Source organism: Acinetobacter sp. DMC2 (genome assembly GCF_056314305.1).
In genome coordinates this window covers 57,550-115,220 of the sequence record NZ_JBQUYP010000001.1, presented here as the reverse complement: position 1 = coordinate 115,220, position 57,671 = coordinate 57,550, and the positions used below count along the sequence as shown (strand labels likewise).

Genomic DNA, 57,671 nt, shown 5'->3' with positions numbered 1-57,671 from the left:
GCAAGATTGGTGGCCTCTTGCCATTGTTGCTTTAGGAGTGGTGATCGGTTTTCCATTGTTTACAGCACTTGCTCTACAGCACATGAATGCAGCCCATTCAATTGTATTCGTTAGTCTTTTGCCGCTTGCAACTGCAATATTTGCTGTACTGAGAGGCGGAGAAAAACCAAATCATTTTTTCTGGATATTTGCAGTATTGGGGAGTGCGGTTGTTTTCGCCTATATGTTCTTCCTTTCTGGTGATACATCACTTGGAATAGGGGACTTTTATATGTTGATGGCGATTATTTTCTGTGGCTTTGGCTATGCAGAAGGTGGTGTACTTTCAAGAAAAATAGGCGGGTGGCAGGTTATTTGTTGGGCGCTCATTTTGTCTTTACCTTTTATGCTGTTGCTTACTATTTTCTATATGCCAACTTCATTCCAAAGTGTGTCCCCATCAGCTCTAGTCGGCCTTATTTATGTGTCTTTGTTTAGTATGCTCATTGGCTTTTTCTTTTGGTACAAAGGACTGGCACAAGGCGGTATTGCTGCCATAAGCCAACTACAACTTTTACAGCCTTTAATGGGGCTAGGTATTGCAGCGGCTTTGTTGCACGAACATGTGAGCTGGTCAATGTTAGTGGTCACAGCAGCAACTATTTTATGTGTCGCTGCTGCTAAAAAATTTACTTAACTTTATAAACAATTTGCTGGTTTAGGAACACCCGCCAAACGGCTTAAATGACGGGCAACTAAACCAGTATTAAATTGTTGTTGTAAAACAGCATTATTAATCTCTGGACTTACCGTTTTCATTAAAAATTTAATGAGCGGGCGAGTTGCTGGAGAATGTCCAAACTGTTGATAAAATTGACGCACAGCAGTTAAAACTTCGAAATGCCACTCGGTGAGTTCAATATCAAGTGACTTTGCAAGCTCTTGTGCAACTTCAGGATTCCAGATTGTATAATCAACCAAATGACCATCTTGGTCTAATTCTAAATTCATGAAACCAGCCTAAATATATTATTTAAAAGAAATACAGCGATTAAATGTTAAAATAAGATCTGCAAATTGATCATATTCCAATACATTTATCTGAGCTAAAGTATCCGCATCGATTAAATCTTTTTCGATGCTTAAGCATGAAATACTTTCAAACTGTTGAATCATTTCAGCTGAAAGTCGTGCAACAGAATCACCCATAAAAATAATCTGGTCACCTTTCTGATAAAGGTTACCTAATTTATCAATAACATTCGGTGTATTGTGATAAGTAGATTGCACGAGATAAAGTGTTGATGGATTCATTAAAATTACACCTTCATCTACCAATATAAGACATGGTCAAAAGACTGAATGAACTCATTATTTAACTCAATGAATTCGAGTTCTTGTTCTGTTTGTTGAACAAAAGGATTTTGCTGATTTTTGCTTTCGATCAGAATTGGGCTTAAATCATAAAATTCAAAGCTTTCGACCATATTTGATGCGACTTTGAAAGCATGATGAAGTTGGCTAAAGCTTAAGTCATTTTGTAAAAGGCTAAGCGCAGCATCTTTCAATAATACTTTGACTGGTGAGCCAAAGGTTGCTAAAACCATAGTAGCAGAAAGGCTTTCATTGATTTGAAGACTGGTTAAGTTGGCTTGGCTTAAAATGACGAGTACAGATTTCACACAATATACCTTTTAAAAGCAACAATCTAAGCAAACAAAGTAACTTAAAATTGAATAAGACGAGATGCTGACTGTACCGCATCAGCAAGTTCACCTAACCCGACCAGTTGAAAGTCTTTGGCAAGGTTGTGATGAGTAAGGTGATGGCGACTGGCATTTTCTGCATCGGTAATACCACGAGCGAGGGCAGCACTCACACATACAGGAAGTCGAATCGCAAGCTTTTGCCATTCATGCGTTAAATTACGCTGGTCGTCAGGAACCCATTGAAAATCATTAGCAACCTGCACGCCATCTTGGTAAAAGAATACACGAAAGTCTTCATTTTTACTTTTGAGTGCCTGAGCAAGTCCTAACGCATGCCAAGCATGAATGGAAGTAGGAGCAGAGGTAATTAGTAGTAATGTACTCATTGAGAATTCACTATGGTCATACGTCTAAATGGGCGTAGATGCATTAAGAGAAAGGTAAGTATACAATGATTTTAGTGACAGGTGGTTTAGGCTTTATCGGTTCACACATTGCGTTGAGTCTCATGGCTCAGGGTCAAGAAGTGGTAATTGTCGATAATTTGGCTAATTCAACCTTGCAAACGCTGGAACGCCTAGAGTTTATTTCTGGCATGTACGTTCCATTTGTTAAACTTGATGTACGTAATACACCAGCATTGAATAAGGTCTTCGAGCAATATTCAATTGATGCGGTTATTCACACTGCTGGGTTTAAATCAATTGAAGAATCTAATCTTAAACCTCTTGAATATTATAATGATAATGTAAGTTGCATCATGAGTTTATTACGTGCCATGCAACGCACAGGTGTTCGTCACTTTATTCATTTGTCTAGCCTTGCAGCATATGGAAAATCTGGTCTGCAATTAAGCGAAACAGACGAATTCAATTATGCTTATCCTAATCCCTATATTAAGTCCCAACAGATGATTGAAGAAATTATCCGTGATACTTATAAAATTGATCATGAGTGGAAAATTGCGATCTTACGCTTATCTAATATCGTAGGTGCATTTGAACATGGGGTGCTCGGAGAGTATGTCGCACAGCTTCCTAAAAATATTGTACCGCTTGCCATGCAAGTTGCAGCAATGCAACGTGATTTGATTGAATTACAAGATCAAGCTGAAACATCAGATCATACGACTGAACGCAGTTTTTTACACGTTTTAGATGTGTGTGAGGCTGTAACTGCAAGCTTACATTGGCTACGTGATCAAACACATTGTTGTGAAGCATTTAATATTGCCCATGACCAAGTTCACTCTGTGCGTCAATTACTAGATGAAATTTCACAGGTAACGCAATCTGAAATTCCGACTCAACCTGCGATTTACAAACATGTTGAATTAAGTCAGGTTGCGGCAGACATAACGAAAGCAAAAACATTATTGAATTGGACACCTAAACGTCCGTTAAAACAAATGATTGAAGATGAATGGCGCTTTTATCAAAATACATTAAATGGAAGATAAGATAATGATTCTTATTTACAATAATGGAATGCTTGAGTACGATACTAAAAATTAACTAGCCAGAGCAAATACTTGCTTCAGCCCGTAAGTTCTTTAACCAGACAACTGAGGTTTCTATGCAAACACGAATTGAACATGACACTATGGGTGAGATTGAAGTTCCAAATGAAGCATTGTGGGGGGCACAGACTCAACGCAGCTTACAGAACTTTAAAATCGGGCAAGAACGATTACCCCGTGCCATGATTCGAGCAATGGGGCTGGTGAAAAAGGCTGCTGCAATAACTAATGCTGAACTTGAACAGTTACCGCAAGATTTGAGCCAATATATTGTAGGCGCGGCTGAAGAAGTCATTGATGGTAAATGGGATTCACAGTTTCCTTTAGTGGTCTGGCAGACGGGTTCTGGTACGCAAAGTAACATGAACTGTAATGAAGTGATTGCTAATATTGCTAACCAAAAATTAGGTCAAGCATTGGGTGCACAAAAACCTGTACATCCAAATGATCATGTCAACCGTGCTCAATCAACGAATGATTCGTTTCCAACCGCTATTCACGTAGCAGCAAGTTTGCAAATTAATGAATTGCTTATTCCTGCCGTAGAACAGCTGAAAACGACTTTGCAAAAAAAATCAGATGAGTTTCAGTCTATTGTTAAAATTGGTCGTACCCATTTACAAGACGCAACTCCATTAACACTAGGTCAAGAGTTTAGTGGCTATGTGTCTCAGCTTGAGCATGGATTAGTTCGTTTGCAACAAGCATTGACAGGTTTATATGAATTACCATTGGGTGGTACAGCGGTAGGTACAGGGTTAAATGCACATCCTGACTATGCAGTGAAAGCGGCTGCTCAACTTGCTTTGCTTACAGGCTTACCATTTGTGACTGCTCCAAACAAATTTGAAGCGCTTGCAGGACGTGATGCTGCTGTTTTTGCTTCTGGTGCATTAAAAACGCTTGCAGTTAGTTTAAATAAAATTGCGAATGATATTCGTTGGTTGGCCAGTGGTCCACGTTGTGGTTTCGGTGAAATCCGTATTCCAGAAAATGAACCTGGCTCAAGCATTATGCCGGGTAAAGTAAACCCAACACAAAGTGAAGCAATGACCATGGTTGTTGCGCAAGTGCTGGGAAATGATACGACCATTAATGTGGCTGGTGCTTCAGGTAACTTTGAATTAAACGTATTTATGCCTGTGATTGCTTATAACTTATTGCAGTCTATTCAATTGCTTGGTGATGCTTGTAATAGTTTTAATGATCACTGTGCGGTAGGAATTGAGCCTAATCAGGATAAAATTGATCACTTCTTGAACAACTCTCTCATGTTGGTTACTGCTTTAAACCCAGTGATTGGATATGAAAATTCTGCAAAAGTTGCCAAGACTGCCTATAAGGAAAATAAAACTTTGAAGCAGGTTGCTGTTGAGCTTGGTTTAGTTACAGCAGAGCAATTTGATGAAGTGGTTAAACCTGAAAAAATGGTTTCACCAAATAGTAAATAATCTCTCCGAATGGGCTTTTTTATTCTTAAATACTTCTGTAATATCCGCGAGTTGCTAAGTACAACAAAAGTCCTGAATGATCAGCGCAAAAAATCATAAGGGGAAGGCCTACTTGAAAAAGTAGGCTTTTTTTATACCTTGAAATATAAATGTCATATCTAGACTTTATTTTTGCTACGTTATTTTATTTTAAGTTTAAATAAATAAATGAAAAAGACTAAATCAATAGTGGTTTTAGCAGTAATAACTTGTACCTTGTCGGGTTGTCTACAAATGTTTCCACCTACTGTCGCTGAGGTAAATCCTGGGGTTTATCAACTTCAGGCTCAAAGTAATGCATTTGGTTCGAGAGAAGCCTTGAGGGCAAAGTTAATCAGTAAAGCAGAAGAAATATGCAAAGATAAGGGTTTTGATGAGTTGGATAGCAATAACAAAATCGTAAATCATCATACTGTTTATAATTCAGGAATGCTTATTCCAGTGAATACCAAAGCAGCTGTTTTGAAAGTTAAGTGTAAAGATTAATTTAAATAGTAGTTAACTCCATTCGAGAGTTAATTTTGTTAGACATATGGCAGTACAAGAAAACCCACTAACTATCGACTAATGGCGGGGTTTTTTATTATTAAGTATTTCTGTAATATCTGTATATAAATTTAGCGCTAAATGATTGGTGTTAGAAATCAAAAGAAGGGGTAGATCTTTTCAAATCAGCATAAATTTATATGTTTTTTGGTTTTAAATATTTGAATTATTTTATTTTTAATTCGATTTATATTGATGGAGTTTAGGTGTTATCAAATTGGAAAATGACTGTATGTATCTTTCCAATTTTAGTTTTAAGCAACTTTTTAGTTAGGCTTATTTTTGGGTGAAAAAAGGAAGCAGCCTTTTTTATTAATTAAGAAAAAACATAATTTTTTAGATGGAATTTAAATATTGATGTACACAATTAGATATGTTCATCGGAACAACACTTACTATATCGCTTCGAATATAGAAGGAAATTTTATTATTCTTGAGTCAATTGATTCAGAATTTCGTATGGGTCATCAAATTTCTTATGATGGTGAGAAGGTATTTAACCTTACTTTGAATGATGAAACTGATGCAGTCATTAAATTAGAGAGTAATGAAAAAACAGCATACGAATACTTACTTTCAGTTAAATAAATTAGTTTTTATGATGAATTATTTCTTTAAGAACTAGGTATGCTTAAAAGATATTTCATACAATAAAAGCTAAAAAGTTTTGTTTTTATTGAAAAAGCTATGGTATGGTTATTTAAGCTTTAATTTTGGGCAGTTAAAACAAATGAACTGTTTATTGAATAAAATCACCACCACCACGACCTCTAAAGAAGGCTGTGTGTGATTTTTATTAAAGTGACTTAATAAGATGACTAAACCCGGCCAATAATGGCTGGGTTAATTTTTCTCTGTTCATTATTGGTTCTTACAGAGAGAAATGATGGAAAAACTCAATAGCAATTCAAAATCGGCTTTACTGGTCATTGATATGCAAAATGGCTTATTCAGCGGCCAGTCTAAGCCATATAATGCTCAACTCGTACTTTCAAATATTCTTAGTCTTATTGAATATTACCGCTTAAATGATAGACCAATTATCTTTATTCGGCATGTTGGTGAGATAGGCACACCATTAGATCCAAGTGGACCGAACACTCAGCTAATCACAGAGTTAGCTTTTAATCCACATAAAGATATAGTCATTGAAAAAATGTACCCGAGTGGTTTTAAAAATACTGTTTTAAAAGAAGTGTTAGAGAAACTGGGTGTTGATGAACTCATCATTACTGGCATGAAAACTGAGTATTGCATTGATACTACTGTTAGGGCTGCTTCTGAGTACGGATATAAATTGATATTAATTTCAGATGGCCACACCACAACTGATTCAGCAGCTTTAAATGCTCAGCAAGCAATTGATCATCATAACCAAATTTTAAGTAATGCTTTTGCTAAGTTAAAAACGACGGAAGAGCTCATTTCTCAAATTTAATTTAGAAATGAACCGACAACTTTATTCAAAAAGTCTTATTAGCTGTATCAATAAAGTATAAGAAAATCTTTTGATGACTAGAGGTTGGTCGGTTTTTAGTGATAGCAAGAATTGAACTTGTATCAACAAAGAGCTCTTTTCGGAGGGCTTTTTATCAAGAGGGTATAAGTTTCACTAATTAATGGCGAATTAGCGTTGAATAAGCTGTCATAATTGTTAAAATGCCCACCTTGTCCTGTTTTTATATTGTTTTTGTTTTGCATTTATTTTGCAAAACTGAAGATAAAGTGATTGAAAACAGAAGCTTAGCTAAGGATTTTTGAATGCTCCCTATTTATTTGACAGATACTCAACAACATGTGCAATTTAATGATTATCCCGGTGATCAGCCTGTTAAGTTTCTGTTAAATCTTAAAAAGATTTTCCCAAGTACAGGTGACCTGTTATTGCCAGTTTTACCTGATGATAATGATTTAGAAAATGTAACATGGGAATCAACTTCAGAAGATTTTGATGTTTTTAAAAAGCTATTGGCTGGATGGGGTGTTATTGAACTCCGTTTAAATGCAATTACGGCTTATAAAGATAAAAACTTTGCGAATGAGTTAGTGAAACAAGCTCAAGCGAAACGTAAGAAAACAGCACAAAAAAATCATCAGCTCTCTTTGGTTGCTCTTGATTATATTTTTATGCACGAAGTTCACGCATTAATTGATGCAGAATTGGTCACTATTGGTGAGAAATTTTATTTACCAACCTTGCGTGAGCAATGGAAGGGTACAGTTTCAGACCCAGTGCTAAATGGAAAATTCTAATTAAACACAAAAGGTGAATTTATAAAAATTCACCTTTTTTATTTTTATAATTAAATTAATGGCTTATAACTTGATAATTGCTGGTACAAAAGTTTACAAGAAAAGAATGCGTTTTTTCTAAAGTGGCAGATACATTGCTTATATAAATACAAAATTATTGCGGGAGAGAGGTTCGAAAGAACCCGCCGAAGGAGCAACAAGCCCGGAAACTCTCAGGCAGAAGGACTGTAATAATTAAAAAATCTGGAGAGAAGCTTAGATTTATAAGAATTGAAAATAATAACTTATAAATTATAAACTCACCGAAGGGGAAGATCTAAACGTTAAAAGGTAACGTTGGGGTCGAAACTCTCAGGTACCAATGACAGATGGGCTGTACTGATGAAATGTTTTGCATTTCTGAGGAGTCTGTTATGCCACATGTTATTGTGATAGGTGCGGGAATCACAGGGGTTACCTCTGCTTATGAATTATCGCAACTGGGTTATCAAGTCACAGTGATTGATCGACATCTATATCCTGCAATGGAAACATCATTTGCCAATGGAGGGCAATTATCGGCTTGTAATGCCGAAGTATGGAACCAAAAAGCCACTGTAGTTAAAGGCTTTAAGTGGATGAGACAAAAAGACGCACCGCTACTGCTGAATCCTTCATTTAGTTTGCATAAATATAGCTGGCTAGTTGAGTTTTTATCCCATATTAAAAACTATGAAGCAAACACGATTGAGACGGTCCGTTTGGCATTACTTGCTCGTAAGCGTTTATTTGAGGTTGCTGAAAAAGAGCAGCTCGAGTTTGATTTGGAGAAACGTGGAATTCTCCATATGTATCATAGTAAGGCTGACTACGAGATTGCTAAACAAGTAAACAATGTATTGAATAAAGGTACATTAGAGCGCTATTCAGTTTCACCTGATGAGATGAAAACCATAGAACCATCATTAACAGGTGAATATTTTGGTGGTTATTACACACCAAGTGATGCAACGGGGGATATTCATAAATATTCAACCTCTTTGGCTGAAAAGACTAAACAATACGGTGTTGAGTATAAATTCGGTCTGGAAGTTACAGATATTAAGTGTCATCCAGACAAAGTGATCGTAAGTTGTCAGCCAAGTGCAGAGCATCCTTATCTTGTTGAATCCGATAGTATTCAGATCGAGGGGGATGTGCTTGTAGTTTGCGGTGGGGTAGGAAGTTATCAACTCGCCGATATGATTGGGGAGCGAGTAAATGTCTACCCAGTAAAAGGGTATTCAATTACCGTGCAATTAAAAGATGAGCAAAGTGTAAAGAATGCACCGTGGGTTAGTTTACTAGATGAGAGTGCTAAAATTGTGACTTCTCGTTTAGGTAAAGATCGGTTGCGCGTGGCGGGAACAGCTGAATTTAATGGTTACAACCGCGATATACGGGCTGATCGTATTCAACCTTTGGTAAATTGGGTAAACCGTAACTTTGATATTTCAACTGAGCATGTCGTACCTTGGGCTGGGTTAAGACCCATGATGCCTAATATGCTGCCGGTGGTGAAGCAATCTAGACAGCCTCGTATTTTTTATAATACAGGACATGGGCACTTAGGGTGGACTTTGTCTGCGGCAACTGCTGTTTTAGTTGGTCAGGATATTGCTCAAAAATATCCGATCTAGAAAGTAAAAAGCCAGTGTTTAAACACTGGCTTTTATTTAACGCACTAATCATATAATCGGTAGATTCCGCTAAAACGCTCACAGCCTTTTTGCTGGGTTTTCACATTCAGTAAAGCTTTTTGAAAATTAAACTGATATTTGCAGTTGTGCTCATTGTCTAAAATTTCATTTTTTTGTTCAGGTGAACTATAGGCCATCAAAGAAATTGTTTGAGTTTCTTTACGGTTATTTGGATTTCGGTATGCTATTCCTTCAATTTTGATTTTATCCTTTGCGAGCTGATGGACCTGAATGTGAACAGGCTGTGCTGCTAGATGTCCATTCTCAAACTTAAGATAATGTTGGGTAAGCGTTTGCTTAAGTGATGCATAAAAATTTAGGTCGTCAGTTCGTAAATCAAACTGTTGTTGAAAACATGAATTACTCTTGCATTGCTGAGTATGTTTAGACCATAACTTTTGTGTATCCTGCAAAAGCTGTAAGGGAGCATCAGTAACTAAATATGCAGAAAGATATTTATTATTGAGTTGCTTTCTCGATTCACTAAATGTTTTTGAACAGATTTTAAGCTCAGCTCCACGATTGGAACAGTCTATTGGTTCTGCAAAAACATGAGATGAACATAAACAACTCAGTGTCACGGCAAAACTTAATCTTTTCAATTGATTCATATCAGTATTAGACAGCATGATCGCTTATACTTTCAGTCTACTTTGCTAGGTGTACTATAGCGAAACAGAAAGGCTGAATACAAGATTTCTTAAGTTTTTATGGAAGGTAATAGTTATATGGTTGCTCAAATTCGTATTGGACAAGGAATGGATGTGCATGCCTTTGAAGAGGGGAACTTCGTTACATTGGCTGGCATTCAAATTCCACATACGCATGGCTTGAAAGCACACTCTGATGGTGATGTTGTACTCCATGCTTTATGTGATGCTTTGTTAGGTACTTTGGCACTTGGAGATATAGGGCAACATTTTCCTGACACTGACCCAGAATTTAAGGGTGCTGACAGTCGAGTACTATTAAAACATGTTTACCAGTTAATCTTAGATCGCGGTTATCAGTTAAATAATGCGGATATTACGGTGGCTTGTGAGCGTCCAAAATTAGCTAAACATAATTTGGAAATGCGTCAAAGTATTGCTGATGTTTTAAATGTAGATGTTAATCAAATCAGTATTAAAGCAACGACAACCGAAAAACTTGGGTTTACCGGTCGTCAAGAAGGGATTTTAGCTACAGCAACTGTTTTAGTCTCTCATCACACCAAGTGATCGGCTTGTTGCAAAGACTGCTGAAGCTCAAGAGTTGCCTTACGGCCTTGTAGCTGTAAGGTAATACTATGAATAAGCCCTGTCCAAGTTTCATTGGGTTCCCAAATTTCATGAAGTAAATCTTGAGAAGTAGGCATGTCCATATTCATATAAAACTGTCTATAAACATACATTAGGCAACTAGAGCGATCATTTTTAGAACAGTGAATCCAGACAATTTCATTATTCTGGACTAAATGATCAATAAGATCGAGTACCAATAAACATTGTTCAGCTGATGGAGTTTCCCAGTCAATTGGAATCTGGATGTAATTTAAACCGAGGTCTAAACAAATACGATCTTCATTTTCAATATGATTTGGTGCGTTACTTAAAGCGAGATTAATGACTGTACTACAACCATATTCTTTAATCAGTTTCAGTTGTTCAGCAGAAGGCTGTGCTGAACTAAATAAATGTTCATGAATAATTGAAAATGCGGGAATTTGAGATAATGATTGTTCAAGGGTAGTCATGATCGCACTCTACGAGAGTAGGCTTAGCTTATTGTGTAGAATGTTATACACGATTCTAGGGAATAGTTGAAATACAGCCTGCTTATATATTCGACAACGTTATCAAAACTTTAAAAATAATTAACTGGAAAAGTACAAGTTTTATAAAATAAAAAAAACAGCATCATAAAGATGCTGTTTTTTTGTCTAAAATAATTATGGTTTTAGATTTTCATTCAATAAAAATTCTACTAAAGCTTTCTGAGCATGAAGACGATTTTCTGCTTCATCCCATACCACTGCGTTTTTATGATCAAGCATAGTTTCAGAAATTTCTTCGCCACGATGAGCAGGTAAGCAGTGCATAAATAAACATTCAGGATGAGCAAGTCCCATTAATTTTTCATTGACTTGAAAAGCAGCAAAAGCTCTTTCACGAAGCTTCTGTTCTTCTTCTTGTCCCATGCTTGCCCATACATCTGTCACAATGAGGTCAGCATTTACAGCAGCATCTTCTGCGTTGTCAAAAACTTCAACACAATGACCAAACTCTGCTAAAAATTCAGGTTTAGGCTCATATCCTTTTGGTGATGCAATTTTAAGTTTAAAGCCCATCATGTGTGCAGCTTCAATATATGAGTTACACATATTATTGCCATCACCAATCCAAGCAACGGTTTTACCTTTAATGCTACCGCGGTGTTCATTATAAGTCTGTAAATCTGCAAGTAACTGGCAAGGATGATGGTCATCTGTTAAACCGTTAATCACAGGAACTTTTGAATACGATGCAAAACGTTCAACAATGTCATGACCGAAAGTACGAATCATCACAATATCAAGCATACTAGAAATTACACGTGCTGAATCTTCAATTGGTTCGCCGCGGCCTAATTGTGTGTCGCGAGGTGATAGGAAAATCGCGCTACCACCAAATTGATTAATGCCTGCTTCAAAAGAGATACGTGTACGCGTGCTTGATTTCTCAAAAATCATTCCCAATACTTTACCGACAAAAGGTTGGTAGACCTGATTGTCATGCTGCATTTTTTTAAGTTCGCTTGCGCGTTCTAAAATGCGATTAAGTTCTAGAGTGGATAGATCACGTAAAGTCAGGAAATGTCTTAGAGCCATGTAGCTACTCCATAATAATTGTTATGAAAAACAACAATTATCTGTTGTTGGCTGGGTGGATGTGGGAAAAAAGAAGTCTACTATACTATAAGCATTTTAAAATGCAAAAGAATTAGACTTTATGATGACCCTTTAAGAAAATATCAACACAATAGTTAATATAATCAATTACTTCTTCCTCAGTGGGTGGTAGGGGCATTCCCATAATCATGCGCCATTCTATGTCACGTAAAATTCCAAAATACATGAGTGAGGAATAATCTGGAGATGTGCAAAGAATTTCTTCAGTTTGATGGGAAATTAGAAGTGCCTGAGCAATTGTGTTTTGCACATCTTGAGCACATTTTTCATATAAGTATTTGCTCAAAGTTGCATTGCATTGTGTTTGTTCGATAACCAAACGTAAAAAAGCGATATGTTCGGGTTGAATAATATGAGTATAAAAGCGAATGAGTGTTTGAATTAAATAGTTGCGTAAAGATGTTTGGGAAGGTTGAAATGGTACACAAATATCTTTAAAAAACATTTCACGGCGATAATCGCAAATTGCGGTAAATAAACCATCTTTATTGCCAAAATATTTATAGATAGACGCTTTTGAACCACCGGCATGATTAACAATGTCATCAAGAGAAACGGCTTCATATCCTTTATCCAGAAACAGCTCGGTTGCGCTTAGCAAAAGAGCTAGGCGACGTTCTATACCTCTGCGTGTTTGGGGCTTCTCACATACTGAATGATGTGACTCAAGGACGGAATCATGCATAAAATTTCATAACAACAGTTAACTTTGCTTGTTTAGTATAGCAAAACTATCTTTAAGGATGGTCATCGCTATTTTTTTAGATCATCTGCTGAACAGTAAGTAGAAATTTAAAAAAATAAAAGAATAGAAAATATAAACTTAGAGTGAGTTGTGAAATGATTTAATGATGTAACCTGATGTTCAATTTTGAATTTAATAAAAAATAAAGCGGCTAAGAATGTCTTAGCCGCTTTTAATTTAGGCACTAAGTTTTTTAGGCCTCGGTTTGGCTAACCTTATGTTCATCTTCTTCATCATCGTCTGCAGAATCCATTCCAAGTTCTTTTAACTTGCGAGTTAAGGTGTTGCGGCCCCAGCCTAATAATTCTGCTGCGTGACGTTTGCGTCCACGTGTTTGTTGTAAAGCAGCGTTAATTAAGGTGCGTTCAAACATTGGTGTAGCAATATCCAAAATCTTCATTTCACCATTCTTAAGCTTTTGAATTGCCCATTGATTTAGTAACTCATCCCAATGGTGTAGAGAAATGCGTTCAAATGAAGGGGCAGGTTGCCCAGAATCACTATTCTTTTGCAGTGGAACTTGTTTAAGTTCAGAAGGTAAATCTTCTGGATAAACTTCACGTCCAGTGATCATCACAGTTAACCAGCGACACGTGTTTTCAAGTTGTCGAACATTACCGGGCCATGGTAACTGTTGCATATAGTCGGTTGTTTCAGTACGTAAGATTTTTGGACTCACGCCAAGTTCTTTACCGGCACGTGCAAGAAAATGCTGAGCCAGCATTGGTATATCTTCGCTACGATGAGCAAGTTTAGGAATGTGAATACGAATTACATTTAAACGGTGATATAAGTCTTCACGGAATCGGCCTTCATTCACCAGTTTTTCTAAGTCCTGATGCGTTGCTGCCACAATTCGAACATCAACTTTAACTGGAATATGTCCGCCTACACGATAAAATTCACCGTCGGCGAGCACACGAAGTAGTCGAGTCTGTGTTTCAAATGGCATGTCGCCAATTTCATCAAGGAATAGTGTTCCACCATTTGCTTGCTCAAAGCGACCTTGATGTTGAGTGTTTGCACCTGTAAATGCACCTTTCTCATGACCAAATAACTCGGTTTCAATCAAGTCTTTTGGAATTGCTGCCATATTTAATGCAATAAAAGGCTTCGCACGGCGTGGTGAGTGCTTGTGTAAAGCATGCGCAACTAATTCTTTACCTGTACCAGATTCGCCATTAATTAAAACGGTAATATGGGATTGAGATAAACGACCAATAGCGCGGAAAACCTCTTGCATGGCAGGAGATTCACCAATAATTTCTGTTGATTGAAGTGGTGAAGCTGTTTTTGTAGCTTCTTGTTGTTGTAGTTTATTGATATGCAGAATTGCACGATTGACTAAAGCTAAAGCCTCATCAATATCAAAAGGTTTTGGCAAATACTCAAATGCACCTGTTTGATAACTTGATACAGCAGACTCTAAGTCAGAATGTGCTGTCATGATAATGACAGGTAAATCCGGATGAGTGTTTTTGACTTTAGATAAAAAAGTTAAACCATCAATTCCAGGCATTCGAATGTCAGTTAAGATGACATCGGGAGCATCATGATGCAAACGTTCAAGCGCAGTTTGAGCTTCTTCAAAATTGGTAACGTCAAAGCCTTCTTCTTTAAAGGTCTTTTCCAATACCCATCGCATGGCGCGATCATCATCAATAACCCATATTTTATTTCGCGACACGGTCTGACTCCCAAGGTAAATATAAGCTAAAAATAGTTTTTCCAGGAACAGATTGGCATTCAATCATTCCGTTATGTTGATGCATAATATTCTGTGCAATACTCAGGCCAAGCCCAGTACCTTTTGCTCGTCCAGTAACCAATGGGTAAAATACGGACTCTAAAATACTCTCAGGTATACCTGGCCCATTGTCTTCAATATCAACCCGCACTGTAGATCGATTCAGCACACCATTAATTGTGACAAGTCGTTGTATGCGAGTACGTAGAATTAGCTCTGGTTCATGATCGATAAAGAATGCTTTATTCTCTGTTATGGCTTGAATTGCATTTACACTAATGTTGAGCATGACTTGGATTAACTGATCACGATCGGCATTCACATCAGGTAAAGACAAATCATAGTCACGTATAATTTTAATTTTTTTCTTTGTCTGATTCGCAATAAGAGAGCGTACTCGTTCTAAAGGTTCGTGCACGTTAACATTTTCATAGCTTGGTAATTGTCTAGAACCTAACATGGTGTCAGCTAAGTTGGTTAAACGATCTACTTCATTAATGATGACATCGGTGAATTCAGCATAAGTCTTATCATTTAAACTGCGAGCGAGTAACTGGGTTGCTCCCCGAATACCTGCAAGTGGGTTTTTAATTTCATGAGCAACGCCACGGACAAGCTGTCTAGCGACCTGATGTTGTTGAACAAGATTTTCTTCCTTTGAAATCTTTAACATGCGGTCAATTGGGTTGAGCTCAATCAACAATAATGGATGATAGCTTTTGCCGGCATTTAATTGAGAAACTGTGTAATCAACATGTAGGTCTTTAAAGTTAACATTAATGACAGCTTCTCGACGCGTATAAGGTTGTCCGGTTTTTATGGTGTTTAATAAAGCTTCATGTGTGTTAAAAGTATCATCTGGCGCATGTAGTAAATTTAAAACAGGCTGTCCTGAAGCGCGAAGCAAACTAATATCAAATAGTGCTTCACAGGCTGAATTTAAGTAAAAAATATTTAAGTTACTATCGATTAATAAAATCGCAGTAGTTAAATTGTCTACCAATAGGCGATAGTCGATAGGGTTGTGTTGATCCATTAGCGAATCGTTCCTGTCTTAAAATAGCGCAATGGCATCTTCATTGGTTATCGGATTTTCACCGTTATAGAACATGAACGATGCAAAATATACGCCAACTTTGTTTATGGGTTATTTTAAAGTTTTAAGGTACTTAAAAACGCGCTGAAATCGTTCTTTATATCTTTTGATCAAAACAAATAGCTTTAGTCTAGATAATAACATGATCTAAATTGGTGCAAAGGTGAGTTTTGGTGCAAATGTTGGTTGTATTTTGGTGCATTACACAAAGAGTAGCCTTTCCACCTATGCTTGAGACAAGAAAAGACATACAATACGCGCATTCAAGTGGAGCGCAGATTCATGAAGACCCCCAAAGTCGGTTTTGTTTCTTTAGGTTGTCCTAAGGCATTGGTAGATTCTGAACGAATTTTAACTCAGTTAAAGACTGAAGGTTATCAAGTTGCATCAGATTATGATGGTGCTGATTTAGTAGTTGTTAATACCTGTGGTTTTATTGAATCTGCGGTACAAGAGTCGCTAGATGCAATTGGCGAGGCCATGAGTGAAAATGGTCGAGTAATCGTTACAGGATGCTTAGGTAAAGACGAAGATAAAATTCGTCAAATGCATCCGAACGTTTTAAAGGTTACTGGTGCGGCAGCTTATCAAGATGTGATGGAAGCTGTACATGAATATGTACCAGCACCACCTAAACATAATCCGTTTATTGATTTGGTTCCTGAACAGGGAATTCGCTTAACACCAAAGCATTATGCCTACTTAAAAATATCTGAAGGATGTAACCATCGTTGTACCTTCTGTATTATCCCAAGTATGCGTGGTGACTTGGTTTCTCGTCCAGTTGGTAGTGTATTGGAAGAAGCTGCGGCACTTAAAAGAGCGGGTGTTAAAGAAATCTTGGTTATTTCGCAAGATACATCGGCTTATGGCGTAGACACCAAGTACAAACTTGACTTCTGGAATGGTCAGCCTGTTAAGACAAAATTCTTCGATATGTGTGAAGCACTAGGCCAATTGGGCATCTGGGTGCGTCTACACTATGTATATCCATATCCACATGTGGATGCGGTAATTGATTTAATGGCTCAAGGTAAAATCTTGCCCTATCTTGATATTCCTTTCCAACATGCAAGCCCACGCGTTCTTAAATTAATGAAGCGTCCGGCTCACAGTGAAAACACACTAGAAAAAATTAAATTATGGCGTGAAAAATGTCCTGACCTTGTGATCCGTTCTACTTTTGTGGTTGGTTTCCCAGGCGAAACTGAAGAAGACTTCCAGATTTTGTTAGATTGGTTAGTTGAAGCTCAACTTGATCGCGTAGGCTGCTTTACCTATTCACCAGTAGAAGGCGCTACGGCAAATGATTTACCCGATCATGTGCCAGAAGAAATTAAGCAAGAGCGTTACGAGCGCTTTATGCAAGTGCAGCAGCAAATATCTGCTGCCAAATTACAAAAACGTATTGGTCAAACGATGACTGTATTAGTCGATGGTTTAGAAGACGAATATCCTGTTGCCGTTGCACGTTCTTATGCCGATGCTCCGGAAATTGACGGTAATGTGTTTGTAGAAGATATCGATAAGAGCACTATTCAACCGGGCGATATATTGGAAGTCGAAATTACCGATGCAGATGAATACGATTTATTTGCAAAGTTAATTAAAATTAAATCGGTTTAATCGAAATATATTTAAAGAGCATTCAGTTTAAGAGGTTTTGGAGCAAAGTCATGGCGGAAACAATTAGCCCACGTTATTCACGTATTCTATTAAAATTATCTGGTGAGGCATTGTCAGGTAATAAAGATATGGGTATTGATGCCCAAGTTTTAGATCATATGTCACTTTCAATTGCGCACTTGGTTGGTTTAGGTGTGCAAGTGGGTATCGTTGTGGGTGGCGGTAATTTGTACCGCGGTAGTCAGTTGCAAAAAGATGGCTTGGTGGGTCGTGTAACAGGCGATCAAATGGGTATGCTTGCAACTGTAATGAATGGCTTAGCTATGCGTGATGCTCTAGTTCGCCGTAACATCAGAACTCGTCTTATGTCTGCATTGCCAATTGGCACAGTGGTAGAGTCTTACTCAAGTCGTGATGCGATTCGTCATTTGAGTCAAGGTGAAGTTTGTGTTTTCGTTGCGGGTACAGGAAATCCATTTTTCACAACAGATACAGCAGCATGTTTACGCGGTATTGAAATTGAAGCGAATTTGATTTTAAAAGCGACTAAAGTTGATGGCGTTTATAATAAAGATCCAAGTAAATATGATGATGCTGTTAAATACGATCATTTAACTTTTGACCAAGTGTTAGATGAAAAGCTTGGTGTTATGGATTTGACTGCTATTTGTTTGTGTCGTGACCATAATGTGCCATTGCAAGTTTTTGATATGAATAAATCAGGTGCATTATTGTCAGTAGTAATGGGTGAAAAAGAAGGAACGCGCGTTACTAAGTAATGTACGTGTTACCGAAAGCTCTTTATACTAGCGCTAAATTAAATTTGTTAAATATATCTTTGAATAAATAAGTAAGGTAGATCATATGATTAACGATCTGAAAAAAGACAGCGAACAGCGTATGTTAAAAACTCTAGAGTCTTTAGAACTCGGGTTTGCTAAAGTTCGTACCGGCCGTGCACACCCATCAATCTTAAATGGTGTGATGGTTCCTTACTACGGTTCTGATGTGCCATTAAATCAAGTAGCAAACGTGGGTATTGAAGACTCTCGTACACTTATTGTTCAGCCATTTGAACGTACAATGGTTTCAGCTATTGATAAGGCAATCCGTGAAAGTGATCTTGGTTTAAACCCGATTACAGCAGATGCAATTCGTGTGCCTTTACCAGCATTAACTGAAGAAACACGTCGTGATATGCAAAAAGTTGCACGTAATGAAGCTGAAAATGCAAAAGTTGCGATTCGTAATATTCGTCGTGATGTTTTAGGTGATATCAAAGCATTATTGAAGGAAAAAGAAATTTCTGAAGATGATGAGCGCCGTGCAGGTGACGATATTCAGAAAATTACTGACAAATATGTTGCAGAAGTAGACAAGCGTCTTGCAGCGAAAGAAGCAGAATTGATGAAGGTCTAATTTTTATGACCGATTCTGAAGAGTATCATCTTCCCAAGCATGTTGCCATCATTATGGATGGCAACAACCGCTTTGCAAAAAAAAATCAAATGCAAAAAGGTGATGGGCATCGGGAAGGTAAAAATGTTCTTGATCCTATCGTTGAACATTGTAAAAAAACTGGTATTCGTGCTTTAACTGTTTTTGCATTTTCAAGTGAAAATTGGAATCGACCGCAGTATGAAGTCGATCTGCTTATGAAGCTTCTGGAAGAAAGTATTCATGAGCAAATTCCTCGCATGAAGAAATTTAATATTGCTTTACGTTTTATCGGTGATCGTTCTCGATTATCCTCACACTTAGTTGCCTTAATGGAAGATGCAGAGCAACAGACAGCACACCATGACACTATGACCTTAACCATTGCAATAAGCTATGGTGGGATGTGGGACATTGCTAATGCAGCAAAACAGGTTGCAGAGGCCGTTTCCCGTGGTGAATTTAGTGCTGATCAAATAAATGTTGATTTGTTCGAAAAATATGTCAGTCTAAACGATCTGCCGGCTGTGGACTTGCTAATCCGCACAGGCGGAGATTATCGCATATCTAATTTCTTGTTGTGGCAAGCAGCTTATGCGGAACTGTATTTTACCGAAGCTTTATGGCCAGAATTTACAGTAAAAGAGTTCGATCATGCATTGAATGTTTTTTCAGGGCGTGAACGTCGTTTTGGCAAAACATCTGAACAAATTCAGCAAGAGAAAATAGAGAATTTATAATGTTAGAGCGGATTGTTACCGCATTGGTACTTGTTGCAGTTGTTTTAGGCTGTATGTTTGCTACGCAATCACATTATCCAATGTTGGTTCTTATGATTGTTGCAGCAGGGGTAGCGGGGTATGAGTGGTATAAATTAATGCCTCACGAAACTGCAAATGCTGTAAAACCTAAAGCTTGGTGTTACGGTCTGCTTGTTGCATTTGTTTCAGGTGTCGCCCTATTTTTCCATGATATTGCATTACTTTTGTGGTCTGCTTCAATTTTGACTTGGATTGTCAGTGTATATTGGGTTAAGTCATTTCCTGAATTTGATGGCTGGTATAATGCAACCTTGTATGTGATTGGCATAATTTTAGTCTGCGCTGCGGTAACATCAATTTTTGTAGTATGGCAAAGTTCACCATGGTGGTTAATGTATCTGTTCTTGCTCGTTTGGGGCGCGGATAGTGGTGCTTACTTTGTTGGTCGTAAATTTGGAAAAAGAAAACTAGCTCCGACTGTAAGCCCTAATAAATCAGTGGAAGGTTTGTATGGTGGTATTATTACGACCGTAGTAATAATGGTGGTTGTGCAATATCATTATCTAAATTTAACTTTAATTCAGCAAATTCTGTTTCTTATATTGTCGTTAATTACGGTATTTGGTTCAGTTTTAGGTGACTTATTTGAATCAATGATTAAACGTCGTGCCGGTATTAAAGATTCTGGTCGTGTTTTACCAGGTCATGGTGGTGTGTTAGATCGTATTGATTCTTTACTTGCTGCAGCCCCGATCTTTGCAACGGGAATGTATATATTAAAACTTATTGGTGTAGATTTATAGATGACACAATCTGTTTGCATATTAGGTGTAACCGGTTCCATTGGTCAAAGTACCTTAAAAATTTTAAATCAACATCCTGATAAGTATTCAGTGTTTGCGGTTTCAGCTCATAGTCGAATTTCTGAGTTGGTTGAAATTTGCAAACAATTCCAACCAAAAGTTGTAGTTGTTCCAAAGCAAAAAGTTGATGAATTAGCAGCTTTATTTGTAGAAAATGAATTACAAAATATTGAGATTTTGACTAATCAGGAAGGGTTAGTAAGTATCGCATCTCATCCAGATGTTGATATTGTTATGGCTGCAATTGTTGGTGCTGCAGGTTTGTTGCCAACTCTAGCTGCTGTGAAAGCTGGTAAACGCGTATTGCTTGCTAATAAAGAAGCTTTGGTTATGTCTGGTGAAATCATGATGCAAGCAGCACGTGATCATCAGGCGTTGTTATTGCCAGTTGATTCAGAACACAACGCTATTTTTCAGTCATTGCCTCATAACTATTTAGAAGCTGAAAGAAATGGACAACCTCAACAGGGTGTATCAAGAATCTTATTGACCGCTTCAGGTGGACCATTTTTAAACCATTCGTTAGAACAATTAGAAAAAGTTACTCCTGCACAGGCTTGTAAGCATCCCAACTGGTCTATGGGACAGAAAATCTCAGTTGACTCAGCTACTCTTATGAATAAAGGGTTGGAGTTGATCGAGGCATGTCATTTGTTTTCAATATCTGAACATTTTGTTACAGTTGTTGTTCATCCACAAAGTATTATTCATTCTATGGTGCAATATGTGGATGGTTCAACATTGGCGCAAATGGGTAATCCAGATATGTGTACGCCAATTGCACATGCTTTAGCATGGCCTGAGCGTTTACAGACGAGTGTTCCTGCTTTAGATTTGTTTGAATATTCTCAGCTTAATTTCCAAGCGCCAGATATTCAAAAATTCCCAGCACTTGATTTAGCTCGTCAGGCAATGCGTGCGGGAGGTTTGGCGCCTACTATTTTAAATGCTGCAAATGAAGTTGCTGTTGCTGCATTTTTAAAGGAACAGATTGGATTTACAAATATCCCACAAGTGGTAGAGCATACTTTGCAAAAATTGGAAAATTCAGTTGCTGAAAATATTGAGTGTATTTTAGCTAAAGATGAAATAGCACGACATGTAGCGCAGCAATATATATCAAGTATAGGAGGCTGAAATGAGTGCATTATTTATGATTGCAGCAGCGGCTCTTTTACTTGGTCCTTTAATTGCAATTCATGAGTTCGGTCATTATTGGGTGGCACGAAAACTAGGCGTTAAAGTTTTAGTGTATTCCATTGGTTTTGGACCTACATTACTCAAGTGGACATCAAAAAAATCTGGCATCAAATATCAACTTTCAGCTTTACCATTGGGCGGCTATGTAAAAATGCTTGATGAGCGTGAAGGTAATGTTGCAGAGCAAGATTTACCTTATGCATTTAACCGCCAAAAGCCATGGAAACGTATAGCAATTGTTGCAGCTGGTCCATTAATTAATCTGATTTTTGCTGTCTTGCTTTTCTGGATCTTATTTTTACCTGCACAAGAGCAACTGAACACTAGAGTCGGTAAAGTTATACCAAACTCACCAGCAGCAACTGCACAAATGCAAGTCGGTGACAAGATTATTGCTGTTGATGGAAAAGAAACGCAAACTTGGGAAAAACTTAACTTTGCTTTAATTGATCGTGTAGGTGAAACTGGCACTGTAAATGTTGATGTAGACCGTGCAGGTACTGAAAAAAATATTGTTTTACCAATTAAAGACTTCTTAAAAAACCAGAATGAATCAGCCTTAGATGTGTTAGGTTTTTTACCATATCGTCCTGTTATTCCTGCTGTTGTTACTGAATTGACTCAAGATGGAGCTGCAATTCGTCAAGGAATGAAAGTAGGTGATCGTATTGTTTCAATTAATGGTCAGGCAATGAAAGACTGGTTCGATGTTGTCGAGGTCGTACAACATTCTCCAGAAAAATTACTCAATATTGATGTGTTGCGTAATAGTCAATTAGTCCATTTACAAGTCATGCCTCAAGGAAAACGAGATAACATGGGGCAAGTGAGTGGTGTTTTGGGTGTGAAAAGTGATGCAGGAAAAATTACAATTCCTGACGAATATAAGCAAACAATTCAATATACTCCAATACAAGCTTTCGAGATGTCACTAGAGAAAACTGGTCAAATCTCTAGCATGATATTGAGTTCAATAGTAAAAATGGTTAAGGGATTAATTGGTCTAGAGAATCTTTCTGGACCAATTACAATCGCTAAAGTAGCGGGACAAAGTGCAGAAATGGGATGGCAGACTTTTATCTCATTTATGGCTTTAATGAGTGTAAGTCTTGGAATTTTAAATTTATTGCCAATTCCAATGCTAGATGGTGGACATCTCGTTTATTACATTATTGAGGCTATTCGTGGTAAGCCTGTTTCTGAACAAATACAAATGTTTGGTCTAAAAATTGGTATGGTACTGCTCGGTAGTATGATGCTTTTAGCTTTATTTAACGATTTTATGCGTTTGTAAACGTATATGGATTTATAACTTACTGGAAAAAACTGGCATGCGGCACACACATTTTTTAATGCCTTTGGCACTTGTTAGCGCTATGGCAGCGGTACAACAAGCATATGCAGCTGATGATTTCGTCGTTCGAGATATTCGTGTAGATGGTTTGGTCCGTCTTACTCCTGCAAATGTTTCTACCATGTTGCCAATCAACAGTGGCGATCGCGTTAATGAACCGATGATCGCAGAAGCAATTCGAACATTGTATGCCACTGGACTTTTTGATGATATTAAAGCATCAAGAGACAACGATACTTTAGTTTTTAATGTCGTAGAGCGCCCAATTATTTCAAAGCTTGAATTTAAGGGTAACAAACTTATTCCTAAAGAGGCTTTAGAACAAGGCCTCAAAAAAATGGGTATTGCTGAAGGCGAAGTTTTTAAGAAGTCAGCTTTACAAACAATTGAAACTGAATTAGAGCAGCAATATACCCAGCAAGGCCGTTATGATGCTGATGTAACTGTTGATACGATAGCTCGTCCAAATAACCGTGTTGAACTTAAATTAAATTTTAATGAAGGTACGGCGGCTAAAGTTTTTAATATCAATATTATTGGTAATACTGTTTTTAAAGACAGTGAAATTAAACAAGCTTTCGCAGTTAAAGAAAGCGGTTGGGCTTCAATAGTAACTCGTAATGACCGTTATGCTAGAGAGAAAATGGCAGCGAGCCTTGAAGCTTTGCGTGCGATGTATCTGAATAAGGGTTATATCAATTTTCATATCAATAACTCACAGCTTAATATTAGTGAAGATAAGAAGAACATCTTTATTGAAGTTGCTGTAGAGGAAGGTAGTCAATTTAAATTTGGACAAACCAAATTTTTAGGTGATGCACTTTATAAGCCAGAAGAGTTACAAGCTTTAAAAATCTATAAAGATGGTGACACTTATTCGCAAGAGAAAGTAAATGCCGTTAAGCAATTATTATTGCGTAAATATGGTAATGCTGGTTATTACTTTGCAGATGTAAATATTGTTCCGCAAATTAATAATGATACAGGTGTTGTTGACTTAAATTACTATGTGAATCCAGGTCAGCAAGTTACTGTGCGTCGTATTAATTTTACAGGTAACAGTAAAACTGCCGATGAAGTATTGCGTCGTGAAATGCGTCAAATGGAAGGAGCTTTAGCCAGCAATGAAAAAATTGATTTGTCTAAGGTTCGTTTAGAGCGTACAGGATTCTTTAAAACAGTTGATATTAAACCAGCTCGTATTCCAAACTCACCAGATCAGGTGGATTTAAACGTAAATGTTGAAGAACAACACTCGGGAACTACAACATTAGCGGTAGGTTACTCACAAAGTGGTGGTATCACATTCCAAGCAGGTTTGAGTCAAACTAACTTTATGGGAACAGGTAATCGTGTTGCGATCGATTTATCTCGCTCTGAAACTCAAGACTACTATAATTTAAGTGTTACCGACCCTTACTTCACGATTGATGGAGTAAGCCGCGGTTATAACGTTTATTATCGTAAAACGAAACTGAATGATGACTATAACGTTAATAACTATGTTACCGATAGTTTCGGTGGTAGTTTAAGTTTTGGTTATCCAATTGATGAAAACCAAAGTCTAAGTGCCTCTTTAGGTATTGATAATACTAAAGTAACGACTGGCCCTTATGTTTCTACATATGTACGTGACTACTTGTTAGCAAATGGCGGTAAGGCAACAGGTAAAGAGAGTTATTGTCCAATAGATCAGCAAGATCCTGTAAAAGATGAACAGGGTAATATTATCGAAATCAAGTGTAAGACTGATCCAATAACTTATGACAACGCTTTTGAAGGTGAGTTCTTTACTTACAACTTAAATTTAGGTTGGTCATATAACACATTAAACCGTCCAATTTTCCCTACATCAGGGATGTCTCATCGAGTAGGCTTAGAAATTGGTTTACCTGGTAGTGATGTCGACTATCAAAAAGCGACTTATGATGCTCAAGCATTCTTCCCAATCGGTAGTACAGGTTTTGTATTACGTGGCTATGGTAAGCTTGGCTATGGTAATGATTTGCCGTTCTATAAAAACTTCTATGCGGGTGGTTATGGTTCTGTTCGTGGTTATGATAACAGCACCTTGGGTCCGAAATATTCAAGCGTGAATTTACAAGAAGAGCAAAAAAATGATGGTTCTCCAGAAGAAGTGGGTGGTAATGCTTTAGTCCAGTTTGGTACAGAGCTTGCTTTACCGTTACCTTTCAAAGGGGACTGGACTCGTCAAGTGAGACCAGTCATTTTTGCTGAAGGCGGTCAAGTGTTTGATACCAAGTGCGACGTTGGTTCTTATTCTATGATTATGAATGGCCAGCAAATCGCAGATGCTAAAAAATACTGTGAAGATAACTATGGTTTCGACTTAGGTAATATGCGTTATAGCGTAGGTGTTGGTTTTACATGGATTACTATGATTGGACCATTATCTCTTAGCTATGCATTCCCTCTAAATGATAAGCCTGGTGATGAAACTAAAGAGATCCAGTTTGAAATCGGTCGTACTTTCTAAGTACGACTTGACTAAACATGAAATAAGGACACAAATTTAAATGAAAAAATTAAATATATTAATGTTAGGATTAGGTCTGACAGTTTCTGCAATGACTAATGCTGCTGGTTATGGTGTTATTGATCTTGCTAAAGTTGTTGAAAGCAGTTCTTATTTGAAACAACAAAACGCAAGTTTAAATCAATCAGTTAAGCCAACAACAACTCGTCTTGAGCAGTTGGGTAAAGAGTTGGAAGGCCTTCAGCGTCAAGCCCAAACTCAAGGGCAAAAAATGAAAGAAGATGATATTAAAAAGCTTCAGGCACAATATCAGACTAAACTCAATGAATTTAATTCTACTCAACAAGGTTTGCAGTCTAAAGTTCAAACTAGTCTGCAAGGAATGAACTCAACTTTTGAGACTCGTGTGAAGCAAGCAGCTGAACAATTACGAAAAGAAAATAATCTTGATTTCATTTTGAATAAAAATTCAACCGTTGCCTATGACGCTAAATATGATTTAACTGATAAAATGATACAAAAGGTTAATTCAATGAAATAAATTAATGAAAGTGCAACATTATCGTTTAGATGAACTAGCTCACCTAGTAAATGGTGAGCTAGTAGGTACGGGTAGTCTTCAATTTATAAACTTAGCAAGTTTAGAAAATGCTGAAACTCATCAAATTGCTTTCGTGAATGGCGAAAAGTATATTGATCAAGCAAAGGCTAGCCGTGCGGGTGCGTACATTGTTACGAGCCTTATTAAAGAACAGCTTCCTGACAAACAAAATTTTATTATTGTTGATAATCCTTATTTAGCTTTTGCCATACTTACTCATGTGTTTGATAAAAAAATCACATCGGTAGGTATAGAAAGTACAGCTCAAATTCATCCTTCTGCGATCATTTCCGAAACAGCATATATTGGTCATTACGTCGTAATTGGCGAAAATTGTGTGGTAGGCGATAACACCATTATTCAGTCTCATACTCGATTGGATAATAATGTGGAAATTGGAAAAGATTGTTTTATTGATGCTCATGTCACAATTACTGGTGAATCTAAATTATTTGATCGTGTGCGAGTTCACGCAAGTACTGTAATTGGTAGTGAAGGCTTTGGTTTTGCGCCATATCAAGGAAAGTGGCATCGCATTGCTCAATTAGGTTCAGTTATTGTTGGTAATGATGTCCGCATTGGTTCAAATTGTAGTATTGACCGAGGTGCACTCGATAACACCATTTTGGAAGATGGGGTAATTATTGATAACCTTGTGCAAATCGCGCATAACGTTCATATTGGTTCAAATACAGCTATCGCTGCTAAATGCGGAATTGCTGGTAGCGTTAAAATTGGCAAAAACTGTATTCTAGCAGGGGCTTGCGGTGTATCAGGGCACCTTTCTATTACCGATAACGTGACTTTGACCGGAATGTCAATGGTCACAAAAAATATTTCTGAACCTGGTACTTACTCTTCGGGAATTGGATTATTTGAAAATAGCCATTGGAAAAAGACAATTGTACGCTTGCGACAATTAGCAGATGTGCCATTGACCCAAATCACTAAACGACTTGATCATATACAAGCTCAAATAGAGTCTCTTGAATCAACCTTTAATTTGCGTAAATAGAATATTATGACCGAGTCAACTACACCTAAATTTGCCATCCCTGAATTACCAATGCAGATTCAAACGATTCGTCAATATTTGCCGCATCGTTATCCTTTCTTATTGGTTGATCGTGTGACTGAAGTTACTGACAATAGTATTGTTGGTTATAAAAATGTTTCTATCAATGAAGAGTTCCTACAGGGACATTTCCCAGAATATCCAATTATGCCTGGTGTTTTAATTGTTGAAGCATTAGCTCAAGTTTCAGGTGTTTTAGGGTTTATTATGAACAACGAAACGCCAAAACCTGGCTCTTTATTTCTTTTTGCTGGTGCGGAAAGAGTTAGATTTAAAAAACAAGTAGTTGCTGGTGACCAACTTGTATTAAAATCTGAATTAGTAATGCAAAAACGCGGTATCTACAAATATAATTGTACGGCTACCGTGGATGGTATTGTAGCAACAACCGCTGAAATTATGATTTCACACCAAAAAACAGAGCAGGCATGAGCAATCACGACTTAATTCATTCTACGGCCATTATTGATCCATCTGCAGTGATTGCTCCAGATGTCCAGATAGGACCTTATTGCGTTATCGGTCCAAATGTGACGATTGGTGCGGGTACTAAACTTCATTCTCATGTAGTGGTGGGTGGTTTTACCAAAATTGGTCAAAATAATGAGATTTTCCAGTTCGCAAGTGTTGGTGAGGTTTGCCAAGATTTGAAATATCAAGGTGAAGAAACCTGGTTAGAGATTGGTGATCATAATTTAATTCGTGAACATTGCAGTTTACATAGAGGAACTGTGCAAGATAATGCTTTAACTAAAATAGGAAGTCATAACCTATTGATGGTTAATACACATATTGCACATGATTGTATTGTTGGTGATCACAATATCTTCGCGAATAACGTTGGTGTTGCTGGGCACGTACACATAGGTGATCACATCATTATTGGTGGTAATTCTGGTATTCATCAATTCTGTAAAATTGATTCTTACAGTATGGTGGGTGGAGCATCACTAATTTTAAAAGATGTGCCAGCTTACGTTATGGCTTCTGGTAATCCAGCTCATGCATTCGGTATTAATATCGAAGGAATGCGTAGAAAGGGTTGGTCTAAGAATACAATTCAAGGTCTCAGAGAGGCTTATAAATTAATTTTTAAATCAGGTCTTACTTCTGTTCAAGCTGTTGAGCAGATTAAAAATGATATTCTTCCGAATGTTCCTGAAGCTCAATTACTAATTGACTCTGTTGAACAGTCAGAACGTGGTATTGTGCGTTAAGAAAATATATTAAAAAAAAGACACTGCATTTTGCAGTGTCTTTTTTTTCTTAAAATTATTATTTATTAAAAAAATTGGCTTCTTCAGATTTTGGATACTGACTTAAAATTTTAGTTTTATATTGGTTTGCTGAAGCTGTGTTTTTATCGACATCTTTAGCAATGCTATAGAGTTGATAAAGGGCGCGTGGAGCTTTACTCGAATTTGGATATCGAGTTGCTACTACACTGTAGTTCTTTTTAGCTTCATTATAATTCACTGGATCAGTTGCTAAATTAAACTCGGCTAACCAGAAATAGGCATTCCCTGTATAGACGCTATTAGGATGGTTTTTGATAAAGTTCTGCATTGGAGCAATCGCTTTTTTTGCACCACCTTGCTTATAGGCATCCAGAGCTACAGTGTAAGCTGCCTTTTCAAGCTCTATAGGGTTTGATTGGTTTTGTGAAGGTGGTTGTGAGGCTTCCGGTTGGGATGGGGGAGTAGTGGATGGGGTGCTTGTTGGAGCAGCATTCACTACTTTGTTTTCAACTACAGGAGTTTCTGTGTTTGCCGTAGCAGGAGCATCACTGTTCGTTGGATTATCTGATTGTGTACTTTCAGGATCAACTTTCTGATTAAGGAGTTCTAGGCGCTGATCTAGGTCTGTGTAGCGATTAGATAGATCTTTTTTCAATTGTTCAATATCATTTGATTGTTCTTCTAACTGCCCACGTAGGGTACGTATATCATTTTCTAATTGTTGATTTTTTTGCATTAATTCCCAGTTTAAATTACTAGGTACCGAAACATTATTAGAAGAAGTATTAGTTGCGCTACCACCGCTTTGGCTTAAACCGCGAGACTCAATTGGAATGTTGGCATAGAGAGAGGTAGTGCTCATTAAGGCAATAAATAAGAAAGAATGCTTCATCAATCGCATGAGTATAGGTCCATAATTTTATGTAAAAGCCAACTTAAAAAAGGAATATATAAACTATTCACTTAACTATCTAACTAAGATTTTAATTGGTCAATGCAATTAAAACAGCTAACAATATAAATGCAAGAATAGTTTACAATCTTCAAGCATATTTTATCCAAAATTAGATACAAGAAAGAATATATGGGAGATAAGTATAGAAAGTTAAGGCTTTTTGCTGATGAATTAATCAATTGAAACATAAACTTGCTTAAAACTGTGAAGAAGGCTTGCAACTATTTTAAAAATCTCTATACTCTGTTTTGCAATGGTAGCCCCGCTGGTGGCTTCGCAATTGTACTCTGTGAACCCCGCCAGGACCGGAAGGTAGCAACGGTAGCAGATCTATGATGTGCCGAAGTTTTGCTAGTGGGGCTGCCACCATTCTTTTAATCCACTCTCCGTTGGATTGCTTTCATAATTACATCTAAATCAAATCCTCTATATTGTAAAAATCTCATTTGTTTTGCTTTAAGTTTAGGGTCTTTTTCTACTTCTTCACCGAATTTCTTCACTTTCAGTTGATAAGCCTGTTCTACCCAATCAATATTATGAATTTCATCCGCAATTAAATCATTTTCAATTTGTTTTGTTTTTAAAGCTTGTTTAATACGTTTGGGACCTTTGCCTTTACGAATCTGGCTAGCTAATGTTAATTCCGCAACGCGTTGATCACTTTGATAGTTTTGTTCAGATAATTCTTCAACAAGTTGCTTAACCTCTTCAGGGTTTTGTGCATAACGAGTTAATTTTTCAGTAAGCTCTGCCTTGGAGTAATCTCGACGAGTCAATAAAGCAAAAGCATAAGAGCGTAAACGTTGACCTGTAAGCAAAGCTCTTTGTTGAGACTGTTCTTCAGTTCTTTTGAACATGGTATTGGGATTCCCTTGTAAAAAAACGCCCCGAAGGGCGTTTTAAGGCTCATGAATAATTAAGATTCTAGTAGAAGATCAGCTTCTTCTTCATCTTCAACTTGAGCAGTATTAGTACCTGTTGTTAACAACTGTTCACGGATATTACGTTCAATCTCTCCAGCCATTTGAGGATTTTCTTCAAAGTGGCGAATAACATTGTTCTTACCTTGACCAATTTTATTACCTTGGTATGAATACCAAGCACCTGCTTTTTGTACGATATCTTGTTGTACAGCTAAATCTACAAGTTCGCCTAGCTGGTTTGTGCCTTTACCATATAGGATTTGGAAAATAGCCTCTCTGAAAGGAGGAGCCATTTTGTTTTTAACCACTTTAACTCGGGTTTCAGAGCCGACGATCTCATCGCCTTCTTTTACTTGACCAATACGACGGATATCTAAACGTACAGAAGCGTAGAACTTCAATGCGTTACCACCAGTTGTAGTTTCTGGACTACCAAACATTACCCCAATCTTCATACGGATCTGGTTAATGAAAATAACCATACAGTTTGAGCGTTTAGCATTACCCGTAATCTTACGAAGTGCCTGACTCATTAGACGAGCTTGCAAGCCCATATGAGAGTCACCCATTTCGCCTTCAATTTCTGCTTTAGGGGTAAGGGCAGCGACTGAGTCGACAACAATCATATCAATTGCGCCAGAGCGAACGAGCATATCTGCAATTTCGAGCGCTTGTTCACCGTTATCAGGCTGTGATACAAGCAGGTTATCAATGTCTACACCAAGTTTACGTGCATATTGTGGATCTAATGCATGCTCTGCATCGATAAATGCACAAGTACCACCAGCTTTTTGACATTGGGCAATCGCTTGTAGAGTCATTGTGGTTTTACCAGAAGATTCTGGACCATAAATCTCGACAATACGACCCTTTGGTAAACCGCCAATCCCCAATGCAATATCTAAAGTCAAAGAGCCTGTAGATACGGCTTCAACAGCTTGAACAGTGTTGTCACCGAGACGCATCACCGTATTTTTGCCAAATTGTTTCTCAATTTGACTTAGCGCGGCTTGTAATGCTTTGCTTTTATTCTCATCCATCTCAAAAACCTCAATACTCTATGTTCATCACGTTTAACCCAAGTGGATGCATTGAATCTCAACTTGTTTCACTAGGTTAATAGTGACAGATTTTTTCTATAGCTTCTATGTGTTGTATGTGTGTGTGCGACACAACTCGACGTTTTTATTCATCACCGTATGACCAATGTTGATCATTCTCCTGTTTAAACCGACTAATTTGTCGACGATCTTTTTTACTCGGTCTATGGTCCGGTCGAGCTAGATTATGCAATTTTCGTTGTGATGCAATCAACTCCCGTCTAGCAATACTCACTTCGGTTTCTTCATAAAGTTGCTGTGCGACTGGAGCTGGACCACGTGTGTTCGAAAGGCCTTTTATCACAACAGTTTTTTTATCAAACCCTTGCTGAATAATAAGTTCCATTCCAATTCGAATTTCTTTGGAAACTTTTACACGCTCATTATTGTGATGTACTTTACCTCCTTCAATCGCGGCTTTAGCAATTGAACGAGTTTTAAAAAAACGAGCAACCCATAACCATTTGTCAACACGCATGGTCTCTACAGCATCGTTTTCAGGCAATTTTGACATCATTATCCTTTCTATCAATTTCATTCAATATAGACAGCAATTCTGTAAGCCGATCTAGTGCTTTAAATTCTAAATCTTGATGCTGTTTTATATCCTTTAGACTTGAGGGCTGTGAGATAGTAAACAAGTGTTGAATACCAAATTTTTCTGCCGTTTTTAATACGGGAGCCGTATCGTCAATAAAAATCGTTTCATCTGGATTGAATGGATGTAATCTTTGGAGTTCTTGCCAAAAATTGACGTCTTCTTTGGCATAACCTACTTGTTCACTTGATATGATGACATCAAAGAAATGTTCAATCGCAATATTATCGAGTTTTAAGCGTAAGCTCGCGCGGTCTGCATTAGTCACGAGCCAACACATGTATCCTTGCTCTTTAAGTTGTTGCAAAAGCTCAATGCAGCCAGAACGAGCTTGAATCTTAGATTGAAATTCTTGTTGTAATTTGAGTACATCAACGCCTACAGTTTTAGTCCAATAGGTTGATGAATACCAAACAAGCGTATGGCGATGTGATTGATAAAATTGATATAGCTTTTCTTTGCTCTTGGAGAGAGAAAGTTGATGTGTTTTTGCATGTCGTTCAGGAAGACATTCATTCCATATGAAATCATCAAAAGCGAGATCTAAGAGTGTTCCGTCCATGTCAAACATTATGATTCTAGACATTTTTTTAAATATCTCCAAAATCATTTATAGCAAAATTTTTAAGACACATTTACCATATATCCTTTTAAAATCATAAATTAAATAAACTTATAAATACTCAAACTAATTTAAAGCTACATCCCATAATTCTCTAAAATTTACATAGCTTCATAGGATGGATAGGAGAGATAAATGGTTTGAAATTATAACGCGGAATTTGGTAAAACAAAAAATAATAATGAGACAGTGTTAGTAGAAAACTCCTTCCTTAAATTAAAAATATTTAAAATTTATTTAAGGTTTTTAGCTCCTAAGATTAAATTTGCTTACATAGGATACGTATTGACAAACATTTTATAAATTGAAGGATACTTATTTAAAGTTATATTTAAAATTATTCCTATAAGAACTTAGAGAAAGCAATGAAAATTGGATTTATTGGTGGAACCAATGACGGTATCGTAATCAATGCTGCAGATGGCCTTGATACTTATAAACTTGAGTGGCACTACAAAGCAGAAAAACATTGTGAGTCACAACTTACCTTAGGGCTGAATGGACCTGAGTATGATTATTACAATTTATTAATTCTAAGAAAGAATAAAGAGGCTAAACTTTTTTATGTACTTACCACCATGGAAAAAGAAGAAATAGCAGATAAACTTAATGAATATTGGGAATGTTCAACCTCTGTTGGCTATGATTTTGATGAGTAAGTATTCGTGATTTCATATAGCACATGTTCTCTTAATTCGTGATGAAGAGGAACTTTAGGATGTTCGAAGTTTTTAACTTTGTGCATTCCAAGTCTTTTCATGACAGCTTGAGAGGGGGTATTAATCGTAGCGGTGAATGAAACGATTTTATCTAAATTCAGTATATTAAAACCATAATCTAAAACTGCTTTTGCACCTTCTGTTGCATAACCTCGTTTCCAAAATTCTTTTGCAAGCCGCCACCCAATTTCCACACATGGAGAAAAGTCAAATTGTTCAGGTTGGCTGTGTAGACCAATGAACCCGATAAATTGATGGGTTTCTTTTAATTCTACTGCCCAAAAGCCCCAACCTTTTTCTTGGATAAGAGATGAAATTTTTTGGATTAAATTAAGGCTTTCTTGGGGTGTTAAAAGATTTGGGAAAAATTGCATAACATCTTGATCTAAGCCCATTGTTATAAATAGCTCAAAATCACTTTCTTTCCACTGTCTTAAAATTAAACGTTTTGTTTCGATCATGAGATGGCTCTTTAATTGAAAATGAGGGATCAAAGTGGTTTTTGCACAATCTTCTGTAAAATGATCTTGGAATTAATGCTGACTACACCTTTTATTTTATTTAAGGTATTAATAACGAAATGAGAAAAAGAACTCAAATCTTTGGTCGCCACGTGTAAAACATAATTAGATTCGCCAGTAATAATATATGCATTAATGACTTCATCAAAATTTTTGATCTGACTTAAAAAGAAGTTATGATCATTTTCTGTTAGCTGGGCAAGTTTTATTTCGACAATTGCCTCAATTTTTATGCCTAGTTTTTCATAATTAACTTTCGCTTGATATTTTTCAATTACACCATTGCTTTCTAAAATTTTAACACGCCGATGACAAGCTGAAGCCGAAAGGTTAACCAGATCGGCCAGTTCTTGGTTACTTAACCGAGCATTATCTTGTAAATACTTCAGAATTTTTAGGTCGATTGCATCTATATTCATTTTCGAATTTCATCCATGTTTTTTAATTTTAATTCGAATTTTATACGAAAATAGCAAATTTTAATCAAATATTATCGAATAAATCGAAAGAATTGGCGTGATAAAATTCAAATACAAAGGAAATGTTGAAAATAGGTGAAATAACAAATGATTACTCGCGAACAATGCCTCTATTGGGATCAGGAAGATGAACTCAAAAAGTTTAAAGATGAATTTGCACTGCCAGAAAATGTCATTTATTTAGATGGTAATTCTTTAGGTGCAAGACCAAAGAAATCATTAGAGGTTGCTCAGCACATTATTTCAAAAGAGTGGGGCGAGGACCTCATTAATAGTTGGAATAAAGCAGATTGGTGGGGGCTACCGACTAGACTCGGAGATAAAGTCGCGCAGCTTATCGGTGCCGAAAAAGGGGAAGTGGTTATTTCGGACTCAACGACGTTAAATTTATTCAAAGTTTTATCGGCAGCGGTAAAAATTCAAGCCGAAAAATTTCCAGAACGTAAAATTATTGTTGCAGAAAAAGATGCTTTCCCAACCGATATTTATATTATTGAAGGCTTTATCGATTTGATTAATCAAGGTTATCAAGTTGAGTTGATTGATGGGGCCGATGATCTATCTCGTGTTTTGGCAAAAGATGTGGCTGTCGTTGTTCTTTCTCATGTGAATTATCGGACTGGATATTTCTATGATATGGAGACTATCAATCAACAAATTCACGCTAAAGATGCTTTGATTATTTGGGATTTATGTCACTCGGTTGGTGGGGTGCCTATGGATCTTAATCAGAGCAACAGTGATTTTGCGATTGGTTGTACTTACAAATACTTAAACGGCGGCCCAGGTTCTCCAGCATTGTTATGGGTAAATCGAAAGCATCGTGATCAGTTCTGGCAACCTTTATCAGGCTGGTGGGGGCACAAAAAACCATTTGATATGGCTCAGCACTATGAACCAGCTAACAGTATTCGTCGTTATTTGTGTGGAACTCAACCCATTATTTCGATGAGTCTAATCGAATGTGGCGTCGATATTTTCTTGCAAGCTGATATGCAACAAATACGCGAGAAATCCCTCAAATTAACTGATTTGTTTATTCAACTTGTTCAACAAGAATGTCCTCAGTTTGGTTTTGAATTGATTACACCTTTAAACCATAAATATCGCGGCAGCCATGTCAGTTATAGACATGAGTTTGGTTATGAAATTATTCAGGCGCTTATTGCTCGTGGTGTGATTGGGGATTATCGAGAGCCGGAAGTATTACGTTTTGGAATTACACCTCTATATTTAGGTTTCGAAGATATTTGGAATGCTGTACAGCAACTTAAGCAGATTATGTTGAATAGTGAATGGAAGAATGAGCGTTATCTGGTGCGCAGTGAAGTGACCTGATCGTTAAAGGTTAATATCAGAAGAATGGCTAGGAGGGCCTATGAGCAGTTTTGATGAAATACAAAATCGAGAAGCGGGTTTACATAAAAAATTATCCGCAAAACAGATGGGAATGATTGCAATTGGTGGAGCGATTGGTACAGGGCTGTTCATGGGAAGCAAGTTTGCAATTAGCTTTGCTGGGCCAGCTGTCATCGTGAGCTATGCCATTGGTGGCTTAATCGCATTTGCTATTATGGCTTGTTTGGCTGAGATGACAGTTCAGCATCCTACGTCAGGCTCATTTGGAGCATATGCTGAGCATTATGTAAGTCCTCTTGCTGGGTTTTTAGTCCGTTATTGTTATTGGGCATGTATAGTATTAGCGGTCGGTACAGAAATTACAGCAGTTGCTGACTATATGAAATTATGGTTTCCAGATGTACGCTCTTGGGTCTGGATCGCTTTTTTCTCGCTGACTTTGCTTGTGGTTAATGCATATAGCGTTAAAGCTTTTGGATTGGTTGAATATTGGTTTTCGACAATAAAAGTCTTTGCAATTATTGTATTTATTCTTTTAGCAATTGGTATTTTGACTCAAAGTCATGGAGGAACAGAACAGGTTCTCTCTAATTTAACCGAGCATGGTGGCTTTTTTCCTCATGGTTTTAGTGGAGTTTGGATCGGAGTAATTATTTCAATATTTAGTTATTTAAGTATTGAAATGATCGCTGTTGCGGCTGGTGAGGCTAAAGATCCGGAAAGAGCCGTTAAGAAAGCGTTTAAAAGTACTGCAATTCGCTTAATCCTATTTTATCTACTGTCTTTATTTCTCATTGTGGCACTTGTTCCTTGGATAACTTTAATTGGAGCCGATGCGACCAGCCCTTTTGTGATGGTAATGAAAATTGTAGGTATTCCATATGCGGACAGTATTTTAAATTTTATTGTAATTGTCGCGGCCTTATCCGCCATGAATAGTATGTTGTATATCTCGACACGTATGCTATTTAGCTTGTCACGCGCAGGTGATGCACCGAAATTATTTGGTCGCATTAGTCATAATGGCGTACCAATTAATGCATTGCTATTGTCAGCAGTGGGTATTGGTATTGCAAGTATTGTTTATACGATTAATCCAGCCTCTGCTTTCCCAATCATGATTGCTTTATCTATGTTTGGTGCGTTGTTCACTTGGGGCAGTATTTTTGTTACGCATATGTTTTTTAGACGGAAAATAGCACAACAAGGCCAGCAGTTAAAGTTTAAGGTTCCAGCGAGCCAGTTAATTTCACTGTTGGGGTTAATCGCAATTTTAAGTATCACAGTCACCACATGGTTTACTAATGAATTCAAGTCAACTTTACAATTTGGAGTCCCATTAGTTGTTGTACTTACGGTTTTCTACTATTTAAAACGCTCGTCAGCCAAGCTTGCCTTAAATGCTCATAAAGAATCGTTGAAGTGAGAGACCTATGACACCCTATGACAATGCTAGAACTGTGGCCAATGAACATGAGATATTGGCAGAATTTCAACGAACAAGTTTACAGAGCTACCAAGAATTTACTCATATTGCAGATATTCAATATGGCAAACACCCAAGATCAACCTTAGATTTATTTCCATTAGAGCAAGCCAAAAAGACTGTTATTTTTATTCATGGCGGCTATTGGCAATGGTGTGATAAATCAGATTTTGGATTCATCGTACCGTATGTTCTAGCAAAAGGAGCCCAGTGTGTTCTTTTAGAATATGATCTGGCACCAGAAAGCAAAATTTCAGATATTGTTTCTCAAGTTAATCAAGCTCTCAATTTTATTCGAGAGCAAGACTGGCGAACCGACGAGGTGATTTTGGTTGGGCATTCGGCAGGGGCGCATCTGGCTGCTTCGTCATTAGGCCATCCACTCATATCTGAGATGGTGTTGTTAAGTGGGATTTATGACTTAAGGCCTATACAGAGCACTCATTTAAACCATGCTCTCAATCTTTCAAGCGAAGATATCTTAAAATATAGTCCTATTCATCACAGTGATCGAATTACTATCCCATGTTCAATTTTCTGTGGTGAACTTGAGCTCGAAGAATTGAAATGGCAAAGCCAAAATTATTTTGAAATTAAAAAAGAGCAAGATAAGGATTTTTTTTCTTTTAAGCTTATTCCTAAAATTAATCATTATTCTATTTTAGAGCACTATTTTAAGTCGATATTAGTTTAAGCAGTCGAATTACAATATATGCAATGTGATTGTATGATTAATTAATTTTATAAAATAGAAAGATAAAGTGTGAGGTGAATCACATCTTAACCTGTTTTTTTATAGAAATTATTTATTGTTGTTGACCTAACAGTGGAACTTAATTAGATTAAAAAGATAGTGCTTTCTCACTAGACAATAAATTGTTTAGCTGTTGTTTAGTTGAGTTTTTAAGTCCGTAGCTTCCCAAGATGCGGACTTTTTTATTTGACTTTTAAAAACAATAAGATAAAGGGTTCTGTAACTATAATATCTATCCAAAGATTAATATGAAAGAATAAGATAGACCTGTGAAAAATAAGAAATAAATTAGGATTTTCTTTTCATGATTTAACTTGAATTATCATTTAATAAATAGATTAATTAAAATATAAGCTGACTAATCATTCATGAGTTTGTCATATAGGCTCGATAAAATATAAGAAAATAAAAGTTATAAAAATAATTAAATAATATATATAGCATTTGAAAGTAATTAATTTAGTCGGTTCTCATGAGTTGGTTTTTTTATTTATAAAGGAGCCTTTATGAAAGTACAATATTTTGAAGGTGGCATGTATAAACATATGTGTCCAGGTTGCGGGTATCTTCACTATATTCCTGTACATTATCCTTTTTCTAATGGTAACCAGTGGACTTTTAATCATGATTTGGAAAAACCAACTTTTGATCAGCTCATAATTATGTATGGGCATTGTAATTACTTTATTAAAGGTGGTTTTATTGAATATAGTGTTAACTGTAGACATCATTTAGCAGGATGTACGGTTGAGTTGCCAGAACTAAAATTAAAAAATTATAGGTTTTATTAATTTTGGTATTTGTATTATATATTTAAGATCATTTAAAATTTTTATAATCGGTAAGTAATAAAGACTTTTTTAATATATCTTTACATGTTTAATACTAAATACGTATAGTTAAAGAAATTGTAAATTTATTTTGGTTGAAGCTAGGATTGAAATTTGCAAAAATTTATATAATTCACTGTTTTATATTTTATTTATGGATATCTGGAAATTTTTAAGAAGTTTTAACACCATTGGAACATATCTCATTATTTCTACATTTATATTGTTTTTAATGATTATATATTTTTACATTATACATCCCAATTAATCTAAATTATCAATAGACTAAAATAATCTTCGATTTTTTAATTTATTTGAACTGGTTCTCACTTTTAATTGAAAAAGATAAGAGTATTGTATAGACCCAAGTTTTATGAAAATATAACTTGGTTATAATACATGGAGAATATAATAAAAATTCCTTTCTAAAAAATTTTAACCTCTAAATATAAAGACTGTATTGATCATAACAACGATGTCTGAAGTAAAAAATATGGAGATTTTTTATGAAATTTTGCCAAATATCGGCTGCTTTCTTATCAATGGCCGCCGTCAATCTAGTCCATGCAGCACCTGCTACAACAAATTCTGTATTAAGTTCCTCTGAAGCAAAAGGAATTATTAAAAACCAATATATTGTTATTCTTAATAAGGATGTTGGCCCTTCTAATGATTTTGCACAAAGTATTGCTAAAGAACATGGGGGAAAGATATTACAGACTTACGATACTGTACTTAAGGGATTTGCAATTTATTTACCCGATGTTGCGGGTACTGCTTTTGTTGAAGCCATGAAAAAAAATCCCAAAGTTCTTTCAGTAGAAAATGACACAGTCATGAAAATTGATGCAACTACACAAAGCAATCCAGATTGGGGCTTAGACCGTATTGATCAGAAAACTTTACCTTTAGATTCAGCTTATTCATATTTACAAACAGGTTCGGGCACAACAGCTTATATTGTTGATACCGGAATATTATCTACACATCAACAGTTCTCTGGGCGGGTATTAAGTGGCTATACCGCGATATCTGACGGAAATGGTACAACAGATTGTAATGGACATGGTACTCATGTAGCAGGAACAGTTGGTGGCAGTACGTATGGTGTTGCTAAAAACGTAAGTTTAGTACCAATACGAATTTTAGGATGTGATGGGTCTGGTGCTTCGAGTAACGTGATTGCAGGGTTAGATTGGATATTAAAAAATGGTAAAAAGCCTGCTGTGGTGAATATGTCTTTAGGCGGTGATGCGAACACATCCTTAGATAGCGCGGTAGAAAACTTATTTAATAACGGTTATGTGATGGTTGTTGCTGCAGGAAATTCTAATGCAGATGCATGTAGTTCTTCTCCAGCAAGAGTGAGTAAAGCAATTACTGTCGCTGCTACAGATGATACTGATACTCGAGCGAGTTATTCTAACTATGGAAGCTGCGTTGATATTTTTGCGCCGGGAAGCCAGATTAATTCTTCATGGATTGGAAGTAATACAGCAACTAAAGTTTTAAATGGAACTTCAATGGCTACTCCACATGTTGTTGGTGTCGTAGCTGAAATGTTGCAAAGTACACCTACTGCAACACCTCAGACCATCTCGACCAATCTTTTAAATCAAGCAAGTAGTAATGTGGTAAAAAATCCTTCTGGTAGCCCAAATCGGCTGTTATATAAATCACCTTAATAAAGGAATTTTAAAATTGGAAAAGGTCCCGAAGGACCTTTTTTAGATTTTTGCATGAGTACCGTATTTATCAATCATGATTGAACTGGCTTCATTTAAGCCGCGAACCGTTACCTTAATACCGTTCTTTTGAAATTTATTTACTACTGAATCTAGCATGGCAACTGAAGTCACGTCCCAAATATGAGAGTGGGTAAGATCAATAATGACTTCTTTAATTTCTTCTTTAAAGTTAAAACTTTGCATAAATTTTTCAGATGAACTGAAAAATATTTGACCTCTTAATTCATATAGACGAGCTTGATTCTCGAATGAAGTTTCTATACGAATATCGTTTTCAAGTTTATTTGCTAAGAAAAGTGCTGAAAGTAATACGCCAGTTAATACACCTAGCGCCAAGTTATGGGTAGCCACCACTACAATAACGGTAGCGATCATAACGACATTACTACTTTTAGGATTATTTTTAAATTGAGTCAGAGAGTTCCACTCAAAAGTACTGATCGATACCATAATCATGACAGCAACCAGAGCTGCCATAGGAATCACCTTTAACCAATCACTTAAAAATACAACTAAAATAAGTAAGAATATGCCTGCGCAGAAAGTGGATAAACGTGTACGACCACCCGATTTTACATTAATCATTGATTGACCAATCATGGCGCAACCAGCCATGCCGCCCATAAAACCTGAAGCAATATTTGCGATACCTTGACCTTTACATTCTTGAAATTTATCACTAGATGTATCTGTCATTTCATCAACGATTGTTGCAGTCATCATCGATTCAAGTAAGCCAACCGCGGCAAGGGCTAAAGAATATGGAAGAATAATAAGAAGGGTTTCTAAATTTAACGGAATATTCGGAATTAGAAATATAGGTAACGTATCTGGTAATGACCCCATATCGCCAACCGATCGAACGTCAAGACCTAAAAAAATAGCGAGTAATGTGACCACCACAATACAAATAAGAGGCGAGGGAAAGAACTTTCCAATTTTTGGAATATAGGGAAATAGATAAATAATTCCTAAACCAATGGCTACTAGTAGGTAGACATGCCATGTCACACTTACCAATTCTGGTAATTGAGCCATAAAGATGAGTATGGCTAGGGCATTAACGAATCCAATAACAACTGACTTGGAAACAAAACGCATGAGTTTGGCAAGTTTAAAATATCCAGCCAAAATTTGTATGACACCGGTTAATACCGTGGCAGCAAATAAATATTGAAGCCCATGGTCCTTTACGAGCGTTGTCATAACCAAAGCCATCGCACCTGTAGCCGCTGAAATCATAGCGGGACGACCGCCTACGAAAGAAATAATAACGGCAATACAAAAGGATGCATATAAACCGACTTTGGGATCTACACCCGCAATAATTGAAAATGCAATTGCTTCTGGAATTAAAGCAAGACCCACAACAAGACCGGAAAGAATATCTGCGCGGACATTAGAGAACCATTGTTCTCGGACATTCGATAACATGAGAAATAGCCTAAGTTCTAAATTTTAAAAGGCTAGTGATGTGATATACCAACACAAGCGACTACACCACATCACTAAACAGTGATGAGTTATTTACAGGAGATAAGCGTAAATAAACTTAAGGTGGCGTAAGTGTCATAGGTATAGAGAGTTTGAGGCATTTAAAAGTGCCCGAAGAATAGCATAAGTTTTTAAAGTTGACTAACCTAAGTCGACTAAACCGATTTAATCATAATTCTTCATTTCAGCTTTCGGCATTGAGGCAAATTCATTCGCAGGCATATCTAAGAAAAAGTCTTTTGCTTCAGAATGAGTGCAGTTGAGCCAATCATTTCTGAGATGATGCGGTATCACAATAACCGAACGTTTTTCATCATCCGGTTTATGAAATTGTTTCATAAAAGGGTGATGATCAGCATTGATTGTTAATAGCGACATGGATCTCACTTTCTGTTCATCAATAAGTGTTTCCTCAAAGATCGCAGCAAGTGTAAAAGGTTGTCCATCTTGCCGGAAAATACCATACCAATGTGCTTTTCCATTGATATATTTAGGTTCATAAATAGCTTCGACAGGGACAAGCGCAAATTGGTTATTTAACCATGCATGTTTAAAGGTGCGCTTTTGTTCTACAGTTTCTGTTCTGGCATTATAAGTTGCATATTTGAATGCGATTTCTTTGGCATAGGGAGGGAGCATTCCAAATTTAGCTTTTCGCCACATAAGCTCATTTTGATTCAATAAAAGGAGGGGACAATCATCACTTGGGAAAATATCCATCTTATATTCAAAAGTGGGTTCAAATAACTTTAATTGATTAGCATGTGTTTTCTTAATAGGTTTAAAGTTTGCACACATAAGACACCTTAGTTATAAAAATAGTTCTCAATTACAGCTTCTAACTTTTAGTCTTTAGTGATGTATATATTTATAAATAGAATTGTCTCTTTGAGTATTAATTTTTAGCTATCCATTACTTCGTTAATAAATATTTATTTCACAAATAGCTATTTCAAAAAAAATTCAAAGATAAAATTAATAGAATAGATAAATCGTATAGTTAAGTTGCTTATCTTAAAGAGAGTTTGTTGATTTTTAATAGCTACTTTTATGCAACAGAGCCTTTCAGAAATTTAGATTTTAATAGTTTTGTTATTCATCATAATACAAATCATATAGAGAACTCCTACAAACCCTTTATCAGAGGTTTAAAAAATTCTCGGAAAATTTTGACAATTTATAAGGTGGACACATGAATAAACATTTATTGGCTAAAATTGCTTTATTAGGCGCTGTTCAGCTCGTTACAATCTCAGCATTTGCTGATGTTCCTCTAACTCCCTCTCAATTTGCTAAAGCGAAATCGGAAAACTTTGACAAGAAAGTTATTCTATCCAATTTAAATAAACCACATGCTTTGTTGTGGGGACCTGATAATCAAATTTGGTTAACAGAGCGGGCAACAGGCAAGATTCTAAGAGTGAATCCAGAGACAGGTAGCGTAAAAACAGTTTTTCAGGTGCCTGAGATTGTAAATGATGCTGATGGACAAAATGGTTTGTTAGGCTTTGCTTTCCATCCTGATTTTAAAAATAATCCTTATATCTATATTTCAGGTACATTTAAAAATCCGAAATCTACAGATAAAGAACTACCGAATCAAACGATTATTCGTCGATATACCTATAACAAGTCAACTGATACGCTTGAGAAGCCAATCGATTTATTAGCAGGATTACCTTCATCGAAAGACCATCAATCCGGTCGTCTTGTCATTGGTCCAGACCAAAAGATTTATTATACGATTGGTGACCAAGGGCGTAACCAGCTTGCTTATTTATTCTTGCCAAATCAGGCACAGCATACGCCGACTCGACAAGAAGTGAGTAGCAAAGACTATCATACCTATATGGGTAAAGTACTACGCTTAAATCTTGATGGAAGTATTCCAAAAGATAATCCAAGTTTTAACGGGGTGGTTAGCCATATTTATACGCTCGGACACCGTAATCCACAGGGCTTAGCATTTACTCCAAATGGTAAATTGTTGCAATCTGAACAAGGTCCAAACTCTGATGATGAAATTAACCTTATAGTTAAAGGTAGTAACTATGGTTGGCCAAATGTAGCGGGTTACAAAGATGATAGTGGTTATGCTTATGCAAATTATTCGGCAGCAACCAATAAGTCACAAATTAAAGATTTAGGACAAAACGGAGTAAAAGTAGCAGCAGGTGTACCTGTGACGAAAGAGTCTGAATGGACTGGTAAAAACTTTGTACCGCCGTTAAAAACCTTATATACCGTGCAGGATACCTATAACTATAATGACCCAACGTGTGGGGATATGACCTACATTTGCTGGCCAACCGTTGCACCGTCATCTGCTTATGTCTATAAGGGCGGCAAAAAAGCAATTGCTGGTTGGGAAAATACATTATTAGTTCCATCTTTAAAACGCGGAGTTATTTTCCGTATTAAGTTAGATCCAACTTACAGTGCTACTTATGATGACGCTGTGCCGATGTTTAAAAGCAACAACCGCTATCGTGACGTGATTGCAAGTCCAGATGGGAATGTTTTATACGTGTTGACTGATACTTCTGGAAATGTCCAAAAAGATGATGGTTCTGTAACGAATATATTAGAAAACTCAGGATCTCTAATTAAATTTACATATAAAGCTCAGTAACACAGGCCATTAAAAAACCGATCTACATAAGATCGGTTTTTTTAGATTAAGAAAAACTACTCAGTTACGACTAATACCGGTAAATGAATTTCTCCTAAAAGAGCTTGAGTCACACTTCCTAAGAAGAACTTTTTAAACCCTTTTCGACCATGAGAACCAATCACTAATAGGTCTGCTTTGAGTTCAGTAGCGGCTTTAATAATTTCTGTATGAATTGTTTGACCCTCAACAATTTTTGTTTCAACAGAAATTCCGTGTTGGCTAAATTGTTCTTTCGCTTGGTCTAAAATACCCTGAATAGATGCTCTAGCTTTATTAAAGTAATCCTGTGCCAATTCTGTACTATCAATGAATTCTACAGAAATAAAAGGATCTATAGTAAGCGCATATACTAGAGTCACTTTACTACCAAAGGCCTTAGCAAGTGTTGCTGCATGATTGACAGCAATGAGTGAAGTAGGAGAACCATCGACTGGAACCAAGATATGGTGATAACTCATATATTGCTCCTTATTGTCCTGTGACAATGTATGGTGCCAAAACACCGATTTATTATCTTTATGCTTATATTATGAACAATTTTTGAAAGATTATTGTTTATTTTTAGTATGAAAAAAAGTGAGAGATTTTATTATAAATTTTATCTTAAAGTGTGATAGTGACTTTCTAAGTAAGGTTGATTCTGTTTAAGTATTGAAATGACTTGATTGGCATCTATAGCAGATTCAAACAAAAATCCTTGGCCTATACTATATCCAAATTGTCGAAGTAGTTCTTCTTGTTCAGGGGTTTCAATTCCTTCTGCAATAAGCCCCAGTGATAAATTTGGAGCAAGTAATCCAATTGCTTGAACAATCGCATAAATTGATGGGTCATGTTGCATCTTTTGTATAAAACTACAGTCTACTTTTAAACTATCAATTGGATAGTCACGGATATGGGTAAGTGATGAAAAACCTGTACCAAAGTCATCTAGAGCAATATGTACGCCATGTTGTTTTAATTTATTAAGTGCACGGATCACATACTCTGAACCTCGATCGCCCAACATATGTTCAGTGACTTCTACTTCAATATAATGTGTTGGAATTTGAAATTGATTGATTTTTTTCAAAAGCCGTTCAGCATAGTTGTCTCTTAGAAACTCAACTGGAGCAGCATTGAGTGAAACAGGAAGGGGTTTAATACCAAGATCTATCCATTTTGCGATGTCGCGTAAAACTTGATGTTGCATCGTTTCACCGATTTTACTCGCTAAATTATAATCTTTAAAAGCCTCTGCAATTTGAGAAGGATAGCCTCTTTGAGCGGAAGTTGTATGCCATCGCAATAAAGCTTCAAAACCTACAACACGATGAGTTTTTAAATCGACTTTAGGTTGATAGTAGGGCTGGATGGTATGATGACGAATAAGCTGACGTGCTAAATTAAGCTGAGAAGCGACTGTTTCGGTCATCTGCATCATACATGGGTCATACATGCGAATACCACCACGGCCACGTGCTTTTAAATCATGCAATGCCATGTCTGCACAACTGAGTAAACCTGATTGGTCGACGGCATCTTGAGGATAAATCGCACAACCAATACTCATACCGCCATTTAGAACATTGCCTAAATAGGTAATAGGTTGATTCAGCTGCTGAAGTAAAATTGCGGCTAAGTCTCGCACATCACTTTCAGATTTAAGGTTATTAATAATAACTGCAAATTCATCTCCACCCAGTCTTGCGACAAAGCATCTTTCATCATCAACACAATGATTAAAACGTTTGGATAAAACTTTTAAAAGATGGTCGCCTGCGCTATGCCCTAATGTGTCATTAATATGCTTAAAATGATCAAGGTCAATTAATAGTAAACCCACACTTGTTTGGCTGTCTTTTGAATATGCAAGAGTGCGTTTAAGTTGAAATTTAAATGAACGCCGATTACATAACCCGGTCAGCTCATCTCTTTCACTCATATTTCTAAGTTGATTTTCTGTCAGATGCTGTTGAGTGACGTTACGGGATACACACAGTATTTGTATGATTTCACCATTTTCCCGATGAATCGGGGTCAGCATATTATCCCAATATTCGGGGTCCTGATCTGGTAAACAACTCATTCCGGCGAATCTGGCAACTTTGCCTTGAAGGGCTTTTTTTAAAGCGACACGTCCACGTTTACGAATATGAGGTGGCAAAAGCTCAAGCCATTTCATCCCAAATTTTGTTTCATCGACAGGGACACCTAGAGCGAGGCATCCTGATTTATTCATATGAGAAACGGTGCCGTCTACATTTAATACTTTAATGCAATCTACACTGATGTCTAACATTTGATTTTGTATTTCAATATTCTTTTGCAAGTTTTGTTGCTCTTGAATATCGTGATCAATATCTAAAAAGCTGACATACCATTCGCTGGCTAAAGAAGAGCCGCGATATTTGGATGCTTGAATGGAAAGTTTGCACCATCTATATTGATTGCCACTTTGTAAAAGTCGGCATTTTAATTCTATTCTTTTTTGCAGGCGAATTGCTTCGAGCCATCTATTTTTGACTTCGTCTAAATCGACAGGAGATATAAAATCTAACCATTGCTGAGGTAATGGAGAAAAAGTATCCTGCCAATATTCTGTACACTCTACATTGCAATATAATATCAAGCCATTTTCATCACTGACCCAAGTCGGTAGTGGAATCTGCTCAACAATAAAATGCTTTTGGGTGTTGTTCGACATTGAAGTCATAACATGCCTAGAAAGATTGTATGGGCGGGTAATCTAATTATTAGTCGTTATTGTAATCTTTCTGTAGTAATCAAAACAGTAATAAATAAATTTCAATTGTCTTTTTTTTGAACTAAAATTTAGATCTTAAATAAATTATATACTTAATATTTAATTTATGTTTTTGTTATTTATTGATTTTTATCTTTCTTAAGTTAAAAAAAGATTTATGCTTATTTTTGTAAAAAACTTATTAAAACAGAAGCTTATATTCGTCTTTACAGCGCTGTCTTAATAAAACCTGTAGAAATAAATTATAAAAAAGACATGAAGTAAATTGTGATGGATAAAATTTTAATAAAACAAAATTTAACCATAATATATATAAGAGCGGAGATTTTAAAAAGTCTAAAAAATACAATAACCACCATTAAGTTTACAAAAGTAATATAAAATAAAGGCTTATATTATCGTAAAATTCTTTCCATCAAGAAGGATATATATTTCCTTTTTGTGCATTTTATAGCCTACATTTTCCCCAAGATGTAGGTTTTTTTTATCCTTAATTTTTGACTTTATAATCTTTAAATATTAAAAATAAAAAAAGCCAAATGGCTTTTTTTATACAGTTTCAGGTTTTTTCAACTCTTGTTGAATATAAAGATTCATATAATATTGTTCAATATAATCATCAGCATAGTTGTTTGCTAAGGTTTTTGTTGCCACTTGTTCATGTTTTAAATAGCAGTTTGATTCGAGGTCTTTTTCAAGCACCCACCATTGACGGTTAATACGACGCACTTGAAACTTGTCACTTTTGTATTTTCTTTTAGCCATTTTCAAAAATTTGCTATGCAGTTGTTGAAAGAGAATTTCTACTGGAGTTAAGGACTCAAGTCAACAGATGAGAAGTTAATTGCTTATTTTATGTGAGGTGTTGTTTCTATCAATAGTTAGACAAGGCATTAAAATAAAAAAGCTCTCCTAAGAGAGCTTAATAAGATGTCTATCTTATTTTTAACGAGAAAGATTCTTTAAAAGTAATTTTAAACTTTCCATCATTTTTTCTAATTGCAAAGGGGTGATACCTTCGAAAGATTGTTCGAGTACTACGCTGGTTAGATCATTAATCTTATTGATCATTTCAGTACCTTTGTCTGTAAGTACTACGCGGGTGATTCGACCATCAGTCTGGCAAGAATAGGTTTCCACCAAACCTTCATCTTTTAGACGATAAACAATCTTGGTAGTCGTCGACATTTTTGAAATAATCATATCTGAAAGTTCAGAAACACTCGCATGGGGCTTACTACTTAAAGCCAACATAATGCGTCGACGTGAGTTATCTAAACCATATTTTTTTAAAGCATTATCAATGTTTTGTACATACTGAGCATGTACTTGAGTAATCCAATAATATGGAAAATCTTCAAGAGTAAAAGATTCTGTTGTAGGTAAAAAACGCGCATACTTCTTTGTCATTGACTTTTCCCCATACCTTGGTGGATCGCATTTCTGGTGAACTATCTTTAATAGTTGAAAAATATAGTTTCATCAAGCAAGTTATATCAGGACTTTACTTGGTGAGCAAAATTTATATAGCTAAATTTAACAATGACATGGTTTAAAGGATCTTGTCTTGATAAGTTTTCCTATACTTTGCACAAACTAAAAATACTCTTCTACTATGGTCAAAGTTTGTTGAAAGTTAATGTGACTTAATGAGTCATAGCCATTAATTCCTTAAAATCTTTGAACAGATATACAAGATTGCATCTAGGCTTGCTTGATCGTTAATTGAACGATATTGGCTTACAAGCGCATCGTAGAAAAAAAATGATGATTTGAACGTGGCATTGAACGAGATAGTTTTTGTCTCTAAAGTCATAATTATGAAAAATTAAGATATTTAAATAATAAATATTTATAAATATCAATTATTTAATTTGTTTTATTGTTTGTGAAATTTACCATACATTTAACATGAATCATCTCTTATTTAGTGAAATAAATTTGATTCATTTATTAACTTATTGATTGTTATATATAAAATTAAATAACTGGTGGAATAATTAACCATATTTTTTTAGCTTTTTTGTCTATAAATTATATTTTTAAGAGTTTTTACTCATGTTGCATGCTACTCATCTTCTAAATCTCAGATAGGTTCACTTTAACAATAAAGTTGGAGGAGGGAGTGCTAGCGCAGCTTATAGCGACAGTTATTCAGATTAAATTATGCGAGTAGCGTAAAGCGGGTAATTGAAGAATTTTATTTGTTAAAACATATGAAATGTAAAAAAAGGGAGAATTTATATTCTCCCTTTTTTAATTATGCAGTGGTCACAATTTTTTCTTCTATTTTTTTCTTAACAATCGCATAGCTTATGCCTGTAACGATACTACCTGCTGCAATAGCAGCGAGATATAGCCAAGCATGGTTAATTGCATTTGGAATTAAAAGAACAAATACGCCGCCGTGAGGAGTAACTAATTCGCAATGGAATAATGCAACAAGTGCTCCAGTTACAGCGCCCCCTAAAATACAAGTGGGAATAACACGCATTGGGTCTTTAGCTGCAAAGGGAATTGCACCTTCGGAAATAAAACATAAACCTAATACGAAAGCAGCTTTTCCAGCATCTTTCTCTCCGGTACTAAATTTATTTTTAGCAATGAAAGTCGCAATAGCCATACCAATAGCAGGAACCATACCACCCGCCATTGTTGCTGCCATTGGCATATAGGTATTTGTTGTCAATAATCCCACAGTAAAAGCGTAGGCTGCCTTATTGATTGGACCGCCTAAATCGATACACATCATGCTTGCTAATATAATTCCCATTAACACAGCATTTGTTGTACCCATGTTATTTAAGAAGTCTTTCATTAGCTCGAAAATATGTGCTACAGGTTGTCCAACCACGTAGAACATAATCAGACCAACAAATAATGTACCTAATAAAGGAATAATTAAAATCGGTTTAAGCGCCTCTAAACTTGTGGGAAGTTTAAGTTTTTTAGCGATAAATAGTGCGATATAACCCGCAAGAAAACCTGAAACAATACCGCCTAAAAAACCTGCTTGTAGCTGAGAGGCGAGTAAGCCTCCAATTAAACCAGGTGCAAGACCAGGGCGATCAGCAATTGAGTAGGCAATATAACCCGATAACATCGGAACCATGAGCATAAATGCGGCAGCACCAATTTGTTTTAATATGGCTGGTAAACTTCCAGCTTGCTCAGCAGCATTTAGACCAAAGCATAAAGAGAGAGCAATTAACAGACCTCCAGCGACCACCATAGGCAACATAAAAGAAACACCAGTTAAGAGATGTTTATATACGCCAACTTTTTCGGTTTTATCTTTATTTTCTGTCGATGCTTGTTGCTTACCTTGTTCTAAAACTTGCGCATTGCTGACTGCTTCAGCAAAGGCTTTATCTGTTTGCTTTAGAGCAAAGCCAGTACCACACCGATAAACACGCTTACCTACGAAACGGTCTGTGTTAACTTCAATGTCAGTCGCAAGTATCACAATGTCCGCTTCAGCAATAGCTTGAGCTGATAAAATATTTTTTGCACCAACAGAACCTTGTGTTTCTACTTGAATCTCATACCCAAGCTTTTCTGCACCTTGTTGTAAAGCTTCGGCAGCCATAAAAGTGTGAGCAACACCCGTAGGACACGCAGTGATTGCTACAAACTTTTTAGTAGTAGTTACTGCTAAGCTATTATCACTTAGCCAATCTTGAGCTGGCTTAAAATGATCAAAGACAGTTTGGAAAGCTGTGTGAGCATCATTTTTTATCTCTTCAATGCTAATGAAAGATAATGGATGTGTACCAAAACTATTAAGATCTTTTGGGCGTTGTCCAACAACAATGACTTGATCCAAGTTTTCATTTGCTTCGAATTCATCAAGCGAAATAATGTTATTTGGATAGCCCTGTTGGGATGCGACTTGTGCAAGTTTACGAGCTAAAATCAAAGCATTGACTTGCTGTTGCGGACTATTAATGACAAATAATAAATGTTTAGCAGTTGGCATCAGATTCACTCAATGAATTGATTGTAGTTTGGGCTTTTAATTGACTTAGTTTTTCAGCATTTGGAATCCGAAAGCCAATTTGAGTTACAGCATGGCTCGCAATTGCCGTAGCCGTTTTTAATGTTTCTTCGTCAGAGAAGCCATTTATTAAGCCATGAATCATGCCTGCTAAAAGAGAGTCACCTGCACCAACGGTACTTTTAACGATCACTTTAGGGGCTTTTGCATGAAGCGGGTGAGTGTCGTGTAGCCAGTTGACACCGTCTTCACCCATCGAAATAACGACATGCTCAATTTTAGCTAAGTTTTCAAAAAGCTTTTTTTGTTCAGAATAAGTCCTAGCAGGAAGCTGATAACTTTCTACTAACTCATCTGTATTTGGTTTAATCATCCATGGTTGACATTCAATTGCAGCGACCAATGCTTTACCACTTGTATCAAGTGCAACTTTTTTCCCTTGCTGTTGAATGAGCTTAATAAGTTGCTGTAATTCATCAACACTAAAACCTTGTGGAATGCTCCCGGCAATGGCAACTACATCTATCTGTGGCAAAATCATTTCGATTTTTTGAAAGAGGTTCTTTTTATCTAGTTCAGAAACTAAGAAACCTTTTCCATTTAAATCAGTCATACGCCCAGAATGTTCAGCAATTTTTATATTTTGACGAGTCTCGCCCTCAATATAAATAAACTCAGGTTGGAATTGAGCTTCTTTAAAATGATCATCAAAAATTTGTTTGTTCGTTGTTCCTAGAAAGCCAGAAACGATAACTTCATGCCCCAAATCTTTTAAAACTTGTGCAATATTTAACCCTTTACCTGCTGCATGTATTTCTACAGATTCTTGGCGATTTACCTCGCCAACCTGTAACTTATTGAGTTGTATCGTTACATCAATTGCAGGATTTAAAGTAATTGTTAAAACTTTAGCCATTACTGTTCCTAATCTTTAGATTTCTTGTTCGGATAACTGACGTACAGCAGTGGCGCTCTCACATTTTAGTGCGCGTTTTGCAAGCGCTTGAGCTTGGCTGTAGTTAAGTGTACGAATTTGGGCTTTTACTAAAGGAATACTATTTGGAGACATGCTGAGCTCATCTACGCCTAATCCCATAAGAATCGGTACAGCTTTTGGATCAGCTGCGAGTTCTCCGCATATACCCACCCATTTGCCATGCTTGTGCGCAGCTTTTACAGTGTGATCAATCAATTGCAAAATACTTGGGTGAAGGCCATCTGCTTCAGCCGAGAGGATAGGGTGACCACGGTCAATAGCTAAAGTATATTGGGTTAAGTCATTTGTTCCTATACTGAAAAAGTCCACTTCTTGAGCAAGAATAGGCGCAAGTAAGGCAGCAGAAGGAACTTCTATCATAATACCAACTTGTAAGTTAGTGCATGGATGTACAGCTTTAACTTCATCAAGAATAGCTTTGGCAGCACGCCATTCTTCCACACGGCCAATCATTGGAAACATGATTCGTAAAGGACGATCATCTGCGGCTTTAAGCAAAGCGATAAGTTGTTGACGTAACAGCTCTGGCTGTCTTAGTGTCAAACGGATACCTCTTAGGCCTAAAAATGGATTTTCTTCTTCAGCAATTGGAAGGTAAGGAAGTGGTTTGTCACCACCTACATCAAGAGTACGTACTACAAGTGGGCGACCAGCAAGGGCATCTAGCACAACACGATAATCTGCTTCTTGGGTAGCTTCACTTGGAGCACTGCTATGAGCCATAAAAACAAGCTCTGTTCTCAGTAAGCCAATTGCTTCTGCGCCACATTCAACTGCGTGTGCTGTAGCTTGAACTTTTCCTAAATTAGCAGCAACTTCGATTTGATGTTGATCTTGGGTAATCGCAGGTTCTTGGCTGTGACGTTCAGCCTCTTCACGAATTTTTTGTTGAAGCTCTCGTTCTTGTTTTGCTTGTTCGATTTGCTGAGTGTTCGGGTTTAATACAAAAGTCCCTGTATCTCCATTAATTAAAAGAGAACTTTTTTGTTCAATTTCTAGTACTTGATCACCAGCACCAACAATTGCAGGAATACCTAAAGCACGAGCAACAATAGCGCTATGTGCACTTGCACCGCCTACAGCTGTCAAAATACCCGCTACTCGATCTTTATTAAGGCGCGCCACATCACTTGGGCCCACATCATACATGATCAAAATATAAGGCTCTTTAGGTTCCTCGATGATAACCTCACCACAGAGCTGTGCTAAAACCCGATCGCCAATATCACGTAAGTCTGTAGCACGCTCAGCCAGTAAGCGGTCTGGTAAAGCTGCTTGCTCTTTAGCTGCTGCTTCAATATGTTCATGCCAAGCAGCAGGAGCAGAAAGGTTTAAGTTGATCTTTTGATAAACACCATTAATAAGATCTGGGTCGTCTAGCATTTCCAAATGTGCTTGGAAAATTTGCTTAATTTCAGCTACTTCAGATTTTGCAATAACTTGGTGAATATTGTTTTTAACTGCGTGAAGAGCAATATCAAGTTTCTCTTTTTCTGCTTTAACGCTTAAACCCATACGTTCATATTGATAAACCTTAGGTTTGATGACATGTACGGGGCCAAAAGCTAGACCACTAGAAGCTGGAATACCTGTATTTGTACTCAATGTTTTCGGCAATGATTTTACTGTTTGAGGCGATTGAGCTTCTTGGCTATCTGAAGATTGAATTGGTTCAACCTCTTCTCCTAAGCCTTGTTGCACGGCCTGAATAACTTTATCTAAAGCGTCTACAGCATCTGTTTCCGGTTCGGCAATAAAACGTAAAGTCTGGCCACGTTTACACCCTAAAGCTAAGAGGCGCGTCAAACTTTTGGCCGAAACAAAATTACCATCGTCTACTGCGACTTGAATATCACCTTGAAAACTTTTAGTTAAGTTTACCAAATGAGTCGCTGGTCGAGCATGTAAGCCATGGGCATTGGCTAATACAACTGAACGATGAGGCCAATCTGGAATAACATCTGCACCAATAATTTTAGCAATCTCATTTGGTGCTTGTGTTTGATCTATCTGTGCGACTTGTTCTGGATTAAATAAAATATCAATCAGTCGGTTAAATCTTTGGCTATCTAACTGCTCATTGGCAGCAATACAGACGAGTGTATTCAGTTTTTGTCCATTTACATCTAAAGCATGCCGTGGCTTTACAATACTGATTGCTGGTTGTTGAACAAACTTACTACTTGAAATAGACCAGATCTGGTCTTGTAACTGGATAACTTGATCTGGCTCAAGTGAGCTTAAAAAACCACATTTTACGAAATTATGTTTTTTGAGAATTTGAGAGGCTGACCACAATAAGTCTTCGATATCTTGAGATTCAATTTCAGTTTGAATTAAATTTTCGTGCAGAGTTAAGGATAGGGGTTGAGCTTGTAATAGTTCAATAATTTGCTCAGGTTGCGTCGCATTTTTTACTTGTTCACTTACATCCTGCATTAACGCTCTAGTTAATATTTGTAGTACTTGTAAATGCTCATCAGATTTTGCTGCAATAACAACAGCTAAATAAATTGTGTTTTCCCCATCCCATATTATTCCTTCAGGGAAGTGAGCTAATCGAATACCTGTTTGTAAAATAAATTCACGGGATTGTGGAGTACCATGCGGAATAGCAATACCTTGGCCTAAATAGGTAGCGCTTTGTTGTTCACGATTGATGAGTCCTGTTATATATTCAGGTGTAACTAACCCATCTTTTACTAATATATCTACTAGACACTGTAATGCATGCTTTTTATCAACAGCATGTTGATTCATATGAATATGTCGAGGCTCGAGTGCTAGCATACTTATCCTTGAACAATTTCTTAGGTTTTAACTAAAACAGAAAAAAAGAAGCTGTTTGTATTAAAATAGGTTGGTTTACCTGTTTTTAAACAACAGCTTCAGACAAATTACCATAGCAGAACTTTAAGTTTATATCGACGTATTTACGTAAATAATGCTTATTAAAAATACAAAGGAATCACGGCTTAATATATTTTAGTCTTTTATGGTAACTATAAATTTAATAAAGTTATTTTATGAAAAGGGGACTGCTAATAATAAAAAAACCTCTACACCGGATTACGGGCATAGAGGCAAAAACTAAATGATAGAATTTAAATTACTATTGAATTTCTTGCTCTAAGACTGACCACAGCTTTTGATGTGATTTTTTAAACATTAACATGTGCCCAATTGATTTATAGCCGAGTTTTGTTGGGTTCAGTTCTAGCATTTTAGTAGACGCATTCGGATATAAACTTAATAAATCTGCAACGTTGTGTTGAGTAGCAATTTCATCATCACTTGCCCAAATTGAAGTAATAGGGCAAATAATTTCAGTATGAAAGTCATGAAAGATAGTTTTACCAATAGCATTTTTCACATAGCCTGGGTGACTACAAAACTCTCGCCACTGTTGTGCGACTTTTTTAGGCAAGTTTTCACCCATTCCAATAAAGTGAGTAGCACCATAGCCTTTTAAACTACTCGAAATTGGAAAGATAATGTTAAACATGACAGGGGCTAGAAATTTTGTTTTACCTTTTAGTCCTTTTACATGGCCTGTAGAACCTGCTACTGCAACAACTTTTGCTACTTTATGAAAATTTGGCACAATCCCTAGCAGTTGCCCACCCGCACTATGGCCAAGAAGAGTAACTTTTTCTGCTTGGGCTTTTTCTAATAAAGTTTCAATTGCGCAAGGGATATCAAGCGTTCCCCAGTCATTAATACTCGCTGTACTTTGCTTTAACGGCCCATGCAATGAATCTCCAATTCCACGGAAATCAAAGCTTAATACATCATAGCCTTGCTGGCTTAACCATGTAGCAAAAGAATGGTAAAAGTTTTTTGTAATACCTGTTGCTGGACAAATCAAAACAGGATGTACCGATTTCTTTGATTGAGTTGGATAAAATTGTGCAGCAAGTTGATAACCATCTTCGCAGGTCATCCAAAATGATTCAAAAGTGTTATCCATAATATTACGTAATGATTAGCTTATTAATGACTTTAATTTACATGAGTTCCAAAACGATACTTGATTAAAATGTGACTATAAAGTCAAGATTTGTGCTATACAGCTCATTAAATTTTAATAAAACGAATAATTGGAAAAAAGATGGATTTACCGAAAGCTGTACAGTTAGCAATTGTGTTTAGTGGCATATTTTTATGGGTAGGAATGTTCACTGGGGTGTGGAAGTATTGGCAAATACGGCGTTCAGAGTTACATCGTGCCCACTATTATGTTGATATTGCTCATCGAAGTAGTTTGCTGTATGCGGCTGCTAGTCTCATTCTTGCTGTATTGAGCTATTTTACTGTTTTAAATGAAAATGTTGCTTTGTGGTGTGTGTTAGCTAATATTTTCTTTTTTAGCTTTTCAATATTGGTTTATATCATACATGGATGTTTACAGGACACGACAAATCAATTTAAAACTCCCCATCGTTTGGGCAGATTTAATTTACCTTCGTGGATGATGTCTTTTATGATGGTGGGATTAATTGTGACTGAACTATTGGCTACAGCTATTTTAGTTATTGGAACAATTTTTTTATTTGTAGGTGTATAAAAATGGATGATTGCTCATCCATTTTTTAAGAATTCAAATTTTGTTGACTAAGACGTCTTTTAGCTAGTTTTCGCATCTTATGATCGACAAAGGCCCACACACAAAATATGAAAGAAACGACCATCGCATACATAAAGTATTCGGGTTTCAGATTTCCTTTAATCATACCTTGAAACAGTAAAGTCAGCATAAGAGCAAGCGGTGTTACTCCATAAACAACTGAATCTTTGCTGTTCAGAGTGTTAATGAAGACTTGTTTGTTGAAATGTAATGATAACATCTCCATCCCTCCTTGTGGTTGCGCTAAAACCTAATGTTTTAGTCAAGAATAAGTTTTAAGTTTAATGTTGTACTGCTATTTTTGATTCAGTTCAATAGCAAATAGAAAATTTTTTGAGCAGTTTTATAAAAACCTCTATATTTATAAAGGTTTAAGGTATTAAAAAAGTAAATGTTTAATATTTTTGTATGAAATACTTATTCTTTTAGAAAAGAGAAATTATTTAAATGAAAAGTGCATTAATTTCTCTTTTCTGGGATTTTGCTTTGGCTATTATATTTTTTTAAAAAAACTATCGATCGCATGTTGAGCAATTTCTGCATCTTCAAAAGATTGAACACCCGATACACCAATAGCACCTAAAATTTCACCTTCATAAATAATCGGTATTCCACCTTCTAACATCCCTTGAGCACTAGGCATACTTAAGAAACCAAGA

The 57,671-nt window shown here is 36.5% G+C and carries 59 protein-coding genes, 1 other RNA gene and 1 riboswitch (2 of these 61 only partly in view); of the genes, 31 read left to right on the top strand and 29 right to left on the bottom strand.

Translation table 11 applies throughout. From position 1 onward, the window contains the following. Positions 1-676 carry the 3' portion of a DMT family transporter gene (locus tag ACT53H_RS00585; protein WP_476008353.1) on the top strand. The gene continues 188 nt to the left of window position 1, outside the view, so 676 of the gene's 864 nt are visible here — the last part of the coding sequence; its start codon lies beyond the left edge, outside the window; the stop codon is at positions 674-676. A gap of 2 nt (positions 677-678) precedes the next feature. Here ACT53H_RS00585 and ACT53H_RS00580 read toward each other — a convergent pair whose 3' ends face one another. From ACT53H_RS00580 to tusD, 4 genes are read right to left on the bottom strand one after another with little or no spacing between them, the layout of a single operon-like run. Continuing rightward, positions 679-990 carry a TusE/DsrC/DsvC family sulfur relay protein gene (locus tag ACT53H_RS00580; RefSeq protein ID WP_009390289.1) on the bottom strand — a complete coding sequence of 104 codons (312 nt, stop codon included), beginning with the start codon at positions 988-990 and terminating at the stop codon, positions 679-681. Between the two features lie 18 nt (positions 991-1,008). After that, positions 1,009-1,293 carry a DsrH like protein gene (locus ACT53H_RS00575; RefSeq protein ID WP_476008352.1) on the bottom strand — a complete coding sequence of 95 codons (285 nt, stop codon included), beginning with the start codon at positions 1,291-1,293 and terminating at the stop codon, positions 1,009-1,011. 17 nt (positions 1,294-1,310) lie between these two features. Further along, positions 1,311-1,661, bottom strand: coding sequence for a hypothetical protein (locus tag ACT53H_RS00570; RefSeq protein ID WP_005306310.1), 351 nt, complete (start codon positions 1,659-1,661; stop codon positions 1,311-1,313). A gap of 44 nt (positions 1,662-1,705) precedes the next feature. Beyond that, positions 1,706-2,074: a sulfurtransferase complex subunit TusD gene (gene tusD / locus ACT53H_RS00565; RefSeq protein ID WP_004791822.1), complete on the bottom strand. Its 369-nt coding sequence runs from the start codon at positions 2,072-2,074 to the stop codon at positions 1,706-1,708. A 65-nt stretch (positions 2,075-2,139) separates the two neighbouring features. Here tusD and galE point away from each other — a divergent pair, with 65 nt between their 5' ends. From galE to ACT53H_RS00530, 7 genes are all read left to right on the top strand, one after another. After that, positions 2,140-3,147, top strand: a complete 1,008-nt coding sequence (gene galE, locus ACT53H_RS00560; RefSeq protein WP_151821505.1) for a UDP-glucose 4-epimerase GalE — start codon at positions 2,140-2,142, stop codon at positions 3,145-3,147. A 116-nt stretch (positions 3,148-3,263) separates the two neighbouring features. Further along, positions 3,264-4,658: a class II fumarate hydratase gene (gene fumC, locus ACT53H_RS00555; protein ID WP_476008351.1), complete on the top strand. Its 1,395-nt coding sequence runs from the start codon at positions 3,264-3,266 to the stop codon at positions 4,656-4,658. 207 nt (positions 4,659-4,865) lie between these two features. After that, on the top strand, positions 4,866-5,183 hold the full coding sequence (locus ACT53H_RS00550; RefSeq protein WP_474770905.1) for a hypothetical protein: 318 nt from the start codon (positions 4,866-4,868) through the stop codon (positions 5,181-5,183). 417 nt (positions 5,184-5,600) lie between these two features. Next, positions 5,601-5,831 (top strand): hypothetical protein, encoded by a 231-nt coding sequence (locus ACT53H_RS00545; protein ID WP_004791826.1) that lies wholly within the window; start codon positions 5,601-5,603, stop codon positions 5,829-5,831. Positions 5,832-6,129: 298 nt separating this feature from the next. Then, entirely contained in the window at positions 6,130-6,681 is a 552-nt protein-coding gene (locus tag ACT53H_RS00540) for a cysteine hydrolase family protein (protein WP_474770906.1), read from the top strand. Between the two features lie 323 nt (positions 6,682-7,004). Next, positions 7,005-7,496 (top strand): hypothetical protein, encoded by a 492-nt coding sequence (locus ACT53H_RS00535; protein ID WP_476008350.1) that lies wholly within the window; start codon positions 7,005-7,007, stop codon positions 7,494-7,496. Between the two features lie 150 nt (positions 7,497-7,646). Continuing rightward, a riboswitch (glycine riboswitch) is annotated at positions 7,647-7,734 on the top strand. A 175-nt stretch (positions 7,735-7,909) separates the two neighbouring features. Beyond that, on the top strand, positions 7,910-9,154 hold the full coding sequence (locus ACT53H_RS00530; protein ID WP_013197482.1) for a D-amino acid dehydrogenase: 1,245 nt from the start codon (positions 7,910-7,912) through the stop codon (positions 9,152-9,154). A gap of 44 nt (positions 9,155-9,198) precedes the next feature. Here ACT53H_RS00530 and ACT53H_RS00525 read toward each other — a convergent pair whose 3' ends face one another. Beyond that, on the bottom strand, positions 9,199-9,843 hold the full coding sequence (locus tag ACT53H_RS00525) for an A1S_1983 family putative colistin resistance protein (RefSeq protein ID WP_199944479.1): 645 nt from the start codon (positions 9,841-9,843) through the stop codon (positions 9,199-9,201). 99 nt (positions 9,844-9,942) lie between these two features. Between ACT53H_RS00525 and ispF the strand changes: the two genes are divergently transcribed. Beyond that, entirely contained in the window at positions 9,943-10,434 is a 492-nt protein-coding gene (gene ispF, locus ACT53H_RS00520; protein ID WP_004791837.1) for a 2-C-methyl-D-erythritol 2,4-cyclodiphosphate synthase, read from the top strand. On the opposite strand, the gene ACT53H_RS00515 is transcribed toward ispF, so the two are convergent. The 5 genes from ACT53H_RS00515 to glnL all read right to left on the bottom strand — a co-directional run bounded on the left by ACT53H_RS00515 (position 10,422) and on the right by glnL (position 15,671). Next, entirely contained in the window at positions 10,422-10,949 is a 528-nt protein-coding gene (locus tag ACT53H_RS00515) for a protein tyrosine phosphatase family protein (protein ID WP_476008349.1), read from the bottom strand. The genes ispF and ACT53H_RS00515 overlap by 13 nt on opposite strands. A gap of 195 nt (positions 10,950-11,144) precedes the next feature. Next, entirely contained in the window at positions 11,145-12,062 is a 918-nt protein-coding gene (gene argF, locus ACT53H_RS00510; RefSeq protein WP_151963021.1) for an ornithine carbamoyltransferase, read from the bottom strand. A gap of 112 nt (positions 12,063-12,174) precedes the next feature. After that, positions 12,175-12,828: a TetR/AcrR family transcriptional regulator gene (locus ACT53H_RS00505; RefSeq protein WP_174759896.1), complete on the bottom strand. Its 654-nt coding sequence runs from the start codon at positions 12,826-12,828 to the stop codon at positions 12,175-12,177. A gap of 253 nt (positions 12,829-13,081) precedes the next feature. Further along, complete coding sequence (gene glnG, locus ACT53H_RS00500; RefSeq protein ID WP_004791845.1) at positions 13,082-14,575, bottom strand: nitrogen regulation protein NR(I); 1,494 nt, start codon at positions 14,573-14,575, stop codon at positions 13,082-13,084. Then, positions 14,562-15,671, bottom strand: coding sequence for a nitrogen regulation protein NR(II) (gene glnL / locus ACT53H_RS00495; protein ID WP_004791847.1), 1,110 nt, complete (start codon positions 15,669-15,671; stop codon positions 14,562-14,564). The genes glnG and glnL overlap by 14 nt, the downstream gene beginning before the upstream one ends. Positions 15,672-16,013: 342 nt before the next feature. Between glnL and rimO the strand changes: the two genes are divergently transcribed. The 12 genes from rimO to lpxA all read left to right on the top strand — a co-directional run bounded on the left by rimO (position 16,014) and on the right by lpxA (position 28,362). Further along, positions 16,014-17,357, top strand: a complete 1,344-nt coding sequence (gene rimO / locus ACT53H_RS00490; protein WP_004791849.1) for a 30S ribosomal protein S12 methylthiotransferase RimO — start codon at positions 16,014-16,016, stop codon at positions 17,355-17,357. Positions 17,358-17,407: 50 nt separating this feature from the next. Then, positions 17,408-18,136 carry a UMP kinase gene (pyrH, locus tag ACT53H_RS00485; protein WP_004791851.1) on the top strand — a complete coding sequence of 243 codons (729 nt, stop codon included), beginning with the start codon at positions 17,408-17,410 and terminating at the stop codon, positions 18,134-18,136. An 85-nt stretch (positions 18,137-18,221) separates the two neighbouring features. Then, on the top strand, positions 18,222-18,776 hold the full coding sequence (frr, locus tag ACT53H_RS00480) for a ribosome recycling factor (RefSeq protein ID WP_004791853.1): 555 nt from the start codon (positions 18,222-18,224) through the stop codon (positions 18,774-18,776). A 5-nt stretch (positions 18,777-18,781) separates the two neighbouring features. Then, positions 18,782-19,534 carry a polyprenyl diphosphate synthase gene (gene uppS / locus ACT53H_RS00475; protein WP_004791854.1) on the top strand — a complete coding sequence of 251 codons (753 nt, stop codon included), beginning with the start codon at positions 18,782-18,784 and terminating at the stop codon, positions 19,532-19,534. After that, positions 19,534-20,358: a phosphatidate cytidylyltransferase gene (locus ACT53H_RS00470; RefSeq protein ID WP_476008348.1), complete on the top strand. Its 825-nt coding sequence runs from the start codon at positions 19,534-19,536 to the stop codon at positions 20,356-20,358. The genes uppS and ACT53H_RS00470 overlap by 1 nt, the downstream gene beginning before the upstream one ends. After that, positions 20,359-21,555 carry a 1-deoxy-D-xylulose-5-phosphate reductoisomerase gene (ispC, locus tag ACT53H_RS00465; protein ID WP_312821793.1) on the top strand — a complete coding sequence of 399 codons (1,197 nt, stop codon included), beginning with the start codon at positions 20,359-20,361 and terminating at the stop codon, positions 21,553-21,555. It begins immediately after the preceding gene. A gap of 1 nt (position 21,556) precedes the next feature. Then, the gene (gene rseP / locus ACT53H_RS00460) at positions 21,557-22,912 is read left to right on the top strand and encodes an RIP metalloprotease RseP (protein ID WP_474770915.1); all 1,356 of its coding nucleotides are present in this window, start codon (positions 21,557-21,559) and stop codon (positions 22,910-22,912) included. A 37-nt stretch (positions 22,913-22,949) separates the two neighbouring features. Then, positions 22,950-25,469, top strand: a complete 2,520-nt coding sequence (gene bamA, locus ACT53H_RS00455; protein WP_476008347.1) for an outer membrane protein assembly factor BamA — start codon at positions 22,950-22,952, stop codon at positions 25,467-25,469. A 40-nt stretch (positions 25,470-25,509) separates the two neighbouring features. Next, positions 25,510-26,010 (top strand): OmpH/Skp family outer membrane protein, encoded by a 501-nt coding sequence (locus ACT53H_RS00450; protein ID WP_151963016.1) that lies wholly within the window; start codon positions 25,510-25,512, stop codon positions 26,008-26,010. A 4-nt stretch (positions 26,011-26,014) separates the two neighbouring features. After that, a complete protein-coding gene (gene lpxD / locus ACT53H_RS00445) occupies positions 26,015-27,085 on the top strand; it encodes a UDP-3-O-(3-hydroxymyristoyl)glucosamine N-acyltransferase (RefSeq protein WP_004791867.1) in 1,071 nt (356 codons plus the stop codon). Between the two features lie 6 nt (positions 27,086-27,091). Next, positions 27,092-27,577, top strand: a complete 486-nt coding sequence (gene fabZ, locus ACT53H_RS00440; RefSeq protein WP_003652176.1) for a 3-hydroxyacyl-ACP dehydratase FabZ — start codon at positions 27,092-27,094, stop codon at positions 27,575-27,577. Continuing rightward, the gene (gene lpxA / locus ACT53H_RS00435; protein ID WP_003652175.1) at positions 27,574-28,362 is read left to right on the top strand and encodes an acyl-ACP--UDP-N-acetylglucosamine O-acyltransferase; all 789 of its coding nucleotides are present in this window, start codon (positions 27,574-27,576) and stop codon (positions 28,360-28,362) included. The genes fabZ and lpxA overlap by 4 nt, the downstream gene beginning before the upstream one ends. A gap of 58 nt (positions 28,363-28,420) precedes the next feature. Here the strand turns inward: lpxA and ACT53H_RS00430 are convergent, their stop codons facing one another. Further along, a complete protein-coding gene (locus tag ACT53H_RS00430) occupies positions 28,421-29,284 on the bottom strand; it encodes a YbgF trimerization domain-containing protein (protein WP_476008346.1) in 864 nt (287 codons plus the stop codon). Positions 29,285-29,601: 317 nt separating this feature from the next. Here ACT53H_RS00430 and ffs point away from each other — a divergent pair. Further along, positions 29,602-29,698: signal recognition particle sRNA small type (ffs, locus tag ACT53H_RS00425), an RNA gene on the top strand. A gap of 14 nt (positions 29,699-29,712) precedes the next feature. Here the strand turns inward: ffs and ACT53H_RS00420 are convergent. From ACT53H_RS00420 to ACT53H_RS00405, 4 genes are all read right to left on the bottom strand, one after another. After that, complete coding sequence (locus ACT53H_RS00420; protein ID WP_192453971.1) at positions 29,713-30,195, bottom strand: regulatory protein RecX; 483 nt, start codon at positions 30,193-30,195, stop codon at positions 29,713-29,715. Positions 30,196-30,254: 59 nt separating this feature from the next. After that, complete coding sequence (gene recA / locus ACT53H_RS00415) at positions 30,255-31,301, bottom strand: recombinase RecA (protein WP_151963014.1); 1,047 nt, start codon at positions 31,299-31,301, stop codon at positions 30,255-30,257. A 145-nt stretch (positions 31,302-31,446) separates the two neighbouring features. Continuing rightward, positions 31,447-31,875 (bottom strand): RNA-binding S4 domain-containing protein, encoded by a 429-nt coding sequence (locus tag ACT53H_RS00410; RefSeq protein WP_476008345.1) that lies wholly within the window; start codon positions 31,873-31,875, stop codon positions 31,447-31,449. Next, the gene (locus tag ACT53H_RS00405) at positions 31,859-32,545 is read right to left on the bottom strand and encodes an HAD-IA family hydrolase (protein ID WP_476008344.1); all 687 of its coding nucleotides are present in this window, start codon (positions 32,543-32,545) and stop codon (positions 31,859-31,861) included. Before ACT53H_RS00405 ends, ACT53H_RS00410 begins: the two co-directional genes overlap by 17 nt. A 401-nt stretch (positions 32,546-32,946) precedes the next feature. Between ACT53H_RS00405 and ACT53H_RS00400 the strand changes: the two genes are divergently transcribed. Then, positions 32,947-33,240 (top strand): hypothetical protein, encoded by a 294-nt coding sequence (locus ACT53H_RS00400; RefSeq protein ID WP_004791883.1) that lies wholly within the window; start codon positions 32,947-32,949, stop codon positions 33,238-33,240. On the opposite strand, the gene ACT53H_RS00395 is transcribed toward ACT53H_RS00400, so the two are convergent. Then, the gene (locus tag ACT53H_RS00395; protein ID WP_174760077.1) at positions 33,222-33,761 is read right to left on the bottom strand and encodes a GNAT family N-acetyltransferase; all 540 of its coding nucleotides are present in this window, start codon (positions 33,759-33,761) and stop codon (positions 33,222-33,224) included. The genes ACT53H_RS00400 and ACT53H_RS00395 overlap by 19 nt on opposite strands. Before the next feature lie 29 nt (positions 33,762-33,790). After that, the gene (gigD, locus tag ACT53H_RS00390; RefSeq protein ID WP_238611544.1) at positions 33,791-34,240 is read right to left on the bottom strand and encodes an Lrp/AsnC family transcriptional regulator GigD; all 450 of its coding nucleotides are present in this window, start codon (positions 34,238-34,240) and stop codon (positions 33,791-33,793) included. 147 nt (positions 34,241-34,387) lie between these two features. Between gigD and kynU the strand changes: the two genes are divergently transcribed. The 6 genes from kynU (at position 34,388) to ACT53H_RS00360 (ending at position 40,414) form a co-directional block, all read left to right on the top strand. Next, entirely contained in the window at positions 34,388-35,638 is a 1,251-nt protein-coding gene (gene kynU, locus ACT53H_RS00385) for a kynureninase (protein ID WP_238611543.1), read from the top strand. A 40-nt stretch (positions 35,639-35,678) separates the two neighbouring features. Then, complete coding sequence (locus tag ACT53H_RS00380) at positions 35,679-37,085, top strand: amino acid permease (RefSeq protein ID WP_476008343.1); 1,407 nt, start codon at positions 35,679-35,681, stop codon at positions 37,083-37,085. 7 nt (positions 37,086-37,092) lie between these two features. Further along, positions 37,093-37,839 (top strand): alpha/beta hydrolase, encoded by a 747-nt coding sequence (locus ACT53H_RS00375; RefSeq protein ID WP_353156050.1) that lies wholly within the window; start codon positions 37,093-37,095, stop codon positions 37,837-37,839. A gap of 566 nt (positions 37,840-38,405) precedes the next feature. Next, complete coding sequence (locus ACT53H_RS00370) at positions 38,406-38,690, top strand: ubiquitination-like system serine protease family protein (protein ID WP_476008342.1); 285 nt, start codon at positions 38,406-38,408, stop codon at positions 38,688-38,690. Between the two features lie 193 nt (positions 38,691-38,883). Then, entirely contained in the window at positions 38,884-38,997 is a 114-nt protein-coding gene (locus tag ACT53H_RS00365) for a hypothetical protein (protein WP_228128898.1), read from the top strand. A 238-nt stretch (positions 38,998-39,235) separates the two neighbouring features. Continuing rightward, the gene (locus tag ACT53H_RS00360; protein ID WP_004791896.1) at positions 39,236-40,414 is read left to right on the top strand and encodes a S8 family peptidase; all 1,179 of its coding nucleotides are present in this window, start codon (positions 39,236-39,238) and stop codon (positions 40,412-40,414) included. A gap of 42 nt (positions 40,415-40,456) precedes the next feature. Here ACT53H_RS00360 and ACT53H_RS00355 read toward each other — a convergent pair whose 3' ends face one another. Together ACT53H_RS00355 and ACT53H_RS00350 are read right to left on the bottom strand one after the other, a co-directional pair. Further along, positions 40,457-41,911, bottom strand: a complete 1,455-nt coding sequence (locus tag ACT53H_RS00355) for a SulP family inorganic anion transporter (protein WP_174732437.1) — start codon at positions 41,909-41,911, stop codon at positions 40,457-40,459. 225 nt (positions 41,912-42,136) lie between these two features. Next, a complete protein-coding gene (locus ACT53H_RS00350; RefSeq protein WP_476008341.1) occupies positions 42,137-42,769 on the bottom strand; it encodes an SOS response-associated peptidase family protein in 633 nt (210 codons plus the stop codon). A gap of 394 nt (positions 42,770-43,163) precedes the next feature. Between ACT53H_RS00350 and ACT53H_RS00345 the strand changes: the two genes are divergently transcribed. Next, positions 43,164-44,603, top strand: coding sequence for a glucose/sorbosone family PQQ-dependent dehydrogenase (locus ACT53H_RS00345; protein ID WP_476008340.1), 1,440 nt, complete (start codon positions 43,164-43,166; stop codon positions 44,601-44,603). A gap of 56 nt (positions 44,604-44,659) precedes the next feature. Here the strand turns inward: ACT53H_RS00345 and ACT53H_RS00340 are convergent, their stop codons facing one another. From ACT53H_RS00340 to ACT53H_RS00305, 8 genes are all read right to left on the bottom strand, one after another. After that, complete coding sequence (locus tag ACT53H_RS00340) at positions 44,660-45,103, bottom strand: universal stress protein (RefSeq protein ID WP_004791904.1); 444 nt, start codon at positions 45,101-45,103, stop codon at positions 44,660-44,662. Positions 45,104-45,243: 140 nt separating this feature from the next. Further along, positions 45,244-47,340, bottom strand: a complete 2,097-nt coding sequence (locus tag ACT53H_RS00335; RefSeq protein ID WP_476008339.1) for a sensor domain-containing protein — start codon at positions 47,338-47,340, stop codon at positions 45,244-45,246. A 600-nt stretch (positions 47,341-47,940) separates the two neighbouring features. Then, positions 47,941-48,156: a hypothetical protein gene (locus ACT53H_RS00330; protein ID WP_003652142.1), complete on the bottom strand. Its 216-nt coding sequence runs from the start codon at positions 48,154-48,156 to the stop codon at positions 47,941-47,943. A 180-nt stretch (positions 48,157-48,336) separates the two neighbouring features. Further along, positions 48,337-48,801 carry a MarR family winged helix-turn-helix transcriptional regulator gene (locus tag ACT53H_RS00325; RefSeq protein WP_004791909.1) on the bottom strand — a complete coding sequence of 155 codons (465 nt, stop codon included), beginning with the start codon at positions 48,799-48,801 and terminating at the stop codon, positions 48,337-48,339. Positions 48,802-49,651: 850 nt separating this feature from the next. Continuing rightward, a complete protein-coding gene (locus tag ACT53H_RS00320) occupies positions 49,652-51,370 on the bottom strand; it encodes a fructose-specific PTS transporter subunit EIIC (protein ID WP_476008338.1) in 1,719 nt (572 codons plus the stop codon). Further along, positions 51,357-52,304, bottom strand: coding sequence for a 1-phosphofructokinase (gene pfkB / locus ACT53H_RS00315; RefSeq protein ID WP_476008337.1), 948 nt, complete (start codon positions 52,302-52,304; stop codon positions 51,357-51,359). The genes ACT53H_RS00320 and pfkB overlap by 14 nt, the downstream gene beginning before the upstream one ends. A 15-nt stretch (positions 52,305-52,319) precedes the next feature. Then, positions 52,320-55,175, bottom strand: coding sequence for a phosphoenolpyruvate--protein phosphotransferase (gene ptsP, locus ACT53H_RS00310; protein WP_476008336.1), 2,856 nt, complete (start codon positions 55,173-55,175; stop codon positions 52,320-52,322). Positions 55,176-55,497: 322 nt separating this feature from the next. Beyond that, positions 55,498-56,355, bottom strand: a complete 858-nt coding sequence (locus tag ACT53H_RS00305; protein WP_476008335.1) for an alpha/beta hydrolase family protein — start codon at positions 56,353-56,355, stop codon at positions 55,498-55,500. 141 nt (positions 56,356-56,496) lie between these two features. On the opposite strand from ACT53H_RS00305, the gene ACT53H_RS00300 reads away from it, so the two are divergent. Continuing rightward, entirely contained in the window at positions 56,497-56,952 is a 456-nt protein-coding gene (locus ACT53H_RS00300; RefSeq protein WP_004791917.1) for a hypothetical protein, read from the top strand. Positions 56,953-56,977: 25 nt separating this feature from the next. Here the strand turns inward: ACT53H_RS00300 and ACT53H_RS00295 are convergent, their stop codons facing one another. Continuing rightward, complete coding sequence (locus ACT53H_RS00295; protein WP_004791919.1) at positions 56,978-57,232, bottom strand: hypothetical protein; 255 nt, start codon at positions 57,230-57,232, stop codon at positions 56,978-56,980. A 273-nt stretch (positions 57,233-57,505) separates the two neighbouring features. Beyond that, a protein-coding gene (locus ACT53H_RS00290) for a GlcG/HbpS family heme-binding protein (protein WP_004791921.1) crosses the window boundary here: on the bottom strand, positions 57,506-57,671 show its end. The gene runs 248 nt beyond the window's last position; the window shows 166 of its 414 coding nt (coding positions 249-414); its start codon lies beyond the right edge, outside the window; the stop codon is at positions 57,506-57,508.

What these genes read in the sequence shown, in the direction of transcription:
- ACT53H_RS00515 (WP_476008349.1), bottom strand. Translation starts at nt 10,949, where the DNA reads ATGACTACCCTTGAACAATCATTATCTCAAATTCCCGCATTTTCAATT.
- ACT53H_RS00550 (WP_474770905.1), top strand. Translation starts at nt 4,866, where the DNA reads ATGAAAAAGACTAAATCAATAGTGGTTTTAGCAGTAATAACTTGTACC.
- ACT53H_RS00370 (WP_476008342.1), top strand. Translation starts at nt 38,406, where the DNA reads ATGAAAGTACAATATTTTGAAGGTGGCATGTATAAACATATGTGTCCA.
- ACT53H_RS00395 (WP_174760077.1), bottom strand. Translation starts at nt 33,761, where the DNA reads ATGATCGAAACAAAACGTTTAATTTTAAGACAGTGGAAAGAAAGTGAT.
- ACT53H_RS00375 (WP_353156050.1), top strand. Translation starts at nt 37,093, where the DNA reads ATGACACCCTATGACAATGCTAGAACTGTGGCCAATGAACATGAGATA.
- argF (WP_151963021.1), bottom strand. Translation starts at nt 12,062, where the DNA reads ATGGCTCTAAGACATTTCCTGACTTTACGTGATCTATCCACTCTAGAA.
- frr (WP_004791853.1), top strand. Translation starts at nt 18,222, where the DNA reads ATGATTAACGATCTGAAAAAAGACAGCGAACAGCGTATGTTAAAAACT.
- tusD (WP_004791822.1), bottom strand. Translation starts at nt 2,074, where the DNA reads ATGAGTACATTACTACTAATTACCTCTGCTCCTACTTCCATTCATGCT.
- pfkB (WP_476008337.1), bottom strand. Translation starts at nt 52,304, where the DNA reads ATGGCTAAAGTTTTAACAATTACTTTAAATCCTGCAATTGATGTAACG.
- ACT53H_RS00345 (WP_476008340.1), top strand. Translation starts at nt 43,164, where the DNA reads ATGAATAAACATTTATTGGCTAAAATTGCTTTATTAGGCGCTGTTCAG.
- ACT53H_RS00360 (WP_004791896.1), top strand. Translation starts at nt 39,236, where the DNA reads ATGAAATTTTGCCAAATATCGGCTGCTTTCTTATCAATGGCCGCCGTC.
- kynU (WP_238611543.1), top strand. Translation starts at nt 34,388, where the DNA reads ATGATTACTCGCGAACAATGCCTCTATTGGGATCAGGAAGATGAACTC.
- ACT53H_RS00530 (WP_013197482.1), top strand. Translation starts at nt 7,910, where the DNA reads ATGCCACATGTTATTGTGATAGGTGCGGGAATCACAGGGGTTACCTCT.
- ACT53H_RS00540 (WP_474770906.1), top strand. Translation starts at nt 6,130, where the DNA reads ATGGAAAAACTCAATAGCAATTCAAAATCGGCTTTACTGGTCATTGAT.
- ispC (WP_312821793.1), top strand. Translation starts at nt 20,359, where the DNA reads ATGACACAATCTGTTTGCATATTAGGTGTAACCGGTTCCATTGGTCAA.
- rimO (WP_004791849.1), top strand. Translation starts at nt 16,014, where the DNA reads ATGAAGACCCCCAAAGTCGGTTTTGTTTCTTTAGGTTGTCCTAAGGCA.
- ACT53H_RS00470 (WP_476008348.1), top strand. Translation starts at nt 19,534, where the DNA reads ATGTTAGAGCGGATTGTTACCGCATTGGTACTTGTTGCAGTTGTTTTA.
- ACT53H_RS00580 (WP_009390289.1), bottom strand. Translation starts at nt 990, where the DNA reads ATGAATTTAGAATTAGACCAAGATGGTCATTTGGTTGATTATACAATC.
- recA (WP_151963014.1), bottom strand. Translation starts at nt 31,301, where the DNA reads ATGGATGAGAATAAAAGCAAAGCATTACAAGCCGCGCTAAGTCAAATT.
- ispF (WP_004791837.1), top strand. Translation starts at nt 9,943, where the DNA reads ATGGTTGCTCAAATTCGTATTGGACAAGGAATGGATGTGCATGCCTTT.
- ACT53H_RS00320 (WP_476008338.1), bottom strand. Translation starts at nt 51,370, where the DNA reads ATGCCAACTGCTAAACATTTATTATTTGTCATTAATAGTCCGCAACAG.
- pyrH (WP_004791851.1), top strand. Translation starts at nt 17,408, where the DNA reads ATGGCGGAAACAATTAGCCCACGTTATTCACGTATTCTATTAAAATTA.
- ACT53H_RS00400 (WP_004791883.1), top strand. Translation starts at nt 32,947, where the DNA reads ATGAAAATTGGATTTATTGGTGGAACCAATGACGGTATCGTAATCAAT.
- ACT53H_RS00295 (WP_004791919.1), bottom strand. Translation starts at nt 57,232, where the DNA reads ATGTTATCATTACATTTCAACAAACAAGTCTTCATTAACACTCTGAAC.
- ACT53H_RS00355 (WP_174732437.1), bottom strand. Translation starts at nt 41,911, where the DNA reads ATGTTATCGAATGTCCGAGAACAATGGTTCTCTAATGTCCGCGCAGAT.
- ACT53H_RS00340 (WP_004791904.1), bottom strand. Translation starts at nt 45,103, where the DNA reads ATGAGTTATCACCATATCTTGGTTCCAGTCGATGGTTCTCCTACTTCA.
- uppS (WP_004791854.1), top strand. Translation starts at nt 18,782, where the DNA reads ATGACCGATTCTGAAGAGTATCATCTTCCCAAGCATGTTGCCATCATT.
- ACT53H_RS00535 (WP_476008350.1), top strand. Translation starts at nt 7,005, where the DNA reads ATGCTCCCTATTTATTTGACAGATACTCAACAACATGTGCAATTTAAT.
- ACT53H_RS00325 (WP_004791909.1), bottom strand. Translation starts at nt 48,801, where the DNA reads ATGACAAAGAAGTATGCGCGTTTTTTACCTACAACAGAATCTTTTACT.
- rseP (WP_474770915.1), top strand. Translation starts at nt 21,557, where the DNA reads ATGAGTGCATTATTTATGATTGCAGCAGCGGCTCTTTTACTTGGTCCT.
- ACT53H_RS00505 (WP_174759896.1), bottom strand. Translation starts at nt 12,828, where the DNA reads ATGCATGATTCCGTCCTTGAGTCACATCATTCAGTATGTGAGAAGCCC.
- ACT53H_RS00300 (WP_004791917.1), top strand. Translation starts at nt 56,497, where the DNA reads ATGGATTTACCGAAAGCTGTACAGTTAGCAATTGTGTTTAGTGGCATA.
- ACT53H_RS00420 (WP_192453971.1), bottom strand. Translation starts at nt 30,195, where the DNA reads ATGTTCAAAAGAACTGAAGAACAGTCTCAACAAAGAGCTTTGCTTACA.
- ACT53H_RS00380 (WP_476008343.1), top strand. Translation starts at nt 35,679, where the DNA reads ATGAGCAGTTTTGATGAAATACAAAATCGAGAAGCGGGTTTACATAAA.
- ptsP (WP_476008336.1), bottom strand. Translation starts at nt 55,175, where the DNA reads ATGCTAGCACTCGAGCCTCGACATATTCATATGAATCAACATGCTGTT.
- ACT53H_RS00430 (WP_476008346.1), bottom strand. Translation starts at nt 29,284, where the DNA reads ATGCGATTGATGAAGCATTCTTTCTTATTTATTGCCTTAATGAGCACT.
- fabZ (WP_003652176.1), top strand. Translation starts at nt 27,092, where the DNA reads ATGACCGAGTCAACTACACCTAAATTTGCCATCCCTGAATTACCAATG.
- ACT53H_RS00305 (WP_476008335.1), bottom strand. Translation starts at nt 56,355, where the DNA reads ATGGATAACACTTTTGAATCATTTTGGATGACCTGCGAAGATGGTTAT.
- galE (WP_151821505.1), top strand. Translation starts at nt 2,140, where the DNA reads ATGATTTTAGTGACAGGTGGTTTAGGCTTTATCGGTTCACACATTGCG.
- ACT53H_RS00330 (WP_003652142.1), bottom strand. Translation starts at nt 48,156, where the DNA reads ATGGCTAAAAGAAAATACAAAAGTGACAAGTTTCAAGTGCGTCGTATT.
- ACT53H_RS00450 (WP_151963016.1), top strand. Translation starts at nt 25,510, where the DNA reads ATGAAAAAATTAAATATATTAATGTTAGGATTAGGTCTGACAGTTTCT.
- gigD (WP_238611544.1), bottom strand. Translation starts at nt 34,240, where the DNA reads ATGAATATAGATGCAATCGACCTAAAAATTCTGAAGTATTTACAAGAT.
- ACT53H_RS00365 (WP_228128898.1), top strand. Translation starts at nt 38,884, where the DNA reads ATGGATATCTGGAAATTTTTAAGAAGTTTTAACACCATTGGAACATAT.
- ACT53H_RS00545 (WP_004791826.1), top strand. Translation starts at nt 5,601, where the DNA reads ATGTACACAATTAGATATGTTCATCGGAACAACACTTACTATATCGCT.
- glnL (WP_004791847.1), bottom strand. Translation starts at nt 15,671, where the DNA reads ATGGATCAACACAACCCTATCGACTATCGCCTATTGGTAGACAATTTA.
- fumC (WP_476008351.1), top strand. Translation starts at nt 3,264, where the DNA reads ATGCAAACACGAATTGAACATGACACTATGGGTGAGATTGAAGTTCCA.
- ACT53H_RS00410 (WP_476008345.1), bottom strand. Translation starts at nt 31,875, where the DNA reads ATGTCAAAATTGCCTGAAAACGATGCTGTAGAGACCATGCGTGTTGAC.
- ACT53H_RS00525 (WP_199944479.1), bottom strand. Translation starts at nt 9,843, where the DNA reads ATGCTGTCTAATACTGATATGAATCAATTGAAAAGATTAAGTTTTGCC.
- lpxD (WP_004791867.1), top strand. Translation starts at nt 26,015, where the DNA reads ATGAAAGTGCAACATTATCGTTTAGATGAACTAGCTCACCTAGTAAAT.
- bamA (WP_476008347.1), top strand. Translation starts at nt 22,950, where the DNA reads ATGCGGCACACACATTTTTTAATGCCTTTGGCACTTGTTAGCGCTATG.
- ACT53H_RS00335 (WP_476008339.1), bottom strand. Translation starts at nt 47,340, where the DNA reads ATGACTTCAATGTCGAACAACACCCAAAAGCATTTTATTGTTGAGCAG.
- ACT53H_RS00575 (WP_476008352.1), bottom strand. Translation starts at nt 1,293, where the DNA reads ATGAATCCATCAACACTTTATCTCGTGCAATCTACTTATCACAATACA.
- lpxA (WP_003652175.1), top strand. Translation starts at nt 27,574, where the DNA reads ATGAGCAATCACGACTTAATTCATTCTACGGCCATTATTGATCCATCT.
- ACT53H_RS00405 (WP_476008344.1), bottom strand. Translation starts at nt 32,545, where the DNA reads ATGTCTAGAATCATAATGTTTGACATGGACGGAACACTCTTAGATCTC.
- ACT53H_RS00350 (WP_476008341.1), bottom strand. Translation starts at nt 42,769, where the DNA reads ATGTGTGCAAACTTTAAACCTATTAAGAAAACACATGCTAATCAATTA.